This window comes from Pseudonocardia ailaonensis (genome assembly GCF_039531635.1).
GTDB classification, from domain to species: domain Bacteria; phylum Actinomycetota; class Actinomycetes; order Mycobacteriales; family Pseudonocardiaceae; genus Pseudonocardia; species Pseudonocardia ailaonensis.
Genome location: NZ_BAAAQK010000017.1, coordinates 1 through 57,440, shown reverse-complemented (window position 1 = coordinate 57,440; position 57,440 = coordinate 1). Strand labels below are relative to the sequence as shown.

Sequence of the window (57,440 nt, the reverse complement as noted above, 5' to 3'; positions counted from 1 at the left end):
ATGATCTGGTCGATGTCGTATGGGCCGCGACCGAACATGACTGCTTCAGGATTCTCGTGCCCATGGTTCCGGATCGTCGCGGCGACCTCGGCCAGGTGCTCAGGCCGAGTTCCGAAGTCGTACATGTGCCGCCGGGCGTTCAGCGCGCTTCGATGGGGGATTCCTCCCGCACCGAACGGATGACTGAACTCCAGCAACGCCGGAGGGAATTCCTCGTCGGAGGCGGAGACGATCCGAGACATCCGGTGAGCACCGTGCACAGCGGGACCGCCCGCGAGTGCCGCGCCGATGACGACGGTCTCGCACAGGCCCGCCTTGATGGCGGCGGCGGCGTTGAGGACCCCACGGATGCCCAGGGCGTCGAGGTCGTTCTCCGCCACCCAGTTCAAGGTGGACCCGAGCAGTCGGGCCCAATTGCTGCTGCCGCTCATGGGCGAGCCCGCCTGGCTCTCCCAGGTCAGACAAGCACCGTTGACCTCGTCCCGGCTCAGTCCGGCATCGTCGATGGCACCGAGAACCGCCTTCAAGCACAGTGAAAAGCTGTTCTCATCGGGAATGTGGTTTGCCAGACGTGGAATGTCGAGTCCCACGATGGCAACGGGATCATCGTTCAGCAAGCCGCCTCCATGACGTCAGCGGACACCGGTGACGCGCACGTCGCGAGGAATGTCCATCCGAGTCGATTAACTATGACAAATGGTGTTCAACGGACGACACCACGTCGCGATGACTGCGGCAAGATGTGGATTCCGCTGTGCGGAAGATGGATGGCCCGCCGCCCGCGCGGGCGGAGACGGATCACCCGATCCGACCCGCGAGCTCGGTCCACTCGCGGATCGGGACGCTGCCGTCGGCGTCGCCGATCACCTGGACACACACATGATCGGCACCGGCGTCGAAATGCTCGGAGACCCGACGGCCGACGTGAGCCGCGCTCCCCCACGGCACCAGAGCGTCGACGAGGCGGTCGCTCCCTCCGCCGCAGAGGTCGTCGTCGCCGAAACCCTGACGACGCCAGCTCCGTACGTAGTTGGGCAGGCCGAAGTACACCGCGAGATGCTGCCGTGCGAGCCCACGCGCCCGTGCCGGGTGCTTCTCGAGGACAACTGCCTGTTCCGGCGCGAGGAGCGGATCGCGTCCGAGGATCTCCCGGGCGAAGCGGGTGTGTTCCGGGGTGACGTGGTAGGGATGAGCCCCGGCAGCGCGGACTGCGGCCAGTGCCAGCATCTTCGGTCCGAGTGCCGCAAGGACGCGCTCCGACGCGGGCACGGCGCCACCGGCGTCGAGACCGTCGAGGAACGACGCCAGGACCCGGAGCGGGCTCGCGTACCGACCCGGCTCGGCACGGTCGACGACGGGAGCGTGGCTGACACCCATCCCGAGGAGGAAGCGGTCGCCGTGGCGCGCCCGGAGGGAACGGTGGGCTGTCGCCAGCCCTGTGGCCGTGTGGTTCCAGATGTTGAGGACACCGGTCGCGGCGACGAGCCTGGTGGTGGCAGCCAGGATCTCCGCCACCACGGCGAAAGGCGCTGATGTCGACCCACCGGGCAGCCACACGGCTCCGTAACCCGCCTGTTCGGCCAGCGCAGCCGCGCTGGCCGCCTCGTGCGGTTCGGCCCGGGCGATCTCACCGCTCCACACCCCGACCCTCCCGATCGCCGTCATCGTGCGGGGCCGGCGTACTGGGCCGGGTCAATCTCCTGCCAGAAGGCCTCGGTGAAGCCGGAGGGCGCCGTCGGTTCACCGAGCAGCCTGGCGAAACGATGACCCTCGTAGGTCGCCTCAGGTAGGCCTCTCGGGGCGAGCACGTCCCCGATCGGGAACACCCGCATGCCCTCCCTTTCCAGTTCGGGCGCGAGCCGACCTGCCGGGCGCCGGCAGGTCACCAGGACCACGGCGTCGACATCGGCAACCACTTCGTCACAGCCCGAGTGGATGTCGTAGACGGTCACGTCGCGAACCCCGATCGACCGGACATAGCTCATCGTCCGGAACCTGACGGCGAGAGCCTTCAGCCGGCGCAGCATCTGGTCGGACTCCAGGGTGAGCTGCAGATGCTCGGCGGGCTGGGGCCAGCGCGTCACCAGCTCCACCTCCGCCCCGGCCGCCGCCAGCAGCTCGGCGAGCCCCACTCCGGTGTGCAGGCCCTCGTCGTCGAGCAGCAGGACATGGCCAGCGGGGCGGGCGCCTCCGTCAAGGATGTTCTCGGGGGTGAGGACGTGGGCCCGGTCGGCACCGGGAATATCAGAGGGGCGGTAGCCGCTCGCGCCGGTGGCGTCGTACCGGGCTCCGGTCGCCACGATGACTGCATCGGGGCTCTCGGCGAGCACCGCGGCCGCGTCCGCGGGGCGTCCGAGCCTCACCTCGACGCCCAGGTCACGGAGTTGCCGTTCGTACCAGGGGACGATGTCGGCCACCGGTCCACACACGGGCAGCCTCGACCACAGCCTGAGCTGCCCGCCGATCCGGTCACGCTGTTCGAAGACGACCACCCGGTGCCCCCGCAGCGCGGCGACCCGCGCCGCCTCGGCTCCGGCCGGTCCGGCACCGACGACGACCACCGAGCCGCGGGCGGGAGCCGGGCGCAGCTCCGACAGCCCCCACAATCGTTCGCGGCCGGTCGCAGGGTTGACGCCGCATCCGAACCCGCCGTATTGCATGCGACGTTCGCAGCAGTGGTTCGCCGCGATGCATCGCCTGCTGTCCTCGGGCCGACCCGCTCGGGCGTTGGCGACCAGGCGTGGCTCGGCGAGCAGCCCGCGGACGATCCCCGCGAAGTCCAAGACGCCCTCGGCGAGCAGCGATTCAGCGTCCGCCATATCGGTGAGCCTGCCAGGGGCGCTGAGGACCGGCACTTCTCCGGCGGACCGCCGGACCTTCCGGACGTGAGGCAGGAACTCTAGAGGGGAGAACATCAGTCCCGGATGGCTCAGGTCGGACTGCTCGGGCTCTACCGAAACGTCGAGGTCGAAGAAGTCCACGCGTCCGCTCTCGGCAAGGTCGGCTACTACGGCTGCGCATTCCGCGGTGCCCAATCCGCCCGGCAACAGCTCGTCGCACTGCAGACGGACACCCAGGGCCATCTTGTCGCCCACTGCGTCTCTGACTGTCTCGAGGAGCTCCGTCAGGAAGCGCATCCGGGCCCGGTCGGAGCCGCCGTAGCCGTCCTCACGGTGGTTCCAGAAGGGCGAGAGGAACGTCTCGGGCAGCATGCCGTGGGTCGAGTGGATCTCGATCCCGTCGTAGCCGCTGTTGCGGAGGTTCCGTGCGGCCTTGGCGTACGCATTGATGACGGCCTCGATGTCCGTCACGCTCATCGCCCGCGTCACGCCGTAGCTGTTGAAACGTTGGGTCCCGGCGACGCTCATCGACGGCGCGAGCGGGGACCGCGGTTCCCATTGGAAGTTGAGGTGAGAGAAGAAGTGCAGTTGCCCGAACAGCTTGGTGCCGTGGCCGTGGACCCGGTCCGCGACCGCGCGGAAGGCGGGCAGAGCGGACTCATTCGACGGACAGGCCCGGCCGATCCCGCCGCGCGGGGCGACGGGGAGGCTCTGGATGATTAGACCGACCCCTCCGGCGGCCCGCTCCTCGAAGAAAGCCGCGAGATCCGCCGAAGGGGCACCGCCGGCATCAAGAGGATTGGCGGTGGGGCCGAAGTAGATCCTGTTCGCGATCTCGACCGGGCCGATCGTACCGGTGGCAAATACATGAGGATAGGTAGTGCTCACTATTCCTTTACTCCCTGACCAGGCCGCGAATGTAGGCGTCGATGGTCCCGGAACACAGGAGCCGGTCATCGTCGCCTTGGCCGAGCTCGCTATACCGGACGACGCTGTCCTCGATCGTGGGCCCCGGGCGACCGCACTCGCACCGGCCGAAGTCCGCGGTGGCGCGATCTCCCGTCACAAGGCCGCCCCAGCGGCTGTCGAGCGCCGGATCGAAGAAGCCCACCCGGCCGGTCACGGGACCGGCATGGCGAGGCAGGAGAGTCTCTCCGTCATCGGACAACATGAGTAGCACCAGAGTCGGTGGGACGTGATAGCGGCCGGCCTCGCAGATCGGCGAGCTGGAGGCGAGCTCCGAACAGCCGTAGACCTTCACGAAGCGCGCCGGCGCGAAGAAGGCCCGGGTCTGGGCCTCGTAGTCCTCGGGCAGAACGGCTCCCTTCAGCCCGCCGGCTCCTCCGACTACAGAGTCGGGATGGAAGGTCCCGTCCGGGATGCCGCGCTCTCGCGCGATCTCCACCAGGTCCCACAGCTGACGCCACAGCCCGGTCAGGAGCATCGGCTCGCCCCGATTCTCCAGGATGACGTCGACGAGATCGTGCAATGCCTTATCCATCCGGATCCTGCGAACCGCCGCCTCCGACTCGAAGTCCGCGAGTTCTCCTGGCGTGGCCTCCCCCGCTGCGACCCGCTTCCGCAGCTTGGCCACGGCCATGATCTCCGAGAGCCTCAGCGGCTCGTCCTCGAAGGCGTGCGAAGCACCGGGCCGGGACCAGGCGTCGGACTTCGCCCGGTGTGCGTAGACGAGGCGTGCAGGCCCGCGGGCCGGGCCGAGCTGAACCACCCGATGCTCGCGGGAGCGCGGTATCCGTGGCGGAGAACCCCAGAGGGCGGTCAGGATCTGGGCACCGCGTTCGACGTCCAGATCAGACTGTTGAAGGAACGACGGCTTGCCGCTCGTGCCGCTCGAGGTCAGCAGATGCGAACCGGCGGCGTCGAGCCGTTCGACGAACCCGTCGACGTCGGTCACCCCGCTCACGTCTATGTGGCCGACGGGGACCGCGGACAGCGTCTGTAGCCAGGCAAGCAGCCGGTCCCACCGTCCGGCGGTGACGAACGACTCGGGATAGCTCTTGTAGGCCGTGTGGGAGAACAGCAATGGGACGACGTCGGCGAGGCTCTCGACGGAGTCGATCCCCGTGTCCGTGGCACGCTTGTCGACCAGCACGATCCGCGCCCTGTGGTCGGCGAACCGCTCACGGACGGCATCGAGCTGCGCAGCCTCCAGGTCGAAGTCGACGTCGGCCAGGGGGTCCGGGCGCTCCAGCAGCTGGAGCAGCCGGTCGAGAGCCGGGGTCGGGGTGTCGGTCATCCGCACATCAGTCCTCGTCGGTCACCCACCGCACGAAGCGGTGGAGCGGGTAGAAGCCGTCATGGGTCAGGCCGGGTCGCATCCCCATCGCTCCGCCGAGCGTCACCACCCGTTGGGCTCCGGCGTTCGCCAGCGCGTCCCGGATCTCGACCTTGCGGCCGGGCGGAAACACCCCGACCGTCTGCGTGGCCACGGAGGCGTGCGCCGTCGCGTCGGTGAGCCTGTGCACAGGCACGACGTTCACCGTCTTACCGGTCGGGTGGAAGTCCACAGGATCGGCGGACCGGACAACAAGACCGTGCCCCTCGAAGTCGCCCCAGGTCCCGAAGTCCTCCCCCATCAGCGACAGAACCTCGATCTCCTCGCGCAGCTCCGCCGGAAGGGCAGCGGCCTTCGCGGATGCCGTGGGCCGGTCCTGGGCGAGCGCCCGGGCGAGCTCAGCACAGAACGCATCGATCTGACCGGGCTCACCCTCGACGTAGGCGAACCGGCTGGAGGTACAGGCCTCCTGGTTGAAGATCGTCGCGTCGTCGGCCAGCAGCGAGGCGACTCGGGTCATCGACTCCTCGGTGTCCCAGGCCTCCCGCCCGATCAGCGAGATCGAGCTCTTGGGGTCGAAAGCCACCAGCTCGAAGCCCGGCCCGATGTAGCCGGCGGCGGAGCGGATAGCCGCCTCGCCGCCCCAGGCCACCAGCTTGTCGAAGTACTGCGGACGCATCAGGACGCTCTCGACCGCGGTGTCGCCGCCGCGCCAGTACACGGCGGAGAAGGACCTGGTCACAGGATGGTCGGGGGCCACCTCGGCCATCGTCTCCAGGATGGCCGGCGCCGTGAAAAGGTCGTTGGACGGCAGCTTCAGGAGGTGTACGCCTTTGGTGAGGGCACCTCGTGCGATCGACATCGCCGCGACGCCCGGTGCGTTCCCCGCGAGGACGTGAATCAGCCGGGGAGGATGGGCGCGCACCGCCGCAGTCCGCCCGTCGTGCCCCACGAACGGCCGCCAGCCGTCGAGGACGTCCGATCCCCCCAGCTCGTGCTCTACCTGGCACCGGAGCGCCTCGGGGTCGAAGACTCTCCAGAGGCCGGCGTAGCTGTTGTCGGCGATCCGCCGATCCAGCCCTGTCGACGAGGCCATCGCCGCGGCCGCCGCCGCGAGGCGACCACTGGGGTCCTCCCGCATTCGGGCACCGGTCTCGGCAAGCACCTCGATGATCTCCGCGACCGGAGTGGCTCCTGCAGGGCAGGGCTCATTCCGCGGCCACACCAGTGCGTCGAGGTCCAGCCCTCGATCGGCCGACGCTGATACCCCGCCCTTCACGATTCGGACCGGGGCTTCGATGCGGCTCATGGATTCCTCGGCTCTCTCCACGAGCGTGGCTGCGGCGGTCTAGCGTGCGGACCCGGCATCGAACAGCTCCTTCTTCGTGATCGCGTCCCATTCGGCGTAGTTCATCTGCTGAGCCGCGGTGTAGCTCTCGAGGATCGCCTTCGCGTCCTTGGAAGGCTCCGGCGTGCCCAGTGCCTTCGTGGCGGTGCCACTCCACTCCTCGATCAACGACCGGTAGCCATCGACGAACGCTGCCGGATCGGTCTTGGGTGGCCCCGAGGCGGAGACCGTCGAGACGACACCGGCCTGATGCTTCCGGAGCACCTCGTCGAACGGAGCCGGATCGTGAAAGACCACGCCGTGCCGTGACGGCCCCTCCGTCGCGAACTTCGCGTAAGTCGCCAACGCACCCACCCGCTCGGTCTTCCACCAGGTGTGCGCGGCTTCCGTCACGATCGCCTGGGCGTCCCTCGGCAGCGATTCCCAGACCTCGGTGTTAATGACCTGGGTGGAGTTGTTGGACGGACTCATGCTGACCGGGATGTAGTGCTTGGCCACGTCCCAGTAGCCGAAGCTGATCATCGACGACGTCGTCGCGGTGACGCAGTCGACGACACCGCGCTGCAGCCCCTCGTACGTCTCCAGGGCCGGCAGCTGTACAGGGACCATGCCCATCGCCTCGAGCTCCCTCACCCATGCGCCACCGCCCACCCTGACGCGGAGCCCGCGGGCATCCTGGAGCGAGTCGACCGACTTCGTGCACAGGAGGTTGAATCCGACCTCGGACTGGTAGGCGATCAGGATCCGGACGTTGTTGCTGCCCAGCTCCTGCTTCAGTGCCTCGTTCCGGGTCTGGAACTGCATCACCGCCGCGGACGAGGCGATCATCCCGTGCGGGTACGTGCTGTGAGGCAGCGAGCCAAGGTTCAGCAGCGCGTTGCTCACCGGGAGCTGCTGCGGATAGTAGGACGGCACCAGCAGCGCCGCCCCCACGACCCCGGACTTCAGCCCGCTCAACGTCGCGTCCCCTGGCGCGAGAGAACCCGAGAAGAAGGGCTGGAAAGTAACCTTGCCGCCAGTCCGCGTCGATACTTCCTCCGCGAACGCCCGAAATGCGGCACCCTGAGGAGAGTCCGCGGTCTGGATCGTGCTGTACGGAATGGTGATCGGCTTCATGGAGGCCATGGACTCCGCACCCGCCGACGATCGGCTGGTCGATCCGCAGGCACCGACGAGCAGGGCACACGCCAAGGCCACCCCGATTGCCCGGCACAGACGACCTATCCTCTTCACCACGACTGCCTCATTTCATTCAGCCCATGCTCGCTTGTGGCAGCCACAGGGCGATCTGCGGGACAGCGATCAAGACGACGACGAAGACGATTGCGACGAACACGAACCACATGACGCCTCGGAAGACGTCGCCCAGCGAGATCCGGACACCCAGGTTGACCTCACGGTCCTGTGCGATTCCGTGGACGATGAAGGACAGGAGTCCGACCGGCGGCGCCACCATGCCGATCTCGCACATCAGGCCCATGAAGACCCCGAACCACAAGAGGTCGATGTCCAGCTGATTCAGTACGGGGATCAGGATGGGGACGGTCAACAGCATCATCGCAAGCTCGTCCATGAACATGCCGAGCACCACGAAGACAACGACAAGGCAGAGCAGCAGGCCAACACGGCTCAGCCCGAGGTCGGACACGAATCCGGTGAGCTCCTGCGCCAAACCGCTCAGCGCCGCGACCCGCGTCATGATGTGCACGCCGACCAGCAGAAGCATGATCGCAGCCACAGCGGCCACGGTGTGACCGAGAGCTGTACCAAGCCGCAGCAGCAGCTGCCGAGGGCCATCGCGTCGTATCGACCAGGCTCCCAGCACGATCGCTGTGAATGCGGCGAGAGCCCCCGCCTCCGTCGCCGTAGCGACACCTGAGTACATCCCGCCGATGATGATGACTGCGAGCAGCACCAGCGGCCAGGTACGAACGGCGGCCCGCAGCCGCGAGCGCGTGGTATATCCACTCATGTCGACCGCGGGTGCATCCACCGGCCTGACCTTCGCCCAGATCATGATCACAACAGTAAAGAGGACGGCCAGGATGACGCCCGGAACGACTCCCGCCAAGAGCTGCGGACCCACCGGGGTCTGAGCGATGCCGGCGTAAATGACCATCGTGATACTCGGCGGGATGAGTAGCTTCAGAGTGCCGGCCATGGCGACCGATCCGGTGGCGAGCCGCGGCGAGTAGCGCGCCTTGATCATCTCCGGGATGCCGATCCGGCCGAGGGCGAACGTCACCCCCAGCGTGCTGCCGCTCCCCGCGGACATTCCGGCGCCCGAGACCACCGTCGCGACGGCCAGCCCACCCGGCACCCTCCCTATCCACTGGCGGGCTGCGTCGAAGAGAACCGCGGTGATCCCAGTCTGCTGGAGCACCAACCCCATGAGGATGAACATGGGGATCACGGACAGGCTCCAGCTCGCGACACTGCTGTGCGGGATCTCTTCGAGAAGACTGGCCACCCCCTTCGGGCCGGCCAGGTTCCAGATGCCCAGCAGGCCGGGGAGAGCCAATGCAGGAGCAACGTGCACCCCGCACATCAGGAGCGACACCGTCAGAGCGATAACGAGCAGGCCCACCGTTTGGCGATCGAGATCCCCGAACGCAACCACCGCAGCCGCTGCGGTCGAGAGCGCCACCAGAACAACGAAGATCGCTCCGGACGGCGCGATCCGACTCCTACCGGGTAACCGCCTCCGGCGGCCGGGCGAGGCGAGGTCCGGCTCCCGCGAAGCCTGCAGCAGTGCGGGAGCCGTCCGCTCCGGCGAGCCCCTCCCGTCGGTGGCTCTCTGTTCGGCCATCATCGCGACGACCCCGGGACGGAGAAGACGCCGATGATCTGCGAGAAGCACTGCAGGACCAGACAGCCCGCGCCAAGAGGGATCGCGAACATGGCGGGCCACACCGGCACCGGAACCGCCGAGAGAACCGTCTGCCCGATCCAGGCCCCCTCCACCGCCGCGAACAGGCCGAACACCGCGACACCCGCCGCGAAAAGGCCGAGGAGCGCCAGAGCAAGGACGTCCGCCCATCGCCTCCACGACGCCGACAACGCGTCGGTGACAACGGTGGCTCGCACATGGTCCCCGCGGAGTAGGGCGTAGCCCAGACCCGCGAAGACCGCGACAACCATCCACCAGTACGACACGATCTCGAGCGTCGACGGGAGGGGCTGGCCGAGGATGCTGCGGCCGGCGACGTCCACGATGACATGCAGCATCATGAGGACGGTCACTGCGCCGGCAGGTACGGCAAGAGCGAGAGAAACGCGATCGATCCACTTCACCGAACGACGCGCGGACTCGCCAGCCGAGGTCAGGGTGCCGCCGACGCTCATGCGCCGGTCGACCGTCTCGACGAGACGCGGCGCTCCGGGCCATCCTGCACGCCGAGGACCACGTACCGCCGCTGAAAGCCGCCCACCGTACCCGGGCCGCATCGTGACACCGTTTGTCGTCCGGTGATGTCATGGCTCGTAGGGAGACGCACTGGTTCCACACCTCGCGATCGTCATTGATCCCGTGGGAGACGGTCGGCCTCCCTGCTCGTACCGTGCCGTGAGTGCCCACTGCGTGCCCCGACACCGCACCAATGAAGTAGATCGACCGTGCAGCGGCGGGCCAAATCGTAAGCGTCTCGCATCGCAGGGTGACGAGGAACAGCGTAAGAACGGTCACAGGACACCGTCAATTGGCCGTTTCCGCTGAACGGAATTCGATGCTTCGGCAATACTGCGGCGACCGATGTGGGACGAGCACAGATCCGCTGGACGGAAACGAAGCCTTGCCACGATGGCACGAAGGGGCTATTCACAGCAGTTGCCCGAGGCTTTTCCACCGACTCGAGTCATCATGCTCGACTGTCGGATCGTGGTTGCGAGGAGTGGACATGCACGCAACGAACGTCCCGTCCTGGAGACGGGCTCTGATCACCGGCGGCACAGGAGGAATCGGCTCCGCGATCGCCGCGAGGCTGTCCGCGTCGGGCACCGAGGTCGTCCTCGTTGGTCAGCGGCCAGACCGACTGGCGGAGTCGGCTGCGACTCTGGGGGGTGCCGAGACCATTATCTGCGACCTCTCCGGCGACGGGGTGTCGGTCCTCGAGCAGCGACTGGCAAGCGAAGAATCTCCAGTTGACCTCCTGGTCAACTGCGCCGGCTACACGGTCGTCGGACCGTTTCACGGCACTGATCTACCGCGAACCCTGGACATGCTCTCGGTCAACACGATGGCCCTGGTCCGGCTGACTCACGCGGCCGCGACGGCGATGGCAGGGCGCGGCGACGGAACCATACTGAACATCTCCTCCCGGGCCGGCTTCGGACCGCGCGCGGGGGCAGCCTGCTATGGGGCATCAAAAGCGTTCGTCAACATCTTCAGCCTGGCGCTGGCCGAGGAACTTGCCCAGACCGGGGTAAGAGTCGTCTGTGTCGCGCCCGGTGCCACATCTACGGACTTCTTCCAGCGGGCAGGCCTTGACATGGCCGCGTTCAACCACACAGTCTTCCAGACGCCTGAAGAAGTTGCCGAGGTCTGCTTGAAAGCTATTGGCGCGAGCGACCGACTCACGCTGACCAGCCAGGAGAATGCCGACGCGATCAGTAGATGGATCGCCGATATCAGCGAGTCTTTCACCATTCGACCACCCGGCTAGGACGCGGACTTCCGGCTACCGGAACGCAGCCATTGGCGACGAGAGCCTAGTTCGACAAGGCTTCGCCCGATGCTGAACGATCATCACCGCGAGCTCGGTGGTCCACGGCGCTTGCCGAGCGGCACTGCACCGATGCGATCCGGCTCATCGTTCGGCCGAGTATCCGTATGATCAGCCAGGAGGACACCCATGGGTCTTTTCCACATTCTCCGCCCGCGGCTGGAGGCCACCGCGCACTGCGACCTCCCCTGCGGCGTGTACGACCCGGCCCAGGCGCGTATCGAGGCCGAGTCCGTCAAGGCCATCCAGGAGAAGTACCAGGGCAACGAGGACGTGGACTTCCGCGCCCGCGCGATCGAGATCAAGGAGCAGCGCTCGGACCTCGTGAAGCACCACCTCTGGGTGCTGTGGACGGACTACTTCAAGCCGCCGCACTTCGAGAAGTACCCGGAGCTGCACGAGCTCTTCAACAAGGCCACCAAGGCCGCCGGTGCCGGTGGCACCAAGGGCTCCAACGACCCGAAGACGGGCCAGGAGCTGCTGGACTACATCGCCCAGATCGACAAGATCTTCTGGGAGACCAAGCAAGCCGCCTGACCCGGACGACGGCGCCGGCGGCGAGGGTTCTCTTTTCCGGCCGGCGCCGTTCCCGGTGCAAGAAGGGCGCTTGTCACGACGGGTAACGCGACCGGTGCCCCGGGAGTCCAGGAATGTCGGACCGAGCTCGGAAGACTGCACCCTCCTGGTCCGGCCGAACGGTGTTGTCGGACGTGACCACGAAGAGGTCCTGCCCGTCCGCGCCGCCGAACTCAAGGCTCATCACGCCCCGTGCCGGCACGTCGATCACCTCGTCGATGACGGCATCGGGCCCGAACCGGATGATGCTGCCACCTCCCACGGCGGCGACCCAGACACCGCCCTCCACGTCCACGGCGAGCCCGTTATTACCGCCCTCGGGCACCTTGCCGAAGAACTGTCGGTTCGCCAACCGACGGTCGGCCGTGATGTCGAAGGCGTAGACCCCGGTCAGAGTGTCGCACTGATACAGCCTCTGGCCGTCCGGGCTGAAGGCGAGCCCGTTGGCGATCGTCCCCTCCTCCCATAGCTTCTCCACCGTTCCGTCCGGGTCTGCACGGAACACGATGCTCGGGGCGGGCCCGACCGCGTGCGGAGCGGCGACCAGACCGGCCACGATCGCTCTGGCCGCCTCGGTCGTGGACGGGAGGGCCAGGTTGACGGTCCCGCCCCAGACGCTTCCCCGCGCATCGGCTTCGATGTCGTTCACATACCCGACGGGCGTACCGTCGAACTCCTCGAGGAGCACCCTCGTCTCGCTGCTCGATCCGTCCCAGAAGGCCAGGGGCTGTGTGCTCCCCGACACCACGAGGCCTCCCCCCTCGTTCAGTACGATGCCGCCGATGTGCTGGCGGCCACGCAGAACCACGTCCAGGTGCCCGTCCGGCGACCACCGGTGCACGCCTCCCTCGTAGAGATCGGAGAAGTGCAGCACGCCGCGGCGGTCAACGCGGGGTGCCTCGAGCATCCCGTAACCGCAGGTGATCATCTCGAAGTTCACGGCCGGTTCCTCAGGCCGGTCCGGCGTTGAAGGCCTCCGGAAACCGGGTGGGATCGTGGTACTCGCGCCAGAGCGCGATGCGGCCGTCCTCGAAACTGAAGACGGCGATGTACCGCCCGTTGAACTCCTTCTTGGTCGGTGTCGCGACCCCCTTGCTCGTGTACTCGACGATCGCGCTGAGCCCGCCCTCGACCATGTGGAACTCCCTCATGGTGAAGGCCAGCTCGTCGAAGATGTGGGCGCTCTGTCGGTAGAGCTCGACGATCGTGTGCCGCCCCCGCAGCGGGTCCTCGTACCGGATGGTGGTGTGCGCGTTGATCTCGTCCTCGTGAAACGGGACGAGCTCCATGACCGCGTCGTCGGTGAGCTGCTCGCCCAGGTCGTCGTACCGGCGCTCGGTCAGTGCGGCGAACCACTCCCGGATGGCCTTCTCCCTGCGATCCATCTGAGGAACCCCTTCGCTGTACATCGGCTTCTGCTACTGCATCCCACGTGGAGCCACGTACGGCTCCGGCACGGTGAACTCGCTGGTATCGACGATCTCGCCGATGCGATCCACGACTTCCTCCGGTGTGAGGACCGAGCCTGTCGTGATGCCCGCCGTCAGACCCGTGAACGCCCGCTGGACCTGGCCCCCGCAGGCGAACAGGACCTGGCCGTTCACCGGGCAGGACCGGTGCGCGAGTGCCGCGACGACCGGGGAGACTGCGTCCGCGGGCTGGGCGACCGCCAGCCTCTCGGCCTGGCCCGCGTCGGTCATGTGCTGTGCCTGCAACGGGGTGAACGCCCGTGGAGCGAGCGCGTTGACCTTCACGTCGTGTGCCTCCGCCTCGGCGGCGAGACTCAGGGTGAGCCCGACGAGCGCGCTCTTCGCCGCCGAGTACGCGGCCTGCGGCGGATGCTTCATACCGAACAGACCGGCCGCGGAGGTCGTGACCACGATGCGTCCGTAGCGCTGCTCCCGGAACACCCGCCACGCAGCCTGGGTCAGGGCCCAGGTGCCGAGGACGTGCACTCCCATCATCCGGTCGAGGTGGGCCCGCGTCTGCTGCTCGAACGGGGCGATGTGGATGACTCCGGCGTTGTTGACGAGCGCGTCCAGCCTGCCGAATGTGTCCACGGCATGATCGATCAGCCTGTGCGCCTGTCCTTCGTCCGCGATGTCGTGTGTGGAGGCTGCTGCCCGTCCTCCCGCGCGGATGATCTCCCGTACTACGGGCTCGGGGTCCTGGACGTCGTTCACCACAACCGCGGCCCCGCGCTCCGCCAGCAGCAGGGCGTGTGCGCGCCCGAGCCCTCGCCCGGCACCGGTGACCACTGCGACCTGATCATCGAACGTCAGTTCCTCGGGCACTCTGTTTCCTTTCGTTCTGGGGACGTGGGGCGTGCTCAGGATCCGCTCCGCCTGAGCGCGCGCCTCTCACCTCGTCGGCGTGGGTTCTCCGGGTCAGCCGGTGAACTGCCCGCCGTCGACGTAGAGCACCTCGCCCGTGATGAACTGCGACTGCTCGCCCGCGAGGAACAGCACCGCATCGGCGATGTCGTCGGCCGTACCGGGCCGGCCGGCCGGGATGTGGGCCAGGGCAGAGGGCCCGGTGGTCGGCGCCGCGTACCCCCGGGACATGTTCGTGTCGATCAGACCGGGGCCGACGGCGTTGACCCGGATCCCGCGGTCCGCCACTAGCTGGGAGACATGTTTGACCACGGCCTGCGCACCGGCCTTCGACGCCGTGTAGGCCACGCTGCCGGAGGTGATCGGGGATGCCGCCGACACCGAGGTGATGACCACTACGCTCCCTCGGCGCTCGTGCTCGAGCATGCTCGCGACTCCTCTCTGCACCACGAGCATCACGCCACGGAGATTGACCCCCAGCACCTCGTCCCAGTCCGGCGGCGTCGTCCGGAGGAAGCGCTCCAGCCCGGACGCGGGCCGCGTGACGGGCGGGCCGCCGCTGCGGTATCCGGGAGCGGGGATCCCCGCAGCCGCGATGATGATGTCCGGACCTCCGAACCCGGACTCGGCGACATCGATCGCCCGCGCGATGACGGCCTCATCCCCGACGTCGCCGACCACCTGCTCCGCCACCCCACCCGACCGGTGGATTTCCTCGACGGCCGCCTTAGCCGCCTCCTCGATCACGTCCACGACCACAACGGCAACGCCCTCGCCGGCCAGACGCTGGGCGCACGCCCGGCCCATCCCGTTCCCGCCACCGGTGACGACAGCAACGCGACCCGAGAACGTCATACCGTCCCCTCGGGCGCGACGTACGGCTCCGGCACGGTGTAGCCACGCTGGTCCTGCACGACGTCGAAGAGCCCCGCGACATCCTCGGGTGTGAGACACGAGCCCTGCGGCGTGCCGACGGTCTCCGCCATGAACACCCGCTGGACCTGGCCCGCCCGGGCCGCGAACACCTGCCCGTTCACCGGGCAGGACTCGTGGGCGAGGAACGCGACGACGGGCGAGACCGCCTCGGGTGGCCGTTCGGCGAGCAGCTGCCGCCGCTGTTCGGGATCCGGTACGTGCTCGGCCTCCAGCGGCGTGAACGCGACGGGCGCCAAGGCGTTGACCGTGATACCGGTCCCCTCGCTCTCGGCGGCGAGCGCCCGGGTGAGCCCGTACAGTCCGCCTTTGGCGGCAGCGTACGAGGCCATCGGCGGGTTCCCGATGCCGTACAGCCCCGCCGCCGACGACGTGATCACGACGCGTCCGTAGTCCTGCTGTCGGAACCGCCGCCAGGCCGCCTGTGTGAGGGCCCAGGTGCCGAAGAGGTGCACCCCGATCGTGTGGTCGAATTGCTCCTTCGCCAGCTCGGCGAACGGCGCGACGTGCAGGACACCCGCGTTGTTGACCACGATGTCGAGCCGGCCGAACTCCTCGGACGCGAGATCCACAAGGGCGTCGGCCGCTGAGATATCGGAGACGTCGTGCTCGCCGGCCACCGCCGTTCCTCCTGCGTCCACGATCTCCTCGACGACGTCGTCGGCCGATCTGAGGTCGTTGACGACGACCGCGGCTCCGCGGGACGCCAGGAGCAGTGCGTGGGCCCGTCCGAGTCCCCGACCCGCTCCGGTGACGATCGCTACCCGACCGTCGAACCGGAGCTGCGGATTGCTTCTTGTCACGATGCGGGTCTCCCGGAAGCTCGGCCCGATGGTCGTATGGCACCGGGCATCGACGAGTTCGCCGGACCGCCGGTCCCGCGGCGAGGCCCACCGGCGCGGTGGTCCGTGGAACCACCCTCTCCCAGCAGCGGGTGTGGTCCAACGACCTGCTTCCGGCAACCGGAAGCGGACAGGGGACACCGGACGCCGGGCGCCGGATCATCGGGCTCCTACGCGTACCGAGCCTGGACGAAGGAGACGCCAATGGACGCCGTCGACGCATCCGCCGAGGTGGCCGGGAAGCTGCCGGCTCAGCGTGACGGCGAACCGCTGCTGCGGCTGCGCGGACTCAGCAAGACGTTCGGTGCCACCCGAGCGCTCGTCGGTGTGGATCTCGAGGTCGAAGCCGGTGAGGTCCATGCCCTGATGGGACAGAACGGGTGCGGGAAGTCGACCTTGATCAAGATCCTCTCGGGATTCCATCGCCCGGACGAGGGATCGCAGATCTGGACCCGAGGCGCGCTGTCCACCGGCAGCGGCCCCGAGCACGCCCAGGCGGCCGGGATCCGCTTCGTCCACCAGGACCTGGGGCTGGTGCCGACCTTGACCGCCGTCGACAACATCGCCCTGGGGGTCGGGTACCAGACCTCGGCGTACGGGCGAATCAGCTGGCGCCGACAGCGGGACGTGGCCCGCAAGGCGCTCCGGGACCTCGGACACGACATCGACCTGACGACGCCGGTCGCTGCCCTCACCCCCATCGAGCGGACCACGATCGCCGTGGCCCGCGCCCTCCTCGGCAACGGGCAGGACGTCCACATGCTGGTGCTCGACGAGCCCACCACGACGATGACGCAGAGCGAGGCCGAGACGCTCATGGCCATCGTCCGCCGGCTGCGGGATCGGGGCGTCGGCATTCTGTACGTCTCGCACAACCTCGACGAGGTCCTCGCGCTCGCCGATCGTGTCACCGTGCTCCGGGACGGCCGTCATGTCGCGACCACACGCGCCGCCACACTCACGAAGGCGGAGCTCGTCGAGCTCATGACCGGGTCGACCACCGACCTCGCGCCCGAGCACGACCCCGAGAGTTTCGGACCCGAGGTCCTGCGCCTGGAGGGGCTGGCCGGACGGGATCTGCGGGGCCTGACGACGTCCGTCCGCGAGGGCGAGATAGTCGGGATCTGCGGCATCGCGGGTTCCGGTCGTGAAGAGACCTGCTCGTTGATCTTCGGGGCGGCGCCCCGTACCGGAACCGTCTCGGTGGCCGGGTTCGTCGTCCCGTCGATGAAACCGACGGAGTCCGTCGCCCACGGAGTCGGTCTGGTGCCCGCGAACCGGCTGCGGGACGGCCTGGTCGCGCCGATGTCGGTCCTGGAGAACATCACCCTGACCGCGCTCATGCAGTTCTGGGGACGGCTCCGGCTCGAGCACGGCGCCGAGCGCCGAGCCGCTCAGCGCACGTCGACCGACCTCGGTGTCAAGGCGCACTCGGTCGACGTTCCCGCGGCATCGCTGTCCGGCGGTAACCAGCAGAAGATCGTCCTGGGCAAGTGGCTCCGGACGCGCCCACGGGTCCTGCTGCTCGACGAACCCACCCAGGGCATCGACATCGCCGCGAAGGCGGACGTCCACCGCCTCATCGACGACGCCGCCGAGGCGGGCACCGCGGTCCTGATCGCCTCGACCGACGAGGAGGAGCTCGTCCGGCTCTGCGACCGGGTGTTGGTGCTCCGGGCCGGGGTCGTTCGCGCAGAGCTGTCCCGGAACGAGCTGACCGCGAGGCGCCTGCTGCACGAGAGCGTCATCGACGACGTCCGGGCGGATGCCTGAGCTGTCCAGCCTGTCGACGCCTCGGCGGTGCCCCCGCCGGACGCTCGGCGGGGCCCCTGCCGAGCGTTGGCTCCGGTCCGGGTCCGGAGCCGTCGTCAGGGCTTCGGCTCGACGAGCGGCTGCTCCGCCACGGCAGAAGCACCGTCGTCGCCCGACGCCGCCCGACGACGGCTCCGTCGGCCCGCTGCCGGGTTCGCCCGACGCAGCGCCGCGCGAGCGCCGATCGCCACTGCGACGATCAACGCCGCACCGACGAAGAGGTCCTTGATCCACGGCAGTGAGGGATACTGCAGTTCGAGCCCCTTCACACCGATGGCGAGAAGGTAGAGGGCCACGATGGTGCCACCGACGTTGAAACGGCCCGGCCGTACCTGCGTCGACCCCAGGAACGCAACCGCGAACGCGGTCAATAGATACGGTGCCCCGGCCCCGTAGGACGCGGCGCCGAGTTGCATGGTCAGCACGACACCGGCGAAGGCACCGAGCACACCTGACGAGATCAGGGCGATCCACTGCAAACGGCGCACCTTGAGACCGCTCAGCCGGGCGGCCTCCGCGTTCGATCCGATGGCGTACATGTAGCGACCTGCAGGCGTGTGCTCCAGCACGTACCAGAGAATCAGGGCGATGCCCAGGAAATAGAACACCGGCGCCGGGATGGTGAGGATGCGGTAGCGACCGAACTCGGCGAAGGTTGGGGAGATCCCGTCGACGATGGTGTTTCCCTGCGCGATCCAATAGGTCAGCGCAGCCAGGATCGACGACGTGCCCAGGGTGGCGATGACCGGATCGACCTTCAGAAACAGGATGATCGCCGCGTTGGTGGCGCCGACGGCCGCACCGACGCACAGCGTGATTAGGACAGCCAGGCCCGCGTTCAGCCCGCTCGCCTGCAGCCACCCCACGAAGCTGATGGCCAATGTCATGTTCGCGGCTATCGAGATGTCGAAGACGCCGGAGAGCAACGATATGATCAGCCCCAGGACCAGGATGCCCGTAATGGCCTGGCTCGCGGCGATGATCCGGAAGTTGTTCAGGGTGCCGAACCGCACGGGGTCAAGCAGGGAGAACACGACAATCAGGAGGATCGCGACGTACAGACCCGAGAAACGATCGACGCCGAAGCCGCGGGCGAGCCGCCATGACGAGCGGCGCCCCCTCGACGGACCCGTGGGGCTCCCCGGAGGTGCGGACGGGTCCGGATCGACCGACTGTCGGGCACCGATGGCGGCATTGCTCACAGACACTCCTCCTGAAGACCGGCGTGACCTGGCCGTGTGCTGAGGATGTGCGCTCCTCAGGAGCGTTCATGATGGCCGTCGGACCATCCGTTGTCGTGCACTCGTTTCCGCGCAGCGGGAGAGGACGACCCGTCGGTGAGCTCGTTCCGAGCGATTCCCGGCAGGCGGAAGTCCGTCGACGACATCCCGGCCGGCGAAAGACATCATCTCTGCGACTTGCCGAGTCCCGGTGCAGTCCACCAATCATGATCGATCGAGGAGAGACGATGACACAAAGATCATCGACGACCTTTCGCCGTCCATCCGTATGGCTCGCCGTGGTGGCCTCGGTGACGCTGGGGATTGCCGGGTGTGGGTCGGGGGGCGCAAGTAGCAACGCCTCCGATCCGGATCCTGCTGCGACAGCGGAGTGCACGAAGGCCGTCGACACCTACTTCACGTCGCACCCCGACGAGCCCACTGCCCTGCCCACTTCCTTCACCCCGCTGTCGAAGCCACCGACACCAGGAGGAAGGATCATCACAGTGGCGAGTGGATCCGTACCGTCCATGATGGTCAGCGCGAACGAGCAGGCGAAGGCGGCCGCGGCCATCGGTTGGACCCACCAGACCATCGCCTACGACGGCACGGTCACCGATGCCAATGCCAAATTGGAACAGGCTATCGCCGAGCGTCCGACCGTGGTCGCGATCGCGGGCGTCCCCCCGGCAGCGATGCAGCAGCCCATTGCGTCCGCACAGGCGGCAGGTGTCGTTCTCTCTCTCAGCGGCGTCACCGAGGCCCCGTCCACCTTCCCCGGCTATGCGGCAGCCAGCCAGGGTCCCGACACCCAGGAGGCGGCCGGCGAACGGAACGCCTACCTCGCTCTGAAGGCCTCTGGCTGTAACGCGAACGTCCTGGTCCTGAGCGCGCCGGTGCAGACCCTCAAGCCCACCACCGACAAGTTCCAGTCGGTCCTGAAGCAACTCTGCCCGCAGTGCAAGTCGAGCTACAGCGAGATTCAGTTCGCCGACATCGGATCTCCCGCGGCGACGAGCAAGGCGGTGTCGGCTCTCCAGGTCGACCCGTCGATCAAGTACGTGTATGCCGCATTCGCCAACCTGGTGAACGGCCTGCAGTCGGCACTCGACCAGGCCGGCATCGACGGCGTGACCGTCTTCGGGACCACCCCGGACGTCCAGGCGATGGCCGCGCTGAAGTCGAGCAAGAACCCGGGCTGGTGGGTCACGGTGTCCGCGGAGCTCGACGGCTGGTTCACCGTCGACGCCGCGCTGAGAGCACTGGACAAGAAGGGGCCCGTCTTCACCGGCGCCTACCCGGTCGGGGTCCTGACCAAGGCGAACGCCCCAGCCTCCTCGGACGACATCCCCTCGTTCCCCACGAACTTCCGGGAGCTCCTCACCACGCTCTGGACCCCTGCCGTCTGAGCACGCCGGGCCGGGCCGAATGACGCGGAGTTGCTCGGCCCGGCCCACATGTGCCTCAGACGCCCAGCGAACGCCCGATGACCTCTTTCATGATCTCGGTGGTACCGCCGTAGATCCGGGTGACGCGAGCGTCGCAGAAGGCGCGGGCGATCGGATACTCGCTCACGTATCCGTATCCGCCGAAGAGCTGCAGACACCGATCGACGGCCCGTCCCTGCAGCTCCGTTGCCCAGTACTTCGCCTTCGCTGCGTCGACCGCCGTCAGCTCGTCGACGTTCAGCGCGCGGACACAGTCGTCGACGTAGTGCTCGACGATGTCGATCTCGGTCTCCAGCTCCGCGAGGGCGAACCGACTGTTCTGGAACGAGCCGATCGGCGTACCGAACGCGGTGCGCTCTCGCACGTACTCCAGCGTCCAGGACAAGGCAGCCCGCGCCGCGGCCACCCCCGCCACAGCGATGGAGAGCCGCTCCCGGGGCAGGTTCGTGACCAGCTGTGCGAAGCCCTCTCCCTCGTTCGGCCCGAGCAGATTGTCCGCGGGCACCCGCACTCCCGAGAATGACAGCTCGGCGGTGTCCTGCGCGTGCTGGCCGATCTTGTCGAGCTTGCGGCCTCGCTCGAAGCCGTCCATCCCCCGCTCCAGCATCAGCAGCGAGATGCCCTTGTGCCGTTGCGTCGGGTCCGTCTTGACGACGGTGATCACCAGGTCTGCGTTGAGCCCGTTGGTGATGAACGTTTTCGCCCCGTCGACGACGTAGTGGTCGGCTTCGCGACGCGCAGTGGTCGTGATCGAGGCCAGATCCGAGCCCGTGCCCGGCTCGGTCATGGCGATGGCGGCGATCTTCTCCCCGGAGGTGATCCCGGGCAGCCAGCGCTTCTTCTGCTCGTCGGTGCAGTACGCGAGGAGGTAGGGCACGCAGATGTCGTTGTGGAGGGTCATGCCCAGCCCGGCGGCCGAGACGCCTTGAGCCATGACCTCCTCGGACACGACTGCCTGGAACCGGAAGTCCGGTACTCCGCCCCCGCCGAACTCCTCGGGGACGTCCATCCCCAGGAAACCCGACGCCCCGGCCTTCGTGAATACCTCCCGCGGCACCCGGCCGGCTCGCTCCCACTCCTCCCGGTACGGGACGACCTCCTTCACCAGGAAGGCCCGGAAAGCCACGCGGAAGTCGTCGTGGTCTGCCTCGTACAAGGATCTGCGCATACCGATCTCCTATCGCGGTGCCATACGAAGGCGCCGTCGAGCCGGACGACCTCACCGTCAAGCACGAGCTTGGCCACGAGGTGCGCCCCACTACCGGCTGCCCAGAGGCCACCCGAGGACAGGGTTTCATCAAACTCGGGCGGCCCACTTGCTCGGATTCCGCCCATCGGAAGATTCCGGCGAGTGAGATGCAGGCAACACGAAGCCGTGTCGTGCGGATCGGCCTCGGATTCGGAGTGGTTTGCACGGACGGCCCTGTGACCACAATCGGTCCGCACATCGGTCGACCGGGCACGAAAGGGTCACGCCGCAGGCGCGGCGAGCGCTTTCGAGATCAGTTCGGGGATGTCCCCGAGCGAGCGGAGTGTGTCCGAAAGATGAGTACACGTTCCGACGCCGGTGAACGCTGATCGGATATGTGCGCGAAGTCCCTCGAGCGGCACGCCAAGCAGTCGACCTGCGCTGGCGGCCGCGGCAGGGCACTCGATCCATGGCAGAACCCGTGGCGTAGCGGCGATCGAGGTGACCTCGCCGTCCTCGACGTCCATGGAGACCTCGTATTCGTGTACAACTGTCTCGATGCCTTCGTGTGTGACCGACGAGTCGCGAAAGTAGACGTCAACGGTGGTGCTACAGGAATCGACAGGAACCACGTCGATCCGACGCGCCCGCCTCATCGCGTGACGTGGCAGTTCCGGCAGTTCGTGCCATGCCCACATGTCGTCGGTCGCCAGGCGGCCGGCCACCGGCACGTCGACGAGCGGCGAGGCCCCGTACAGGTCGATTCCGGTCATCACCGTGCCACCATCGATGTAACCAGCGCACATGTCACGACCGAACGATGCGCGACCCGAGCGGAAACGCCTACTCCCGAACTTCGCATCGACACCATCGGTCACAACGAGACCGGCCATGTACGCCTGGCCGCTGACCAATGTGGCCACCGGCACGTCGTCGAGGAGTTGGTGGAGCAGGCTCACCTCATCCAGGAGGCCGGGATCGACATCGATCATCCTGCGCCGGAAACCAGAGCCCGCTGCCGTCCCGACAAGCTGCTTCAGCGCGTCGCGAGAGGGCTCGGACGTCAGGGATCGAATGCCCCAGCCGTCCATGTAGTCCACCTCGAGCCGGGTGGCCGCGGTAGCGACGACCTCAGGAGTTCCGCCGACGGTCCTGGTCAGCAGGTCCCGTGCGTTGCCGGACAGGACGAGCTTCCCACCAAGGCCGTCGGGCCTAACCATATCCGTGGTCACGGTGCGGCGAACTGAACCAGGCCGTCTGTGCGGCATGCCGTCGACCGGATTCTGCACTCCATGTCCGCTACGGCCCAGCTGAACCAGAGGATGGCTAGCAGTTCTTGAGACATCTATGACGACCATCTCCCTTGCAGCCTCGTGCTCTGACTGGGACATGCATCCAAGCGTTCCGTGCGGTCGCAACTCTGCACAGCCCGCCAGCGGGTCGGGCCGCGCATATGACCTCCTGCTAAATACCTGGCCCGCGCGCGGCGCCCGATCAGATAGTCGGTCGGGCAAGTCCAGCACAGCAATTCGGCCGCGGCCTCGGATCACGCGCGATACGGCTGACTCGCATAGAGTATGGGCGGCGGACGTTCGACGGCCTATCGAGGCGTTCCGCTCACCGGAAGCGTAGGTCCCACCGAATCGAGACGGGCACGTCGGGCTTCCGCAGTTGCCGACCGTGCTGCTCTGCTCGACCCTCAGCCCGGAGCAGATCCTCAGAGACCCGACGTGATCGAGGTCAAGTACGTCTCGACCTCCATGAGAGAGTCGGAGAGGCGATCCAGAGAGGCCGGCAGCCGCTCGGCGGCGTAGCGTACGGCGGAACCGCCTATGTCCAGGTCGTTGTTCACCCCGAGGTCAGGGTCAGGTGTACCGATCTTGAGCGGCACGCCTTGCCGGGGTTCCGCGACGACGCGGGCTGTCAGCGCGCGTCGTTGCCGAGGAGGGGTGCCGCACAAGCCGCGGAAGCCGCACAAGGTCCCCAGGGCCCCAGGGCCAGCCGGCTCAGCCTGCCGGCTCAGCCAGTCGGCTCAGGGCTACTCGGGGCCGGTTCTCAGGGCGGGACTTCTGCGGTTTGTGCGGCTTCTGCGGCACGGGGATGGACCTCCCAGGCGGGCGATGCCGGGCGGCCCCCGGTCGGTGCCGCCGGGATGCCAAGGCGGATGAAGGCATGGTCGTGGAGAAGTTGCAGTGCGGGGTCGAGGTCGGCCACCTTGCGGAAGCGGGCTCGCGATAGACCGGAGAACGCGTCGCGTCGGGTGAACAGCGTGCGCTCGCCGCGGCTGATCCAGTCGAGGACGGCGCGCGCGTCGTCGACGACGGGGTCGGCGCCCATCTGGTCGAAGACAGCCAGGGCCTGACCGAGGAAGTAGTGCCCCAACCGGGCTGCAGCCTCAACGTGACGAGCCGGGACCGGCTCGCCCCAGCCGGTCGGCAGGATATCGGCGAGGAACAGCAGGCCGGCCAGCCGAGCTATCGCGCCGTTGAGCTTCGACGCCCAGTCCGTCATGTGCGCCAGATCAGCGTGCGGCGCCAAGCGCGGCTCGAGATGGCGCTCCAGGTCGAGCACCTGACGATCGGCGTCGTGGGATAGCCGGAGCCGTTGAGGTTGTTCATGATCAGCCAGAAGAAGAACCAGCCGGGACAGCCGACTGGCGTAGGTGCGGTCGGTCGGCGCCGGCACCGCGGGTGCGCCGACCTGGCGGCGGCCGACGGTGTTCTCCGGCAGCGAGTACAAGATCCTGGCGAGCAGGCCGCGGCCGCGGAAGCCCGGCATGCGAGCGATATCAGTCAGTACCTCTGGCTGAAGCGCCAAACCGAGTGTGAGGGCAGGGGAAGAGACGTGCTCGGCGGGGCGACCCTTGCGGTCCACTCGCAATAGATCCCCGGCGTGACCTTTGAGGAAGACCTCGAGGGACGGGACACCGCCGGAGTAGCGGCCGGCGAGGGTGGAGAAGATCCCGCCCTCGGCCGAGAGGATCGCCAGCCTCCCATGCTGCTCGGCCAGCAACGACGCGGCGGCCTCGGTGGTCACGTCGTCGGCGACCAACCTCGGCAGCGCTCGGACCGGCTTCTCCGCCTCCATCGTGGCATCGGCCGCGGCAGCCAGCGCCTCTGCACGGGCGGCAGGATCGCGCATGTTCGCGGCATCGATTGTGCGGCGCTCGGCCTCCTTGCCGGCGATCTTCCGCGCCAGGTCCGCTTCCACCATCCGCGGACGGGCCTGCTCCACCAACTGGCGCTCGGCCTCCAGCAGCGGAGCGGTCATCGCGGCGAACACGGCACTCTTGCGCGAACCCGGCGGCATCGCGACCACCGTGTAAAGGTTGCACGGCTCCCGCCAGCCCGGCCGAATCTCGACCTCTGCCTTCCCGCCCGCCGCCGTAGACAGGGCCGCGAGGGCGAGGCAGCCGGCGAGGTCGAGCGGGGTCTGGGTGAACTCCGCGACCGCGAGCACCATGTCCCCCACCCACGATGGCAATGCATCCACCGGGAACGGCGGCACCAGCCGGCGCGGGGTCAGCGGGGTCGGGTCGGACTCCCAGCCCGCTGCCGGAGCCGGCAGGTGATCGCCGTGGAGGACCGCGAGATGGCGTTCGGCGTCGAGGCCGCTGAGGATATCGCGGCTGGTCCGGCGGGTCACGCCCGGTCCTCCAGGCTCGTGCAGCGCGGGATCCGGGCGCCCGCGGTAAGCCCGGAGCGGATCGTCGCGTGCGCCTCATGCGCCGGCAGACCGATCGCGGCGGAAGCCTCGGCCAGGGCAGCAGTAGCCAGACCCTCCGGCAGGAGACTGGCGCCGACGAGCTGGCCGAGGGCGAAGGCGGCACGGTTGAGGGTGTCGTTGCGGTGACCACTGCCCGGTCGGGCGGCCAGGACGTTGTCCAGCTCACCGCGCAGCGCGGCGGCGACGTAGGCGGAGCGGCGGCCGACCACGTCGAGCAGCGGAGTGAAGTCCGCTCGCGGGGCGGATGTGGTCTCGGTGAGCAGGTCACCGATCCACTGGGGGAGGTCCGCGACCGGGGCGTCCGCGGCTCGGTAGCGACGGCTACGGACGACCGAGCCCGCGGCGACGACGTAACCCCCAGCGGCGCGGACGTCGATCAGCCAGCCGAGCCTGCCGGCCGAGTTCCGGATCTGAGCTCCGTCGGGGGCGGTGAAGTAGAGGTGCTCTCCCCCGCTCGCGGTCTGCACCGAGTACGTCTCCAGCGGAACCTCGGCGCAGTGCTGTTCGGCCAGCGCCGCAAGGACATCGGCTCCGTCACGGATCCCGGGTTGGTCCCACGCGGCGGGACGCGCGGCGTCGGGCTTCGGGGTGTCCAGATCGATCACCACCAGCCCCGACGGGCCGCAGGCGACTCCGATCCCGAACGGACCACGCGCCCACGCACGACGGATCCGGGCAGGGTCGGTGCTCGCGCGGGTCTCCCAGTCCCGGATTGCCGGACGCTTGTCGTTCGTACGCAAAGGGAACACCCGCCAACCGCGGGCCGCGTGGGACAGCGCGATGCGCATCAGCTCAGTGGACGTCATGCCCGCTCCCCTGCACGGGAAAGGCCGCGGCGCCGGTCGGCCGTGCGATTCTGCTGGAATGCGCGTCACCGAGCGCGATATCGAGCGTGTCCCACCGAGGAACCTGCGGGTGCCACGGCGGGAGTTCGGTGTGCTCTGGGCAGCGGCCGAGCAGCGGTCCGAGGATCAGGGGGCTCGCGGTGTCAGCGACTTCGAGGCGGGCGGTGTGGCGATCACCTGCCGCTGGCTGGCCCGGGCAGTGATCGACGCGCCCGGTGGGCGCCGTCGGCTGGCTCACGCGCCGATCACGAGAACGTCCCGTCTGGCGCAGGAAGAGCTGATCGAGGCCGAGTACCTCGCGGCGGAGACTCTGGCCGCGCGGGGCGCGCCGCCGGAGTGGCTGGTGGCGCGACCGGGCTACCTGCCGGCGGTGTGCGCGACGCTTCGTTGGGCCTGGCGAGGAAGGGGATCCGCGCCGTCGCTCGGTTCGTCGTGAGGTGTTCATGAGCGCTCCAAGGCGTCGTCGTCGCTGAGGTCGAGCTCGTCCGCGGGCTGCTGCATCCAGGCGTCGTGCGCGACCCGGTAGTCGTCGTCGACCTGGCGCGCTTCCATCTCGACAAGGGCCTGATGCGCGCGGGCGACGGCATCCGCCGTCTCGTCCGCAGTCGGAACGCGAACTGCGTCCTCGGACCGGTCGGTTGACCGTTCCTGCTCGCGGAGGTCGAGCTCGGGCTCGGTCCGCTGCCTCGCCGGTGGCTCGAGCTCGTACTCCTCGGTGATCTCGCGATACCTGTCCTCCACTGCCTGGTCGGCCCGGTGTGCCGCCAGCCATTCCTCAGCGGTGACCGCGCGCTCGGGCTCGGTGTCGGCATGTCGCAGAGCGAGTTCGGCTTCGGCTCGCTCGCCAGCGCCCCGGGTGGCGGCGGTGTGGGCGAACCAGTGGGCTCGGGCGTCGTCGACCTCCTGGAGCTGAGCCGCCCGATGGTCGAGGGTTTCGGCGAGCGCGGACGAGTCGCTGCTCTCCTGGCGGAGCCGGTGGCGGTCGTCCTCGACATCGGTGGCGTCGGCTTCGGCGGCGCGGAGGGCGGCCGTCCTGCGGTAGGAGTCGGCGGCCTGATGTGTTCCGGCGAGCTCGTTGGCGACGTACCTTGGCGCCCAGACCTCCTCACGCTGTGCCGCACGGACCCGCATGCGCAGCTGTCCGTCGGACATCTCGATCTCTTCGCGGTCGATCTTCGGGCGTCCGAGGGCGCGCCAGGCCGAGCGGTAGGCGGCGAACGCCTCGACCTGCCCAGGAGTCGGTGCTGGCCCCAGGGCATCGGTGTCGCCGGTGTGGCCGCGGAGCTCGCGGTAGGCGGCGACGGACCCGACCTCGGCGACCCAGGCGTCCCGCCCGGTCATCTCGGCCGGAGGCGCACCGAACGCGTCGACCGCCCATCTCGGCGGCTCGGCGGCCGCGGCCTCACCCAGCTCCGCGGCCCGGTCGTCGGCCGCCTGGGCGAGGTGGTCGAGGTAGGCCTGCCACCCGGGATCGTCGACCTTCGGCGTCCAGTCGGACCAGGTGTCGCCGAGCGGGTCGAAGCGATGGCGATCGGTGATCCGGCTGTAGATGACGTTGGTGGCATTGCGGGCGGTGTCGAGCGAACGATCGGCGACCGCGCCGGCGAGGACCTGGCGGGCGTCCAGGCCGGCGAGCTCGGCGCTCCGCAGGGCCCGGGTCAGGGACGCTGCACCGTCCTCCGCGGCGATCCGGGTGCGGTGGCGCACGCTCAGCGTGCCGTCGAGGGTGAGCTCGTCGAGCCAGGTCGCGGTGCGCTGGGTCGCGGCGAGCTGCGCCGCGTCGGCGAGGAGCTCGGCTGGAGTGCGGACGTTCTCGGCCTCGTTGGTCGACCGGGTGGCGATCGCGAGCGCGGAGTGGGTACCGGTCCGGTCGTCCGGGTCCAGCACGAGAGCCACGGCGGCCACAGGGTCGCGGCGGACCGTGTGGTCCTGACGGCCGTCGGCGGGGTCGGCAACGACGGCCTCGGTGGCGACATGTGCGAGGTTCGAGTCGCGCCCGCGGGACATCCCGACGTACAGCGCAGCGGGCGCCGTACGAGGTGTGACGACCGTGTGGCTGGTGTCCACCGTCCGCCCCTGGGCCGAGTGAACGGTCGACGCGTAGGCCAGGGCCAGGTGTTCAGCGACGTACACCGGGGGTAGCACGATGCGCTCGTCACCTGCGGCGATCTCGAGCCCACCGTCGGCGCTGACGGCCGTGACGGTGTACGTCTCACGGTTGATCGGACCTCGCCGATTGCCCTCGATGCCGGCCAGATCCCAGCCGTTCTTCCGGGCTTCGACGACGTCGCCGACACCCGCGTACGTCCCCTGCAGAGCGAGTGGCACGCCCTGTTCAGCGACACGGCCGAGCCGGACGAGCTCGGTGCGAAGCGAGGCCGACAGCCGGGCGGCCTGGTCGTTGGTGTCGACGAGCAGCAGCGAGCGTTTCCCCGCGAGGGTGTCGGCCAGCCAGGCCTGCGACGCGGCAAGCTCGGCCTCGTCGACGGTTCCGGCGTCGAGCAGCCGGCCGTTGCGGTGGTAGTCGCGCAGGACGGCCTCATCCCCGCTGCGCAGCCGGAGGGACGCGGCACGTTCCCAGGGCTGGGTGAATCGCCGGGCGTCGGCGAGCTCGTAGCGGGCACCGCTGCCGGAGATCAGGTCCATGCCGCCGCCGGCCCCGACCGCGGCGAGCTGCTTGTGATCGCCGACGAGCAGCAGCTTCGCGCCGGCGGCCTCGACGTGACCGTGGATCGCCGCCAGGGCGGGGGTGTCGGTCATCGCGGACTCGTCCACGACCACCAGATCGCCGGTGCGCAGCCGCCAGCTCCGATCCGCGTCGGCGGCGGCGGTGTCGAGGCGCTCCTGCGTGGCGAGCCAGCGAGCGACGTTGCGTGTGGTCAGCCCTTCGCCCGCGAGAACGTCGGTGGCCACCTGGGACGTGGCCAGCCCGAACACCCGCCGCTCCCCCGGGTCACCGTGCAGCTCGGGATCGCTCCAGGCTCGCGCCACCGCGCCGACCACGAACGACTTGCCTGTGCCGGCCGGTCCGACGAGCGTCTCCACGCGGGCACCGGACGTCAGGACTCCCTTGACCGCGGCGGTCTGGTCGACGCCCAGCTCGATCCCGGACGCACGGAGACCGTCCAGGAAGCGCTGCGCAGCGGCCCCCGTCATCGCGACTCCGTCGCGGTCGGCTGTCGCCGCGACGAGAATCCGCTCGGTCTTCAGCTGGTCCGGTGTCGCGTACAGGCGGCCACCGGGTGCCTGGTAGGCCGACTCACCGTTCTCGAGGCGGAGCTCGGCGGGGAGTGCCTCCGCACCCGGGCGATCGGCGTCGAGCGGAACCGCGTAGCGCAAGGCCTCCCCGGCCAGGTCGTCGAGCAGGCGCGCGACATCGGATCCGACGGGTGTGCCGAGGTAGTCGGGCAGGGCGGCGTTGATCGCGCGGATCAGATCGGAGCGTGTCCAGCCGGCCTTGCGTGCCTGGACGTCCGCCAGCGCAGTCTCGATCACCGCCTGTGGAGACCAGACCTGGGCCGCTGCCGTCGACCGGTGTGCGTCGAGGGCCGACCGCGCGACGCCGGCCAGTCCGTCGGCGACCTCGGAGCGCACCTGCGCGTCGACGCGATCGAGCACCTGGGCCCGGGTCAGGCCCTCGTGGGACTTCAACCGTCGCGTCGCGAGGGTGGCCTGCCGGGACAGCCGGTCGCGCTCGAGTCCGTTGGGCGTCCGGCCGAACCGGGTCTCGAAGTCCGCGATCAGATCGGCCGCCTTCGCCGTCACCGCGCGGCGGCGGGAGGAGATCAGGTCCATCGCTTCGGGTGCGACTCCTCGGACCTCCCGCGACTTCCCGTCGGGCCGGGTCGCGATCTCGACCCCCAGGGCGTGACTGAGTCGTTCCTCCGTGGTCCGCTCCGCGACGGCCGCCGCGGCGGCACGCCACTTGTGCATGCCCCGCGAGTCGATCGTCCGCCACGCACCGTCCGGCGACTCGACGCGGTTGAGCACGGCGTTGTGGATGTGCAGCTGCGGGTCGTGATCCCGCGAGTCGTGTTGGAAGAAGGAGGCCACGACCCAGCCGTGCGCGTCGACGTAGCGACCTGCGGCACCGCCGTGGTGACCGATGCGGGAGTAGCCGGCCTTATCAGAGAGGTAGGCGAGCCCGGCGTTGTTGCCCGCCCAGATCGCATCCTCGACGGCCTGCCGGTAGCGGTCCCACGCCGCGGCGGACTCCGTGTCACCCGCCGTGCAGGCCTTGACCTGTTCAGCCTCGAACGCTGTATGGAGCAGGGAGACCGACTTCTGAACGCTGAACGTGACGTCGAGGAAGGCCACATTCCGCCGCGCGGACTTACCCGCCTCCACACGGAGTTCAGCGCGGCGTTCAGGCCCGGCGTTCGGCTCGCGCTGAAGCGCTGCGGCGTACAGCTCGTCCTCGGAGTGATAGCGCCGGCCAGTGTGGCCGAGGGTGAACACCTCGTCCCAGCGATCTTTGTCGCGGAAGTTCTCGTCGCGCGGATCGAGGAAGCGCTCGTAGAGACCGGTCATGTCCTGGGCGTCGACGAGGCCCCGCAGCCCGAGCTGCTCGGCGCCACGGCCCCACCAGCGGCCGGGAGGCTCGCCCTCCGCCACCGCGCCGGTGTAGTAGTTCTCGCGGCCCGTCGCGACCTCGCGGAGGAGGTACTCGGGGCTGTAGCCGACGGCGATGCTCAGCACTGCGCGCTCCCCCAGTTGATCACGATGCCTAGGTGTGAGTCATTTGATCTTGGTGGTTTTGTCTGGTTCTCGGTGCTCATGAGGTCGTTCCTGTCGTGCTCTTGTCGTTGCGTGGGGAGCGGACGAGGTGGAGTGGTGTCGACGGGTCGTCTGGCTGGTCGACGGGCTTGTCGCGGAGCTGCCTGAGGGCCTTCGCGGCGGTTCCGCGGGAGACCCCGGCGTGGTCCTGGAGCTCGGACACCGTCGGGAGCCGGCCGTGTGCGGACGCGTGGTCGCGAGCGACGTTGAGTGCCCGGTCGCGCTGCGGTGAGTCGGGCCCGCGGGCGGGCCGCTGTTCATCGGTCGACGTGTCGCTGCCTGTTGGCAGCTCGGGCTGTACGGCTTCGCTATGAACGGGCGCAGGCTGTACAGCTGGGTGTTCAGCCTGCTGCTGAACAGCCGAGGAGTCGGTCAGCAGGTACAGCAGGTGTGCCACCACCGCGGCGGCGAGGGCGGGCCACGCACCGATGCCGAAACGTACGGCGGGGCTGGCCTCGAGCGTCTCGTCCGACGCGAGATAGATCGCCTGGGCCAGGCCGGACAGCCCCGCGGCGGTCACGACCACCGCCCACGCGTAGCGCGCCGCCGAGCCCTCCAGCCTCGCCGTCGTCGCGTACGCGACGAGCGCGAGTCCGTCGGTGATCAGCGGGTAGAGCCAGGCGATGCCGGCGGGCACCCGCGATGCGACCGCGACCTCGTAGAGACCGTGTGCGGTGGCGGCCGCGGCCCCGATCGCGACGGCGAGGCCGGGCAGCCAGATCGCCCGTGCCTTCATCGGTACCGGGCCTCCCCGGACAGGAAGTCCTCCCCCTGCGCCGGCTCCGGGGCGGGCTCGGAACGGCGCGACGCCCACCAGTCCGTGATCGCCTCGAAGGCGTCCAGACTCGCGACGACCGGCGCGCTCCCGTCGAGGGATGTCCATCCCGGGCGGGTGCGGTGGTTGTCCCGCGAGCAGGTGCCGACCGACTGGCGGATCCGCCGGACCACACCCGGTCGCAGCCGGTCGTGCCAGTCCGCCGCGAGCGCGACCGAGGCTCCGTCGCCCTGGTAGGCCGCTGCCCAGGCGTGCATGAGCCAGAGCAGCTCCTCGACCGCGTCAGGATGCCAGGGCCAGCACTCCGGCATGCCCTGCACCGCGTCCGGGTAGCGCAGGTAGATCGCCCCGAGCCAGGACACGACCTCGTCCAGGAGCAGGCGGACGTCCCCCTGGTCCGTCGGCGCCATGAGCCAGGACGGCGCGGGAGCCCGCCGGCTCGGGGCGGCGACGGAGTCGGCGAGGCGGGCGACGAGCTGGGCGAGCTCATCCACCCGGCCGGGCAGCTCGCGGAGCGGGTCGACCGCGCGGCGGAGCCCGTCGACCTCCCGCGCGAGCCCCGTGAGCGGGGACGGATCGGGGGTCATGACGAGCCTCCCTCGGACGTCGTGAGCTCCGGGTTCTTCCGGATCTGCCGGAGCTCGCGGAACACGCGGTTGGAGTCGCCGGCCCGCTGAGCGAGCTCGCCGAACCGGTCGGGCCACCGCCGCGCGAGGCGTCTCAGCACCCGCTCGATCAGGTCATCGCGTCGCTCGGTCCACACGTCGAGCCGGTCCTGCCAGCGCGACGCGGCGTCGATGCGGCCCAGCGCGCGACGGTGGGCACGAACGTCTCGACGTCGCCAGGCCATCTGAACCCGGCCGATGACCGGCGGGATGCCGCGGCGGATCACCAGGACCCGGCCGGCGGGCAGGTTCGCGATCTGCGCCGGGGACAGCACCGGGACCTTGCGGACCGTCCGGCCGTGACCGTGTGGGCCGGCGGACTCGACCTCCTCGTCGCGCTCGCCGGTGAGCGTCGACCAGAACTGCAGGTCGTCCTTGTCGCGGGTCCCGCCGAACACCATGACGGCGCCGGTGTTGTTCAGGATGGTCGCCGCGTCGTACTCGCCCCATCGGGCCAGCAGCTGGGCCCGGGACTGGAAGGCCGCGAGGATCGTGACGCCACGACCCCCCATGTCGGCGGTCCACGACTGCAGCGGGACCGGGCTGATCAGTGCGGCCTCGTCGAGCGCCAGGGTCAGCGGCGGGTCGAGCCGGCCACCGGGTTCGCGAGCGGCCAGCCGTCGGGCCTCGCGGGCGATGTGCCCGGTGAGGGCGCAGACGAGGGGGGCGGCATGCGACTCCTCCGCCCCGAGCAGATAGAGCGTCGACCGGCTCTCCAGGAGCTCGCGGACGTCGAAGCGTCCGGGTTCCGCGGCCGCCGACGCCGCGGGCGAGGTGAGCCAGCCGAGCGCGGGCATGATCGTGGAGGTGATGGAGGTCCGGGTGCGGTCGTTCGTCGACAGGAACTGCGCGATGTCCTGCCCGAAGGCCGGATCGGCGCTGCGCCGCAGCAGCCCGGTGACCTCCCGCTGAGCACGCTCGGGGTCCGCCACCCACTCCAGGACGTCTCGCATCCGGCGCTCGCCCAACGCGGCGGCGTGCATCAGCGCCGCGAGGATGCGCCGACCCTGCGCGTCCCAGAACTCGCGGTCGCCGCCGGTGTTCCGGTGCGTCGCGCCGAGCATGTCCGTCGCACGCTCCGACGCGGCGACCGGATCGCTGCAGCCGGTCAGCGGGTCGAAGGTGATGGTGGAGGGGTGTTCACCGAGGCCGACCGCGTTGAACACGTACACCGGGCCGCGAGTGGCACGCATCGACACGGTGAGGTCGTGCAGGTCGGTCCGTGTACTCGTGACGACGAGCGCACCCGGGGCGTCGAGGATCCGGCCTGCGAGCCAACCGGACTTCCCCGTCCGCGGCCCGCCGAAGATGATGACGACGTCCTCGATGGACGACCACACCCGAACCAGGCCGGACCGGCACAGCTGAATGCCGACCTCCGCGGTCCGGATCAGCCAGGCCTTCTGCCCGGCGAGGGTCGGACGCACCGTTCCCGCCCGCCGGCGGATCACCGGGCCAGACGCGACGCGGGCGATGTCGAGCGTCGACGCGACCCCGACCTTCCGACGGGACCGCGCGCTCCACCGCGTCACGGTCGCCGCAGATCGGGTGCGCCGGTGAACGACGAAGCCGAGGACGAGCACACCGACCACGGCCAGCACCGGCCACGCGATCAGCTGGATCAGTCCCATGCCGGGCAGCGCCGCGAGCAGGACGAGGACACTCGCCGCTGCTCGTCGGCCGCGACGCCACATCAGCACGGCCGCGCCCAGGAGGCCGGCGAGCAGAATTCCGATCGTCGGGTTCATGCCTCAGCCCGCATCCGGTAGGCCGCGATCTCGGCGGCATGGCGGCGGCACGACGAGGCGTGGCCGGACTCCGTGTTCGCGGGATTGGCCTCGAACGGGCCTCGGTCGCGCACCCGTTCCCCGCACGATCCGCACCGCCACCACGCCGAGATCAGCTCGAACGGCGGGTGGAACGGCAGCGGCCTGTTCTCCACCACCAGACCGAACGCGAGCTCGCCTCGCTCTGCGCCGGCCTCCTCCAGCCCGATGGCCTCGCCGATCTCGTCCCACGATCGACCTCCGGCGCGGGCCTGCTCGGCGTAGCAGCGGATCTCGGCCGCGGCGATGCTGCGCGCCAGCACGGCCGCGCGGATGCCGGCCACCGGGTCGTCGAGCTCGGTCCTGGTGAGGACCTGGTAGCCGTCGACCGGGGTCTCGATGCGGTGTGCGCCATGGACGTCGCACGCGAAGCGCCGGATCTGGTCCTTGCCTGCCAGGACCGCCCGGGCCCGCGGAGTGAGTTCGTAGGTGCTCATGCCGACCTCGCCGCCTTCCACCGCTCAACCGTCCGATCCGCGACGCCGCAGCGCTTCGCGACCGCCCTCGTCGTCGCGCCCGCCTCGATCAGCTGGAGGCCGACGCTGCGGACGATGCGGCGCGGCGACGGCACCTTGCTCGGCCCCTGGCGTCCCGGCGCCCGGAGCTCGCGGCGTTCCTCCGAGGTGAGGCCGCCAGCGATGCCGTAGCTGAGCCGCTCCATCGAGTCGGCGAGGCAGATCTCCCTGACCGGGCACCGGTGGCAGACGGCCTTGGCAGCCGCCACCTGCTCCGCGCAGAGCGGACCCTCCTCGACGACGGGGAAGAACAGCTCGGGGTCCTCCGCAAGGCACGCGGCCGACGACCGCCACTCCTGGTCGCTCATCCCTTCGCCCCCGCGTCGGTGAGGACCGGAGTAGTCGTGTGGTTCAGCGTCGACAGGAACGAGCCGACGGCACCCGGCAAACCCTGACCGGCCGGCGTCGCGACGAAGAGGACGAGCGCCACCAGCGAGAAGGCGACCGCGCCGCCGGAGAAGCGCGCCTTGGCGCAGAGGAACGCGCCGACAATCGAGAAGAAGATGAGTACACCCACGGCCTCCATCGCGCTCAGGCCCCCTCGGCAGTCCAGGCGCCGGCGTCGACTACACCGTGCGCGGACACCGCTGCCTCGACCATCGCGTCGACGGCCTTCGCCGGGACGATCAGGCGCCCGCGGATCTTCACGGCCGGGAAGTCCCCGTCGGCGATCGCGCGGTAGACCGTGACCTTCGACATTCCGAACATCCGCGCCACTTCCGCGACGCTGTAGAAGCGGGGCTTGTCCCCGTTCGTCCTCAGACCTGACATGTCCAGCTCCCCTGTACCAGTTGGTGTTCAGCATCTAGACAGGTTGCGAGCGGGGCGCTGCGGTAATCAATGGCCACGCTCTGTGCCTGTGGATAAAGCGTCGCCCTGTGGATGGCGATGCGACAGATGACGCGGGGTGATGCAGGATGACGTGAGGTCGAGATCGGGGGTTGCTTTCCGCAGCTCAGAGCGTCAGGCTGAGATCATGGGACGCGGGAGGGCACGGTGAGCGACAGGCTCAGACAGGCTCGCCGCGACCTTGGCTGGACCCATTCCCGGCTGATTCTCGCCCTCCGGGAAGCCGCCCAACAGCGCGGCGAGACGCTTCCTCAGAACGCGAGCGTTTCGCGCCGAATCTCGGTGTGGGAGAACCAGGGCGGCGCGATGAGCGAGTTCTACGCAGAACTGCTCTGCGAGGTCTACGACAAGACGGTTCTCGAGCTCGGCCTCACGATCGCCGGTGAGGCTGCGGAGGGCAGCGCCGCCGCGGTGGCGCAGGAGCTCGGTGGGCTCCCGGCCTTCACCCGGCTCGACGCCGGCCTCATCGGTCTCCTCCGGGATCAGACCCAGAGCATCCGGCTCATGGACCGGCGCCTCGGTGGCGAGGCACTCTTCCGACAGACCGCGGCCCACGTCGAGACGATCGAGTCGCTCGTACGCCACGCATTGCCCGGCGCGCAGCGCGAGGCTGCCGCGGACGAGCTCGGGCAAGCCGCCGCACTCGCCGGCTGGCAGGCCCTGGACAACGGGCAGATCGGCGAGGCCTGGCGCCTCCACGAGGTCGCGACCGCCGCCGCACGCGAGAGCGGCGAGCTCGCCGGGTTGAGCTACGCGCGGGCGCAGCAGGCGTTCGTGCTGCTCGACGCCGGGGAGGTCGATGCTGCACAGTCACTCGTGGCAGCGACCCGGACAGACGCTGGCTCGGGTGTGCCCGCCACGCTGCAGGCCTGGCTCCTCGCCGCCGAGGGTGAGGCCCTGGCCAACGGCGGAGACCGCGACTCCGCACTCCGGGTCCTCGACCAGGCCGCGGATGTCATGCCCGACCAGCCGGAGTCCGAACTCCCCTACGTCATGCTCGACGCCGGCCACCTGGCGCGTTGGCGGGGCCACTGTCTGGCCCGGCTCGGCGAGACCAGCGCGATCGAGGAGCTCACCGGCGCGCTGGTCGCGATGGGCGAAGGGCAGTACGGGCGCGCCGAGGTCGGCCTCCGCGTCGACCTCGCACTCGCGTTCCATGCCCGGGGCGACGTCACCGAGGCCAGGCTGCACGCCCGCCGGGCCAACGAGCTCGCCGGCCGGACCGGCTCGCAGCGTCAACGCCGACGGATCACGGACTTACTTGCCTCGTGACTTCGGGCCGCTCAGGGCCAGGACGTGCAGCAGCCCGACGAGCGAGCCCGAGTTCACGATCTTGCCTTCGGCGATCAGGCCGGGGACGTCGGCGAGCGGGAGCCACTGGAACTTGCCCTCGTTGAGCTCGGTCGCCTCCCCTACCCGCTCCGCCCCACGGGCGAGGTAGACGTAGTGCGCGTTGCGCACCATACCGATCATGGGCTCGAAGGTCACGAGGTGCTCGATCTTCCGAACCCGGTAGCCAGTCTCCTCGAGCACCTCCCGCGCCGCGGTGTCAATGGGTTCCTCGCCCTCGTCGAGCAGACCGCCGGGGAGCTCGTAGTTCCAGACGTCGGGCACGAAGCGGTGGCGCCAGGACATGAGGACGTTCTCACCCGCATCGTCGAGGACGACGGTCATCGCCGCAGGTGGGAGAGTCAGGGTGTGGTGCTCGAAGCGCTCGCCGGAGGGCAACTCGATGTCGGCCAGGCTGAGGACCACCCACTTGCTGGAGTACAGGTCTCGTGATCCGTGGACCACCCATCGGGGCTCGCGGTGTGAGGTCACTCCACGACAATAGAAGCATGTCGACTCAAGTTCCAGTGGACGCGCTAACACTCAGTCCTTGCCAGGGACATTCCGAAGCACATTGACCGCGGCCAAGAGACTCCCACAATGGCGTCCTCGCAAGCGACTCTGGTCTCTAAATGAGCGCACCAGTCTCAAGATTGTCCAAACTGGCGAACAAGGCTTCGACCTATAAGTCGAGAAAAACGGTACGACTCATCGCCGGAATCACCGGACTCGGGTTCGACCGAGCAGGATGTCGCACTCGAAAATAAGACTGCACGATTGGCGATTTAACCGCTGCTTCGACGTCGTTTTCGGAGCCGTTGGCGGCAACGATCCAACGTCGCCAGCGAAGCGCGTGGAATTACAATGGCGAGGACGCTTGCTACGCAAGCCCGACGACGGAAAGAGTCAGATCTCCGAATCTTAGCGTGCTGCGCCAGCGCCAACCGCATCTGGGCCTGGATGTGCAATTGTGTACACAGTTGGATCATCGTAGGAGAAGTCCATCTGTTCGTACGTCCCGCGATACCCATCAGGGATCTCGTTGTCGCCAACAATCATCTGAAGCCGATCTCCGTCTGCGTCAACCTGTGTCACCAAACGCCGATAAAGTGGCGCCTCCAGCTTCGGGTTGTCGTTAAGCGACAGGCGAGGGCTATCAATCAATAGAAAAGCAGGATATGCGGTGTCCCTCCTTCGAAGGGCAACAGTAACTAGGGTTATCCAGTACGCCACCTGCGTGGCTGTCCTGATGCCGCCACCAGCTGGACTCAATTTGACGTACGAGGCACCGTTGAGTATCGGCAAGTAATTCTGCATGCTGATCGAAGCCGACGTGACCCCCGGAATGCCGATGGTCGCGACCGTCGCCGTAAACTCGTCACTCAATTCGGAAAGAATTTCTTCCTTGCGCGACGCCAACTGCGCTTCAGCCCCGTCAAGCCGTGCCCGGAGGGCCTCGACCTCTCCGGCAATCTCCCTGGCAGATCGACCAACATCATCAGCGCGGTCCCACTGACGGAGGACGGCCTCCATCGTTGCCTGAGCCGATCGCGCTTCCCCTAAGGAGTTCGCTGCGTCGTTAAACGCCTGGAGCTGAGGCGAAATGCGGTCACGTGTTCGCGCCTCGATCTTCTTGCTTAAGTCTTCGACTAGTCGTTCACGATGGCCGACCGCCTCTTCGAGGCGAACCTGCAATACAGCCGAGTCGGCAATTTGCTCGTCAATCTCGGAGAGCTGATCTTCCAGTTGCCGCTCTTCGTATGTATCGAGCGACGCGGAAGGGAAGTGTCCGTCGTCGACAGGATCGAGCTGAGCACAAAGGCGACAACAACCCTCCGCGACTACCCGATTGGAAAGACTCTGCATGCATCGCGGGCAGGAAACGAACTCGAAGTCAGCAAGGCGTTGCCCAGCATCACGAAGACGTCCAAGCCTATCGATCTCGCGACGGGCTCGCCGCCGTTCATTGATCAAGTCGACCTGACTTTGGGCATTTGCTGTAGTCAATTGCCTGGCCTCAGCCAGGTTCCGTTCCGCCTCGCCGAGTAGATCACGCAGCGTTTGAGTCTCACGATCAACGACTGGATCCACCGCATCGCGCAGCGTCCCTAGTTCACGAACCGCATAATGTTCCGCGTTCCGCGCGGCCGCCAGAGCCGCTTCGGCAGCCTCACGTCCTTGCGTCTCACTATCTCTGAGAAAGTCCAAGACGGTCGCATAGTCGCGCTTCGCCTGCGCCAGCTCTCCGTTCTTTTCCCCAAGCACAGAGCGCATGTCCAGAATACTTGGATCAGTCAGTCCGAATAAGAGTTCAAATACTGCCTTACGCTTAGGTTCCCTATAGGACTCATCGCTCGAAGCAATTGCCTGGTTGATGTCACCCTGCTGCACGTACATGTACGCAAATATGTCATTGAAGGTGATACGTCCACCGGGGCGCGCCGTCGTCTTGGTTCTCGCTGCCGCTCGCATATCGGGCGACATTCCCAACGCTCGCATCAGTAGTGAGCTGAGCGACGGTTCCTTCGCCGGATCAACGAAGTGATCGGCCAGCCGATCGCGAGATACGAGGTCTTCTACCCTAGCCAGCAGTCGCTTCTCGCTGTCAAGGCTGCGCCGAATTCTGTACTTTTCGTCTCCAGCCTCGACATCGAGCTCAACGTCAAGCACCGATTGAACCGCAATTTCTGCCAGCTGAGCATTGCCGCCGAGGCAGTATTTAATTAGATCAAATAGAGTGCTTTTGCCGACGCCAACTGGCCCAACCAGCACGGTGAGCGGCGAGTCGAACGCGTATTCGACCTGCCCCTCAAGAGTATTCAATGACAATCGCTTAATCTTGAAGGTGGTTGTCATTGGATTACCTCGCGGTACGGCCGGTCAAGAACATCCGGGAGTCGGGCATAGATTCGATCTTTCAGCGCGGAGCCGGTGAGCCCGGACGACGCCCGCGCCACAGTTTGACACTGACGAGCCGTGTCGGCCCACTCTTCCGAAGACGCCAGGGCCGTCGCCAGTCTTTTACCGGCAGGTGTCGGTTTCAGCGCGACACTTCCTCGACGCCCCTTTACGTACCTCAGAAGGCCCCGTCCGACAAGTGCCCCAATAATTGCGTAGTAGCGATCATCCCATGGCCCATACTTGTAACGAGTCATCGGCGCTTCAACATCTAGATAGGATGATCCTATAGCCGAGCGCGAATCACTCTCGTCGATATCATCTAAAACCTGCCTCGCGAGATCGGGATAGCGGACAAGGAAGTCCAGTTTCGCCAGCTTTGTAAGACCATCCAATTTTCCTGCATGACCGTCGCTAGACGCGACCGCTTCAACAAGCATGAGCACGCGCATCTGGTGATAGGCAAGGTCTTCACGTCCAGAAAGCAGCTGCTCTCGATCCGACTCACTCACATCGCACCTCGAAGCTGCGCACGACGCCGCGCCAGTTCGGCTTTCACATCGAATGCTGGACTGAACCACACCTTGCACTTGTGAACTAGATCACAAACTCCGCCCAACGCGAGATCGCCGTCCAACTGAATAGCGTCCGGGTCAGAATCATCGGCCGCATAGCCGTCAACCAGGCGATCCGATAGTGCCCGCCACAATTCAGGACCCCAAGCGTTCGAGCGATTCGGAATCGTGGCGGTCTCCTCGTCGGCGACCTTCAGAAGCCATCTGTTGACAGCTCGGCGCTTGGCCATCTCGCCCGGTGCCGTTTCATCACGATCGCGATAGTATCGGAGATACTCTGATCGCAGATCCTCGGCTCGCGCGATGCTTGTGTCATTGCACCGCCCGATATCCATCTTCACACTCAAAGGCGACTGGTAAACTACCTTGCTGACAGGTAGGTAGGCTTCCAGATTGTCAATGGCCAGCCGAATCGCTATCTCGATGTCGGCAATCGTGATTCTTCGGCGCGCAAGTTCGCGGTTCTGACTTTCAGCAGTAGTTCCGACGGCGCTCCCGCCCGCAGCCGCGTTGATCAAAGGCAGCATTCCGCCTGGGATTGGCCCGGCCGACCTCATGCGAGCGCGAAAGAGATCAAGAACCGCCTCCCAGGCCGCTCCTGCCGGAACCTCGCCTTTTCTCATCTGCTTCAGGACGGGCGCCATGTACATGCTCGGCGCAGCATGAGCAACGTGCTTCCGACTAGGCCGCTCTTTGTCGATATGAAGACGCGAGAGAAAGGCGCGTAGCGTTTCGATTCGGGCGTCGTCCTCGGCGAGATCAACCCACTTTGACTTCACAGGGCCGGTTAAATGCCCAGGAAGCTCGGCGCCATCCGCGCAAAGAAGTTCTTTTGCAACTTTCTGTAAGGTCTTCGCGATGAGCGCTAGTGACTCTTGGGATAGTTCAACACCTTGCGCTTGATCACGCAGAAGTCTGGCCACCTCGTCGACTTCCGCGCATTCTCCCGACTTAAGGCCCGCACACGTAACAAGCCGAAGGCCCGGCAGCTTATTTAGCGAAAGCCAGCGGTCGAAGAGATGGCGAAGACCACCCTTTGTAACCAGCTGATTAACAGTCGTCCATGCACCTGAATCTAGCTCGCGGTGCTTTGCAGAGACAAGTTCCGCGCTCGTGCCAACGATGACTGTCCAGTCTTCGTGATGCTCACAGATCACCTCTGCTGCAATGTCCGGCTGTAGACATCCGTCGTCGGCAACTGCGTCGTGTACGAGACGAAGGGCGTCAGCCGCCGCCATCGCGGCCTGCCAGTCGTAGAGATCAGCCGTGCGTGCACCAGCGTCATCGTCCCAGGGCACTCTAAGGACAGCCTGTGCGGCCGTCTCCATGGTCCCCCTAGTGCTCGAGCCGTACTGTTCATCGTCGCCAGACCCTACTGAGATCACACTCAGCGATCCGGTAACTCGCTGTGCGTGGCCGGGTCGTTACGTCGTGCTTAGCCTCTGCGCAGGTTTTGAGACCGGAGCGACCCAACGGCGCCCGTCTGAGGATCCCGACGCACCCACCGAGCTGGGCCAGACTACGGGGGTTCGCGTGGAGCTACTTCTGGAGCGAACCTGCGTGCAACAGAGTGATCTAGGTTGTCGCTCCGGAAGCTGAAGAAGGCGTAAGTGCTGGTAGAAGCACGAGAGGGGCACTGCCCAACGACTTCTAATCTCTAGGTCGCAGGTTCGAGTCCTGCCGGGGGCACCTACATGCTGGTCAGCGGGTTGACCTGCGAGAAAGTCCAAGATCCAGCTACCCGAAACCTACCCGCTACTGCCGAGGTCGAAGGCTTCCAGCGCAGCCCCCGCAGCGGCGCCGGCGATCCGACGGGACATGTAGACGTCCTGCGTCATCGATACCTTCTCGTGCCCCAGGTAGTCCGCGATGTCCCGTGCGGAGAGACCCGCCGCGTCGAGGCGGGTGGCGACGAGGTGCCGGAAGACGTGCGGATGCAGCCCTTCCCACTCGGTGCCGGCGAGAACCTGCCGGAGCTGCTTCCGCGTGTTGTCCGGATCGCGCAGGGTCCCGGCCGTCGACGGGAAGACCCACGGTCCGTGTGAGCCCGCGTGCCGCTTGCGGAGCACGTCCATCACCCAGGACGGCGGCGTGATCGTCCGCATGCTCGCCTTGGACTTGGTGTGCGACTGCACGATCAGCCCCTCCTTGGGCACTCGGATGACCGTGCCCTCGATCGCGAGCGTTCCCGCGTCGGCATCAACCCGCGGCCAGTCCAGGGCCAGCAGCTCACCGATGCGGCATCCGAGGCCCGTGAGCACGTCGACCATGTCGACGAGGTCGTGCTTCCGCGCGTCGTCCGAGCCGGCCAGGAACGTCCGCAGCCGGGCGAGCGCCTGCTCGTCGAGGATGACCTTCTCCCGAGTCGACTTCCGACGAGCCGGAGTCAGCTCACGCACGGGGTTGGTGTCGATCGCGTCGTGCCGAACGGCGAGGCTGAGGATGCCGGTCAGCACGACCTTGGCGTGATGGGCCGACGAGCTGCCCCGCCGCTGCCGGACCTCCCGGATCGTGCGGTCCACGGTGGAGACGCGGATGTCGCCGAGCCGCAGCTCCCCCACAGCCGGCTCCAGCATCCGGCGCCACGCATCGCGATACGTGATCTTCGTGCGGAGTGCGCGGTCCGAGTCATCGAGGTCCTGGAGCCAGATCTCGGCCGCTACGCGGAGACGGGTGTCGCCTGTGATCTCGCCATCGAGCACAACCCGGCTGCGATCGCGAAGGGCCTCCCGGAGCCGACGCTCCGCCGCGCTGCCGGACGGGCCGAACCGCTGCACCCGCCGCGTGACGCCGTCGTAGTCGCGGTACTTCGCCCACGAGCGATAGCGGCCGGCCGCGACCTTGCGAGTGAGGATCTTGCCGAAGGTGCCGATCGGGAGTGGTGGCCGCCCCATCAGGCCGCATCCTCGTCGAGCTGGGCGAACCACTGCCGGACGACGTCCTCCTCGAACCTGAGGTATCGACCGACCTTCTTGCCCCGTGGGCCGTAGCCCTTGCACCGCCAGTCGTAGACCGTCGCCACCGGCACCCCGAGGAAGTCCGCCACGTCCTGCACCGTCCAGAGCCGCTTACGGATCTCCATTCATGCCACCTCCCCTCGGGTCTCGGTTGCCGGAAGTTCTGCCCGTGCTCGTTCGTACTGCTCGCGCCATCGCCGTCGTTCGGAGATCGAGCGCAGGAGCAGCTCGACGCGGTCGGGTTGATCGGGGTCGGTGGGCCGGATCGGTGTCCACACGTACCGGTCGCCGGAGTCGTCCTCGGTGGCCTGCCGCGGGGTGATGCCGACGGCGCCGAGGGCGCGGAGGACGTGGTTGCGGCGGTCGGTGCGGTGCTCGGTGAGGTTCTTGCCGGACCACTTGCGGGAGACCAGGCAGCGGCGGCCGGCGTAGCCGAGGTGTTCGGGCTTGTGGGCCTTGCCCTTGCAGCGGCCGGGGATCAGCCCGGCCTTGGCGCCCTCGGGCTGCACGCCGTAGAGCAGCCAGTTCGCGCACTTCTCCGAACAGGGCTCGTAGCGCAGGGCCTGGACGAACCGCTCGACGTGAACGGCCTCGCGGTCGGTCTCGGCGGTGTGGCACTCGTCGATGGACTTGGTCAGGTACTTCACGAGGTAGCCCAGGCACTCGCCGGCCTTGTCGCTGCCGCCGAGAACGCCTTGGACATCGACCTGTGTTCCGAGCCGCACGACGTGCGCGGGTGGGAGGTCGGGGTCGTCGTCGATGTCGTCGAGGGCCTGGTCGAACGAGCGCAGCGGCCCACCCGTGGTGGGGTCGACGTAGCAGGGCTCGGGGCGGGTTTCGTCCCAGATCGGTAGCGCGTCGGCGGAGTAGACGGGCTGGTCGTGTTGGGGCCACCACACCTGGTGGTAGGTGGCGGCGGCGACCTGTCGCAGCAGAGCCCGCGGGATGGTGCCGCGGATGGCGGCGTGCAGGTGTGGTGCCCCGCGGCGCTGAGGTTCGACGGTGGCGAAGTACTGCACGTTCCACCCGCACGCCCGCCGCAGGTTCTGCCAGAACCGGTCGATGAGCAGCCCGAAGTGGATGGCGTCGCGGGCGGCGCGGCGGTAGTCGTAGCGGTTCGGGTCGACCGGGGTCCCGTCGCCGTGGACGCGGCCGTAGGAGGGCATCGTGAGCGTCAGGAACGTCGAGGGCTGGAAGGTTCGCCCGTCCTTGCCCTCGAACGTCCGGCCGGTGGTGCGGGCCGAGACCCGCCGCCGAGGGAGGTTCGGGACGTCCTGACGGCGACGGGTGGAGCGCACACGTCGGCGGGGCTTGTCGTCGTCGGGATGGCGGCGCGGGAGGCTGCCGCGGATGCCTTCGCCGCTGAGCAGGGTCTCGCAGTCGTCGATGGCGCGGTCCAGCTCGGTGACCTGGTGGCGGTCGTCGGCCTCGAGGGCGGCGGAGCGGGCGGCCTCGAGGTCGGCCCGATAGCCGATCAGCGCCATCTGTTCCTGCGTGGGCTCGGCGGTCTCGATCCGGGGTTCCTCGGTGAGGTGCCAGCCTTCGCGTGCCTGCCAGACCCGCAGCTTCCGCGCCCGGTCCGCGCACGAGGGGCACTTGGAGGCGCGGGTCGTGCCGCATGGGATGGGCACGACAGTGGTGGCGCCGGTGGTGGTGTCAGTGCGGCGCACGGCGAGGGGGCGCACGCAGGCGCCGACCTCGGTGGCCATGGTCTCGGCGAGCTGGCGGGCGAGAGGGGCGACGAGCTTGCCCACCGGCGCCGGGGTCTCGATCTCGTTCACGCTGCCTCCCGATTCCAGGACTTCGGCGCGGTGGCCGGTGGAGCTTCGGCGCGGATGGCGGCGAGGCGGCGACGGATGCGCAGCTCCCGCCGGACGAGCGCGACGACGATCCACAGCGCCCCGACGCCGAGCAGGACCAGTCCGACGGTGTTGGACCAGAACTCGACGGTCGGGACGACGGCGGCGACCCCGGCGGCGAGCGTGACCACGGTGACCACGACGTGGATCAGCGTCGCCTCGGTGGAGCGGTGCAGTCCCATCACTGCTCACCCCCGCGCAGCTCCGCCGCGTACGAGGCGATGGCGGTGATGGTGGGGTCGTCGAGGTAGGCGCAGCGGATCCGGCGCGGGAGACCGCCCTCGGCGAGCAGCCATCCGACGCCGCGGTCGGCCGGGTCGATGAGCGAGGCGTCCGCGCCGCGGGCGGCCCAGCCGTGGCCGAGGACGATGTCGGAGCTGGTCTCGGTGGTGCACCGGAACGCCAGCCTGTAGCCGAACAGGTCCCGCAGCGACGTGGGGATGATGTCGTGCGAGGGCCGCTGCGTGGCGGCGACGGTGATGATCCCGGCGGCGCGGCCGCGGGCGACGACGTCGCGCAGCAGCATCGCGAAGGCGTCGCGTTGTTTGCGGTCGCCGGTGGTGGCCGAGTAGTAGGCGACCTCGTCGACGACCAGGACGATCAGCGGCTCCCCGCCGGGTGCGATCTTCCGGGCGCCGGCGGCGTCGAGATCGTCGTAGCGGCGGTCCATCTCGACCTGCAGGGCGGCGAGGGTGTCGAGGGCCTCGGCGATGTCCGCGCCGACGAACCGGTCTGCACATGAGCGCCACAGGCCGAGCTCGACGCGCTTGCCGTCCATCAGCCACAGCCGACAGTCCAGCGACAGGGCGGCGTGGGCGACGATGTTGTTCAGCCCGCCGGACTTGCCCGAGCCGGGCTCCCCGGCCAGCAGGATGTTCCGGTAGGCGAGCCCGATCCGCACGGGCGTGGTGTTCTCGTCGATGCCCAGCGCGACCGGGTCGAACATCGACAGCCCGCCCGGAGTCGGCGCAGGGCGAGGGTTGAAGCGAGACAGGACGCTCATGGGTCAGGCCCCTTCCAAGACAGACACCGGCGCCGGGACCACGTACGGGATCGGCGACACCACGGTCGGGCCGGTGGACAGCGGGTCGCGGCGCACGACGTCGACGACCACCAGCGCCGTCATCGAGCGGCGAGCCTCCGCACGAGCAGCCCTGCCCCAGCAGCCGGAGGCGATGTAGTCGAGGTTGCGTTCGACGTCGCCCAGCTCGATCCCGGCGCGCAGGACGAGCCAGACCCGCTCGCCCACGGCGGTGGGACGTGCCCAGACGATGACCGGCAGGTTGCCGGTGTAGTTCATGACGCGGCGCTCGACGAAGACCGCGCGGAGCCGGTGCCGCGACATCACCGCCCACCCGCGACGGACCACGAACCGCCGGGACCGCGGTACCGCGAACACGATCCCGACGAGCAGGGCGAGCACGAGGGCGGACAGCAGTAGCCCGCCGGCGGTGGCCGGCCCGGTGTCGTCCGGGGTGTCGGGTGGGCCGGTGATCAGCTCCCCGAAGGCCGCGGTGCCCGGCCAGTCGTCGACGACGCCGGCGGGCCAGAGCCAGACGATCAGCAGGACGGCGGCGGTGGTGATCTCGGCGCGCAGCCGCAGCACGAGCCCGGCGATCCTGGCGGGCAGGGAGCGCTGGGGGCGGGTGAAGACCTCGAAGGGCTCGGCCCGGTTGTTCCGGGTGTCGCTCGGGCGGACGATCATGCGACGGGACATCAGAGGTACCTCCTCGCCGGGACGAGACCGGCGGTCAGTCGGGCACAGCAGTGGTGGCGGTGGGTGGCGGTGCGCCGGGCGATCTGCCGGTCACACAGGCCGCAGCGCTCCGGGGCTCGGCGGGGGCGGGTACGGCGCATCAGGCCTCCCGCATCCGCAGGTGCAGCCGCTGCCGCTCGACCGGGGACAGCCCGCCGACGACGCCGTAGCGGCGCGTGGGGCGCTCCCAGGCCATGACGTCGGCCAGGCAGGCGGTGCGGACCGGGCAGCCCCGGCAGACCCGCTTGGCCGCCTGGACCCGCAGGTTCGCGTCCGGGCCGGAGTCGACGAAGAACGCCTCCGAGCCGAGGTCGCGGCAGGCGGCGGCCTGGTGCCAGGCGGGGACACCTGCGCCGTCGAACAGCAGCGCGCGCAGCGTCGAGCGGGTACCGCCAGGACCGAGCCGTTCCAGCCCGGCGGTGCCGACGACCTTTCGGACGCGGGCGAGGACACGATCGGTGCTCATGCCGACCACCTCGCGTCCTGCGCCTCGTCGACCGTCGCGCCGTTGGCGCGGGCGGTCCAGAAGGCGGCGGTCTCGTTCCAGAAGATCGCATCTCCGCGGGCCTTGGCCGATGCCTCGATGACCGCCTGCCGGTAGGGCCAGGCGACCTCCGAGGAGCTGTGCCGCGTCAGCACCTCCCACCAGCGACGCTCGCGTCCGAAGAGGTCCGCGATCGTGCGGGCACGGGCCGCAGAGTGCGCCGGCGTGTCGTACGGCATCCGGAACGCCGCGGTCTTTGCCCGCCAGAGCCGGGTGAGGGCACGGTCGACGAGGACGGAAGCGGGGATCACGGTCGGGGCGCTCACGCCGCGTTCTCCTGGCTCGGCGCCGGGCGCTCGTTGGTCTTCGGCGCCCGGATGCCCGAGGCCCGCACCGAGTAGGCGACCTTGGCCCGGCAGCGGTGACGCCGCCCCGGCTCGGCCGGCGTGCACGCCTTGTCGTCCATGTACGGGACGACGACCAGCCCCTCCAGGTAGACCGGGCGGAACGGGGTGCCCGGCATGACCGGCGGCAGCTCCGGCTGGCGCTCGGCGACGACCTTCACCTTCAACCGGTGCAGCCACGCCGGGGCGTTCTCCAGGTCCCCGGACTGCACCGTGACCATCCACAGCGGCAGCCCGGACTCCTTGTCCCTGGCCTGCACGAACTCGTCCGGACCACGCCCGGACGCATCGAAATCCTTGATCGGCTCGACCCCGGAGACGAGCCACGCCCCGAAGGGCATCAGCTGCTCCATCGAGCTGGGGAACTTGTTGTAGCTGGCGTACGTGTTGCCCTGCATCACTGGTGACTCCGTGAGGTCCGCGGACCCGGCCGACCCGGTGTCCGTCGGCTACTCACTCTCCGCAGATTCCGCGGACGGCTTCACCGCACGGCTGGACAACTCAGGACGTCTGAGGGACGATTAAGTCGTCCCTAAAGTCGTCCCCTCGGGAGTGGCAGTGGCGAACGAACGGCTCCGCGACGCACTGCTCAGCGCCGGCCTCAGCACCGCCGACGCGGCCGAGAAGATCGGTGTCGACCCCAAGACGGTCGAGCGGTGGATGACCCAGGATCGCACGCCATACCCCAAGCACCGCAACGCCTTAGCCGCAGTGCTCGCGCAGCCGGAGTCGTACCTGTGGCCCGCCGCGCTCCCACCCGAGCGTCAGGCCAGCATCGCCGCGTCCGAGATCGTCGGGGCCTACCCGCACCGCAACGCCGTCCCGCTCGACCTGTGGGACCACCTGTTCGCCGAGGCGAGCGACCGCATAGACGTCCTCGTGCACGCCGGTCAGTTCCTCGTCGAGCGCCCCAACTTCATCCGCACCCTGTCCGAGAAGGCCGCCGCCGGAGTCACGATCCGGATCAACTTCGGCGACCCCGCCAGCCGCGCGGTGACCCTGCGCAGCGAGGAGGAGCAGCTCGGCAAGGGCGTCCTCGCCGCCCGAATCCGCTACGGCCTCGCCGCCTACAAGCCCCTGCTCGACACCCCCGGCATCGAGTTCCGCTTCCACAAGACCACGCTCTACAACTCGATCTTCCGGTTCGACGAGCAGATGATCGTCAACGCCCACGTCTACGGCGTCCCCGGAGCCCACGCCCCCGCCCTGCACCTGCGCAAACTCGGCGCCGGGGACCTGTTCGACACCTACGCCACCAGCTTCGTCGACGTCTGGAAGCTGTCGAAGCCCGCCACATGGTGAACCATTGAGTCCGTGACCCGGACCGACTACCTCGACGACCCCGACGCACCCAAACCCAACAGCATCGTCATCGCCCTGTCCGCGTTCGTCCTCGACGACGCCGGGCGCCTGCTCATGATCCGCCGCACCGACAACGACAAGCACGCCATCCCCGGCGGCCGCCACGAGCTCGGCGAGACCATGACCGAAGCCGTCATCCGCGAGACCATCGAGGAAACCGGCATCACCGTCGAAGTCACCGGCCTGATCGGCATCTACTCCAACCCCCACCACGTCATGGCCTACGACGACGGCGAGGTCCGCCAGGAGTTCTCCATCTGCTTCCGCGCCCGCCCCCTCAGCGGCGAACCGCGCACGAGCGACGAGTCCTCCGAAGTCCGATGGGTCGACACCACCCAGCTCGACGAGCTAGACATCCACCCCTCCATCAGGCTCCGCATCGACCACGGACTCCAAGACAGGACCGAGCCCTTCTACACCTGACCGGCCAACCCCACCGACGCGATCCACGCCTCAGCCCGCTCGACCGCACCCACCCGCTCAGCCATGCCCCGATCCAGAGCCTGGGTGACGTAGTGGTCCGGGCCGTAGCGAGCCCGCACGTCGCCCATCCGCTCCGCGAAGGTCATGCACTGGCCGTCGGGGCCGATGGTCATGTCGCACCACCACAGCAGATCCCGCGTCAACGTCCGCTCGTCGGAGAACTCCGCCAGCTGATCCGCCACCCCGAACAGCTCCGCCTCCGCAGCGGCCGACGAGTGCATGGCGACCAGGCCGACGAGCCGTTCGGTGACGTCCGCGCCGACGAGGTAGCGAGCGCCATCGAGCGGATGGAACCCGGTCGTTGCCAGCTCCGGGGCATAGCCAACATCGTGCAGCCACGCAGCAGCGCGCAGCAGCTCGCCATCCTCGCCCAGCGCCTCCGAGAGCTGCCCGGCGCGACGAGCCACCGCCTGCACATGCGACCACCGACGCGGCAATGCCTCCGCCAAGCGATCACGAGCCGTCTCCTCGGCCCACTCCACGAGCTGCACCAGTCGACCCTACGAGGCCGGCGCCGAGCAGTGCGGGTCGCGCTGCCGGAATGACCTCTCTTGGATCAAGGCGCCGCCTCCGGCGGCGCGGGCCGGCCACGCCGGCCCCGCTCGACTCGCTCGCTCCTGCCTCCGGCCCGCTCGCGGCCGGCGGCACCGGCTACCCGGCCCTGCCGCTCAGGTGTCGCCACATCTCAGATGCATTCGGTAGACCACTAGCCCGTCCTCGTCGTGGCCGTCCTCGGTGAACCCAGCCGCTCGGGCGACTGCATGGCTGGCGCGGTTGTCGGGCTCTACAGTCGCGACCAACGCGCGGGCGCTCCGCACTGGCTCCTTGGCCGCCACCAACTCGATGATCGTCCGCGAGTGCCCGCGGCCCCGCCAGGGCTTGAACACCGCCATTGCCACCGAGACCGTGCCGGCTTCCCGTTCCGCGTCCACATAGCCGATCACCTCCTCACCGGAGATCACGAGCCAGCCGAACCGGTCCGCGTCTGTTGAGACGAGACGCCACCACGTGGAGTGCGGCATCCCCAGACGACGTTTCCACTCCTGATCACGTGCGGAGAGGCGCTCCAGCGTGGGCACGTCATCAGCTCTGAGGGGCCGAGCGTCAGCACCACCCCATCATCGGCTCAGAGCAGCAACCAGACCAGAACGGGCTCCGCCCGAACCCGGCACCGCTCAGAGATCGGAAACGGTGCCGAGGGCGGTGATCTCCACACGGCGCGCCGAGATGGCAACCAGGTTGAGGGACGGGGCACAAGGCGGGACAGCGTGCCTTGCACCCCGTCCCTCAACCTGGCAGGGATGAACCCGCGCCGCGAGGAGATCACCTTTGGTACGCCGCGGACAGAAGGCCAGTCGCCATAGACAACCGGCCCACGCACCGAAGTTCAGACGAAGATCGCCAGGGGAATGAGCTGGGTGACCGGCCCCGAGAGCTTTCCGCTCGGTAGAGCAAGATCAATCCCACTTCCAGGCTTGTTCATCGCCTCGATCATCGGCAAGACCGCCGCTTCCGCGATAAGGCCCATAGCGCCTCGCCGCACGACAAGCGTTTCCGCGGACTCACTTGTGTCGACGGCCGAGACCTTGCCGATTATACGGAAAGTGCCGCCCATCAGTGCAGCCGTAACCTCTTCCGTCAGCAGTTCGCGACTCGCCGTCACGATTCCCGAGAACTTGGGCGCCGTAAGAAGCAAGTCGACTACCGGCGAGTTTGAGAGGTCCGCCTCGACCAGTTGAGCCATTCGAAGCGTCTGCTTGTTGCCCTCGATCTGCTGATCGACCAGCAGCCGTGCCGCCTCAGCCAGCTCGCGCTGCTCCGGAGGAACACCGCCCTTACCGTTCCGCTTAGGTACCGGGATCGACTTGCGCGCCTTCTCGGTCTCTTCTTCCACGAAGGGCCAGATGCTGTTGATCACATCGACGATCTTGCGCAATGGACTCTCGTCGAATTCCCCCGCCACCTCGATCAGCATGCCGGTCTCGACGCCGCTCAGGTCCCCCGAGGGGTCGATGGAGTGCAGGTAGCCATCCTCCTGCATCCGTGTGCGCAAGCGGTTGAAGAGCGACGCGGCCGTGTGCTGGCGGACGAACTTGCTCTCGACTGACTCGTCACGCGTCTTATCCCTGCTGTACTTGCCGGTGGCCGACAACGAAATGCCGAGCATGCTCAGGACGGAAGGGAGCTTGGCCTCCCCACCAGCTTCGCCAGCAGACTTCGCGGTCTCACCGGAGCGCTCTGAGACCTCACTGCTCATGGAGGCTCCGCCCTCCAACGTCGCCAGGAAGCTGATCAACATCTCTGGATCCAGATAGACCGGGTGCACCAGCTCGGGCCTGGCGCTCGACTGCTTCTTAGCAGGCATGCGGATCTCCTACGTCGCACTGAAGTCGCCGCAGGTGGAGGGTCGTTTTCCCTCCCCGGTCTAGCCGACCCGATTGCCGGCCACTAGCGTGTGAATGCCACTTCGCACGAAGCCCCGGTTGCAGCGCGCCCCTGGCGGTGCGCTGCGCCGGGGTTGCCAACCACGGTAGGACCGTCAGGAGGAGCCCGGTGACCAACCGGGCAGGTGGGGCGAGGAGTGGCCTGGCACACGCGCCGATTTGCAGGCTATGACGCCGTATGGTCCACAAGGTTGAGCCGAACAGGTCACGCATTTCGCCCGCGTAAGTACAGCGGTGTAGCTAAAGCCTCGCTTCGAACCGCTCACCGCGACCGGCAGGCCGCTGATCCGATCCCGGGCTCTCGCAGTTCGTTGCCATGCCGGCCCCACATGCAACTTGGCCATCACGGGCTCGAATGATCCGTGGTCGCTCGTCTACGCATGTAGGCATCCGAGCCCAAGATCACCGTCCACCTTTACCTACCCGGAACGACGCGAGGACGTCCGCACCAGCCACAACCGATGACAGACGCCCTCGCAGCTCAGCACCAGCATCCGGGGTCAACCCGGGCCGTCCCGCACGACGATCTTGCAATCTCTAGGTCGCAGGTTCGAGTCCTGCCGGGGGCACCCAGGTCAGCGCGTTGCAGCCTCGGACCGGCACCGACGCGATAGCCCTCCGAGGCTCAGGAGGTGCGGCCCCTGGGGGACGTCGGTGGCCGCTGGAGCTGGTATCCGAGGAGCGCGACGTGGATTCCCGTCCGGACCTCCGGATCGGCCAGGTCGATGTCGAGCAGGGTCTCCAGCCGCTTCAGCCGCGCATAGGCGGCGGCCCGGCTGAGGTGCACCCGGCGGGCGAAGTCGGCCATGACCGTCCCCGACCGGAGGTAGCTCTCGAGGGTCGCCAGCTCGGCCGTGCGCCGCTCCTCCGGAAGGGCGAGCAGCGGTCCGAGGCAGGTCTCGATGAAGGTGTGCAGAGCCGGATCCTCGGAGATCCGGCCCAGGAGCCCGCGGACTCCGAGGTCACGCACGCGCACGACGTGGGCCGGCGCTCCGGGGTCGGTGCCCGGCGCGAGCCTGGCGACGTACTCCGCCTCCGTCAGGGCAGCCGGTAGCTCTGCCCAGCTCGGGACGGCCGGCTTCAGGGCGAGGACCGTCACGATCCCGGGCCCGAGCGCTCCGCTCAGCGCGGTGGCGGCGTCCTCGGTGGACGACAGGGCGCCCTCGTCGAGGAGTACGCCGACCAGCTGAGGCCCGATCCTCCCGACGAGGCAGGTCCCGCCGACCGCCTTGGCCGCTCGGGTGACGGCCCCCAGCAGGTCGCCCTCGCCGTCACCGGTCCGGCCGAACCCGCGCGCGACGACGACGGCGATCGGCCCCTCCGTGCTGAAGCTCAGTGCGAGTGCTCGCGCGCGGATGGTGACGTCGTCGGTGATCCGCGCCTCGAGCACGTCCTGCAGCAGCCGGGAGGCGGCCATCCCGTCGAGGCCTGCGCCCGTGCCCGTGATCAGATGGGCGACGGTCACCGCCTCCGCGGCCTGCGCCAGAACGATCTGGACGTCGTCCAGCGCCGCGCTGTCGATCCTCGTGGGGACGACGAGCCTGCCCCACCGACGACGGCGCGGGCCGACGGCCGCGCTCACCCAGCGCTCCGGGCCGCCCCACGATCCGTCCGACCCGGACGGCACCTGTCGCGACCGGGACCCCCAGTCCCGCAACACGTCCTCCACCGGCGCATCCCCGGCGAAGGCGATCACCCGGTGGGCCAGGTCCTCGAGGACGACCGGGCGTCCGAGCAGGTCCCCGGCGCGCCGGAGGATCTCCTCGACCGGTGCCCCCTCGATCCCCAACGGGCCGAGGACGCGGTGGGCCTTGTGCGACAGGGCCACCTGCTCGTAGCGGTCGTGCAGGACGCGGCTGTGGACCGACTCCGTGATCTCGACGAAGCGCACCGGCTCCCGCAGCTCGACCACGGGGAAGCGGGTGCGGCGCGCCGCCTGGACGAGCGCCTCGGGCAGCCGCTCGACGTTGCGCCCCAGCTCGATCATCAACGCGGCGGCGCCGCAGCGGCGGAGCGACTCGATGTAGTCACCGAGGTCGACGGCCGGGTCGGAGAGGACGACGCCGACGGAGAGCACCAGCTCGCCACCGCTGAGCGTGCCCGCCAGGTCGGCCAGCTCGCTGACGTGGGCCCACCGGATGTCGGTGTCGAGGCGCGTCGCACCCGACCTGACCATCGGTCGCCCGCGGGCCACGGACGGCAGCTCCAGCACTTCACGCAGAGTCAGGCGCACTGGACGAGACTACGGCCGAGCCGTCACTGTGTTCATGAAATCCATGTTTCCGGTACACATCGCAGCTCCCCCGACAAGGGTGAGGGGCTCGACGATCGCTCGGAACAGCCCCATCTCGAGGACGACCCGAGGAGCGGACATGACCACCACCGACCACACCCGGACCGAGACCACGACGGGTGCGGCCGAGGTCGCGGCCCGTCACCTCTGGATGCACTTCGCCCGGATGGGCGACCACCCCGCCCGCCCGGTGCCGGTGATCACCCGGGGCGAGGGCGCCTACCTCTACGACGACCGCGGCCGCCGGATCCTCGACGGCCTCTCCGGCCTGTTCGTGGTGCAGGCGGGCCACGGCCGTCGCGAGCTCGCCGAGGTCGCGGCCGCGCAGGCCGAGACGCTGGCGTTCTTCCCCGTCTGGGGATACACGACGCCGCCCGCGGCCGAGCTCGCCGAGCGGCTCGCCGCGCTCGCCCCGGCCGACCTGAACCGCGTCTTCTTCACGACCGGCGGGGGCGAGGCCGTCGAGTCGGCGTGGAAGGCCGCCAAGCAGTACTTCAAGCTGCGCGGCAAGCCCACCAAGCACAAGGTGATCAGCCGCGCCGTCGCCTACCACGGCACCCCCCAGGGCGCCCTCGCGATCACCGGCGTCCCGAAGATGAAAAAGGACTTCGAGCCGCTGACCCCGGGCGCCTTCCGCGCGCCGAACACCAACGCCTACCGCAACCCGCAGTTCGACGGCGATCCCGAGGCCTTCGGCCGCTGGGCCGCGGACCGCATCGAGGAGGCCATCCTCTTCGAGGGGGCGGACACCGTCGCCGCCGTCTTCCTCGAGCCGGTGCAGAACTCCGGGGGCTGCTTCACGCCACCGCCGGGCTACTTCGCGCGGGTCCGCGAGATCTGCGACCGCCACGACGTCCTGCTCGTCTCCGACGAGGTCATCTGCGCCTTCGGCCGGCACGGCACGACCTTCGCGTGCGACAAGTTCGGCTACGTCCCGGACATCATCACCTGCGCCAAGGGCATGACGTCGGGTTACGGCCCGATCGGCGCCATGATCGCCAGCGAGCGCGTGATGGAGCCCTTCCTGGCCCCCGGGGTGAGCTTCCCGCACGGCTACACCTTCGGCGGGCACCCCGTCTCCGCCGCGGTCGCGCTGGCCAACCTCGACCTCATGGAGCGCGAGGGCCTCAACCAGCGGGTCCTGCAGCACGAGGCGGCCTTCGGCGACACGCTCCGCCGGCTGCTCGACCTGCCCATCGTCGGCGACGTCCGCGGCGACGGCTACTTCTGGGCGATCGAGCTCGTCAAGGACAAGGCCACCCGGGAGACCTTCGACGCCGACGAGCGCGAACGCCTCGTCCGGGGCTTCCTGCCCGGGGCCCTGTTCGACAACGGCCTGTACTGCCGGCCCGACGACCGCGGCGACGTCGTGGTGCAGGTCGCCCCTCCCCTGATCTGCGGCCAGGCCGAGTTCGACGAGATGGAGCAGATCCTGCGCCACACGCTCACCGACGCCGCAACCCTCATCTGACCGAGCGAACGAGGACGAATGACGAGCACCCAGAGTTCCGTGACCACCCTGCACCACTGGGCGAACGGGCAGAAGGTCGACGGCAAGTCGGGCCGGTTCTCCGACGTCACCAACCCGGCGACGGGCGAGGTGACGGCGTCGCTGCCGCTGGCGTCGGCGGAGGAGGCGGCCGAGGTGATCGCGGCGGCCACGGCGGCGTTCCCGGCCTGGCGGGACACCTCGCTGGCCAAGCGGACCCGGATCCTCTTCACGTTCCGGGAGCTGCTCGACGCCCGGGCCCCGGAGCTGGCCGCGATCATCACGGCCGAGCACGGCAAGGTCCTCTCGGACGCCGCGGGTGAGGTGGCGCGCGGGCAGGAGGTCGTGGAGTTCGCCTGCGGCGCCCCCCACCTGCTCAAGGGCTCCGCCACGGAGAACGCCTCCACCGGCGTCGACGTCTCGAGCATCCGGCAGCCGCTCGGCGTCGTCGGGATCATCTCGCCGTTCAACTTCCCGGCCATGGTGCCGATGTGGTTCTTCCCGGTCGCCATCGCCGCGGGCAACACCGTGGTGCTCAAGCCCTCGGAAAAGGTCCCCACAGCGGCGTTGTGGATCGCGGAACTGTGGCGCGAGGCGGGGCTGCCCGACGGCGTGTTCAACGTCCTCAACGGCGACAAGACGGCCGTCGATGCCCTCCTGACCAGCCCGGACGTGAAGAGCATCAGCTTCGTGGGCTCGACGCCGATCGCCCGCTACGTCTACGAGACGGGCACGGCGCACGGCAAGCGGGTGCAGGCGTTGGGTGGGGCGAAGAACCACATGGTGGTGCTGCCGGACGCGGACCTGGACCTGGCTGCGGACCAGGCGATCAACGCCGGCTTCGGGTCGGCGGGTGAGCGGTGCATGGCGATCTCGGCGCTGGTGGCCGTGGGTGACATCGCCGACGAGCTGGTGTCCAGGATCAAGGACCGTGCCGTGGCCCTGCGCACCGGCGACGGGACCCGGGGCTGCGACATGGGCCCGCTGGTGACGGCGGCGGCGCGGGACCGGGTGTCGGGCTACATCGACGCCGGTGAGGCCGCGGGCGCGACGCTGGTGGTGGACGGCCGGCAGGGTACCTACGACGCCGACGGGTCCGGGTTCTTCGTGGGCCCCACGCTGTTCGACAACGTGGGCACGGACATGAGCATCTACACCGACGAGATCTTCGGCCCGGTGCTGGCGGTGGTCCGGGTGGACACCTTCGAGCAGGCCGTGGGGCTGGTCAACGCGAACCCGTACGGGAACGGCACGGCGATCTTCACCAACGACGGTGGGGCGGCGCGGCGTTTCCAGAACGAGGTGGAGGTCGGGATGATCGGCATCAACGTGCCGGTCCCGGTGCCGATGGCCTACTACTCGTTCGGGGGCTGGAAGAACTCGCTGTTCGGCGACACCCACGCCCACGGCACGGAGGGCGTGCACTTCTTCACCCGCGGCAAGGTCGTCACCACCCGCTGGCTCGACCCGAGCCACGGCGGCATCAACCTGGGCTTCCCGCAGAACAACTGACTGTGAGGCTGGCGTAGCCGGTCCGTTGTTGGTGGGCTGGTGATCGACGGTGGTGGGTGT

General features: G+C 68.5%; 52 protein-coding genes and 1 pseudogene (1 of these 53 running past the window's edge). 10 read left to right on the top strand and 43 right to left on the bottom strand.

The genetic code is table 11. The annotated features are described in order from the left end of the window. From ABD324_RS21885 to ABD324_RS21850, 8 genes are all read right to left on the bottom strand, one after another. Positions 1-617 carry the 5' portion of a thiolase family protein gene (locus ABD324_RS21885; protein WP_344420132.1) on the bottom strand. It extends 586 nt beyond the left edge of the window, so the window shows 617 of its 1,203 coding nt (coding positions 1-617); it begins with the start codon at positions 615-617; its stop codon lies beyond the left edge, outside the window. 181 nt (positions 618-798) lie between these two features. After that, positions 799-1,665, bottom strand: a complete 867-nt coding sequence (locus ABD324_RS21880) for a TIGR03620 family F420-dependent LLM class oxidoreductase (protein WP_344420129.1) — start codon at positions 1,663-1,665, stop codon at positions 799-801. Beyond that, positions 1,662-3,728 carry an oxidoreductase gene (locus tag ABD324_RS21875; protein WP_344420126.1) on the bottom strand — a complete coding sequence of 689 codons (2,067 nt, stop codon included), beginning with the start codon at positions 3,726-3,728 and terminating at the stop codon, positions 1,662-1,664. The genes ABD324_RS21880 and ABD324_RS21875 overlap by 4 nt, the downstream gene beginning before the upstream one ends. 7 nt (positions 3,729-3,735) lie before the next feature. Beyond that, positions 3,736-5,097, bottom strand: a complete 1,362-nt coding sequence (locus ABD324_RS21870; RefSeq protein WP_344420123.1) for a hypothetical protein — start codon at positions 5,095-5,097, stop codon at positions 3,736-3,738. Positions 5,098-5,104: 7 nt separating this feature from the next. After that, the gene (locus ABD324_RS21865; protein ID WP_344420120.1) at positions 5,105-6,445 is read right to left on the bottom strand and encodes an acyl-CoA reductase; all 1,341 of its coding nucleotides are present in this window, start codon (positions 6,443-6,445) and stop codon (positions 5,105-5,107) included. 39 nt (positions 6,446-6,484) lie between these two features. Next, positions 6,485-7,609 carry a TRAP transporter substrate-binding protein DctP gene (gene dctP / locus ABD324_RS21860; protein WP_344420117.1) on the bottom strand — a complete coding sequence of 375 codons (1,125 nt, stop codon included), beginning with the start codon at positions 7,607-7,609 and terminating at the stop codon, positions 6,485-6,487. A 127-nt stretch (positions 7,610-7,736) separates the two neighbouring features. After that, complete coding sequence (locus tag ABD324_RS21855; RefSeq protein WP_344420115.1) at positions 7,737-9,131, bottom strand: TRAP transporter large permease; 1,395 nt, start codon at positions 9,129-9,131, stop codon at positions 7,737-7,739. 161 nt (positions 9,132-9,292) lie between these two features. Then, on the bottom strand, positions 9,293-9,829 hold the full coding sequence (locus ABD324_RS21850; RefSeq protein WP_344420112.1) for a TRAP transporter small permease subunit: 537 nt from the start codon (positions 9,827-9,829) through the stop codon (positions 9,293-9,295). A 551-nt stretch (positions 9,830-10,380) separates the two neighbouring features. Between ABD324_RS21850 and ABD324_RS21845 the strand changes: the two genes are divergently transcribed. Then, positions 10,381-11,145: an SDR family NAD(P)-dependent oxidoreductase gene (locus ABD324_RS21845; RefSeq protein WP_344420109.1), complete on the top strand. Its 765-nt coding sequence runs from the start codon at positions 10,381-10,383 to the stop codon at positions 11,143-11,145. 189 nt (positions 11,146-11,334) lie between these two features. Continuing rightward, a complete protein-coding gene (gene sodN / locus ABD324_RS21840) occupies positions 11,335-11,742 on the top strand; it encodes a superoxide dismutase, Ni (protein ID WP_344420106.1) in 408 nt (135 codons plus the stop codon). 73 nt (positions 11,743-11,815) lie between these two features. Here sodN and ABD324_RS21835 read toward each other — a convergent pair whose 3' ends face one another. The 5 genes from ABD324_RS21835 to ABD324_RS21815 all read right to left on the bottom strand — a co-directional run bounded on the left by ABD324_RS21835 (position 11,816) and on the right by ABD324_RS21815 (position 15,850). Continuing rightward, positions 11,816-12,721 (bottom strand): SMP-30/gluconolactonase/LRE family protein, encoded by a 906-nt coding sequence (locus tag ABD324_RS21835; protein WP_344420103.1) that lies wholly within the window; start codon positions 12,719-12,721, stop codon positions 11,816-11,818. Between the two features lie 10 nt (positions 12,722-12,731). Continuing rightward, positions 12,732-13,166, bottom strand: coding sequence for a nuclear transport factor 2 family protein (locus ABD324_RS21830; protein WP_344420100.1), 435 nt, complete (start codon positions 13,164-13,166; stop codon positions 12,732-12,734). Positions 13,167-13,199: 33 nt separating this feature from the next. Then, entirely contained in the window at positions 13,200-14,075 is an 876-nt protein-coding gene (locus ABD324_RS21825) for an SDR family NAD(P)-dependent oxidoreductase (protein ID WP_344420097.1), read from the bottom strand. A 93-nt stretch (positions 14,076-14,168) separates the two neighbouring features. Beyond that, entirely contained in the window at positions 14,169-14,969 is an 801-nt protein-coding gene (locus tag ABD324_RS21820; RefSeq protein WP_344420095.1) for an SDR family oxidoreductase, read from the bottom strand. Further along, positions 14,966-15,850 carry an SDR family NAD(P)-dependent oxidoreductase gene (locus tag ABD324_RS21815; protein ID WP_344420093.1) on the bottom strand — a complete coding sequence of 295 codons (885 nt, stop codon included), beginning with the start codon at positions 15,848-15,850 and terminating at the stop codon, positions 14,966-14,968. The genes ABD324_RS21820 and ABD324_RS21815 overlap by 4 nt, the downstream gene beginning before the upstream one ends. 243 nt (positions 15,851-16,093) lie before the next feature. Between ABD324_RS21815 and ABD324_RS21810 the strand changes: the two genes are divergently transcribed. Continuing rightward, positions 16,094-17,662, top strand: coding sequence for a sugar ABC transporter ATP-binding protein (locus ABD324_RS21810; RefSeq protein WP_344420091.1), 1,569 nt, complete (start codon positions 16,094-16,096; stop codon positions 17,660-17,662). 95 nt (positions 17,663-17,757) lie between these two features. Here ABD324_RS21810 and ABD324_RS21805 read toward each other — a convergent pair whose 3' ends face one another. After that, the gene (locus ABD324_RS21805) at positions 17,758-18,903 is read right to left on the bottom strand and encodes an ABC transporter permease (protein WP_344420089.1); all 1,146 of its coding nucleotides are present in this window, start codon (positions 18,901-18,903) and stop codon (positions 17,758-17,760) included. Between the two features lie 329 nt (positions 18,904-19,232). On the opposite strand from ABD324_RS21805, the gene ABD324_RS21800 reads away from it, so the two are divergent. After that, positions 19,233-20,330 (top strand): sugar ABC transporter substrate-binding protein, encoded by a 1,098-nt coding sequence (locus ABD324_RS21800; RefSeq protein WP_344420087.1) that lies wholly within the window; start codon positions 19,233-19,235, stop codon positions 20,328-20,330. Between the two features lie 55 nt (positions 20,331-20,385). On the opposite strand, the gene ABD324_RS21795 is transcribed toward ABD324_RS21800, so the two are convergent. The 4 genes from ABD324_RS21795 to ABD324_RS21780 all read right to left on the bottom strand — a co-directional run bounded on the left by ABD324_RS21795 (position 20,386) and on the right by ABD324_RS21780 (position 26,090). Further along, a complete protein-coding gene (locus tag ABD324_RS21795) occupies positions 20,386-21,537 on the bottom strand; it encodes an acyl-CoA dehydrogenase family protein (protein ID WP_344420085.1) in 1,152 nt (383 codons plus the stop codon). 302 nt (positions 21,538-21,839) lie between these two features. Beyond that, complete coding sequence (locus ABD324_RS21790) at positions 21,840-22,847, bottom strand: DUF2889 domain-containing protein (RefSeq protein ID WP_344420083.1); 1,008 nt, start codon at positions 22,845-22,847, stop codon at positions 21,840-21,842. Between the two features lie 766 nt (positions 22,848-23,613). Beyond that, positions 23,614-25,203 carry a YfjI family protein gene (locus tag ABD324_RS21785; RefSeq protein ID WP_344420081.1) on the bottom strand — a complete coding sequence of 530 codons (1,590 nt, stop codon included), beginning with the start codon at positions 25,201-25,203 and terminating at the stop codon, positions 23,614-23,616. Then, positions 25,200-26,090 (bottom strand): bifunctional DNA primase/polymerase, encoded by an 891-nt coding sequence (locus ABD324_RS21780; protein WP_344420079.1) that lies wholly within the window; start codon positions 26,088-26,090, stop codon positions 25,200-25,202. Before ABD324_RS21780 ends, ABD324_RS21785 begins: the two co-directional genes overlap by 4 nt. Before the next feature lie 58 nt (positions 26,091-26,148). Here ABD324_RS21780 and ABD324_RS21775 point away from each other — a divergent pair, with 58 nt between their 5' ends. Then, complete coding sequence (locus ABD324_RS21775; protein ID WP_344420077.1) at positions 26,149-26,565, top strand: hypothetical protein; 417 nt, start codon at positions 26,149-26,151, stop codon at positions 26,563-26,565. Positions 26,566-26,570: 5 nt separating this feature from the next. On the opposite strand, the gene mobF is transcribed toward ABD324_RS21775, so the two are convergent. The 8 genes from mobF to ABD324_RS21735 all read right to left on the bottom strand — a co-directional run bounded on the left by mobF (position 26,571) and on the right by ABD324_RS21735 (position 35,457). Continuing rightward, on the bottom strand, positions 26,571-30,827 hold the full coding sequence (gene mobF / locus ABD324_RS21770) for a MobF family relaxase (RefSeq protein ID WP_344420075.1): 4,257 nt from the start codon (positions 30,825-30,827) through the stop codon (positions 26,571-26,573). Positions 30,828-30,903: 76 nt separating this feature from the next. After that, positions 30,904-31,641: a hypothetical protein gene (locus ABD324_RS21765; RefSeq protein WP_344420073.1), complete on the bottom strand. Its 738-nt coding sequence runs from the start codon at positions 31,639-31,641 to the stop codon at positions 30,904-30,906. Beyond that, positions 31,638-32,267: a hypothetical protein gene (locus ABD324_RS21760; RefSeq protein WP_344420071.1), complete on the bottom strand. Its 630-nt coding sequence runs from the start codon at positions 32,265-32,267 to the stop codon at positions 31,638-31,640. The genes ABD324_RS21765 and ABD324_RS21760 overlap by 4 nt, the downstream gene beginning before the upstream one ends. Beyond that, positions 32,264-34,093 (bottom strand): type IV secretory system conjugative DNA transfer family protein, encoded by a 1,830-nt coding sequence (locus ABD324_RS21755; RefSeq protein ID WP_344420069.1) that lies wholly within the window; start codon positions 34,091-34,093, stop codon positions 32,264-32,266. Before ABD324_RS21755 ends, ABD324_RS21760 begins: the two co-directional genes overlap by 4 nt. Further along, complete coding sequence (locus tag ABD324_RS21750) at positions 34,090-34,608, bottom strand: hypothetical protein (RefSeq protein WP_344420066.1); 519 nt, start codon at positions 34,606-34,608, stop codon at positions 34,090-34,092. The genes ABD324_RS21755 and ABD324_RS21750 overlap by 4 nt, the downstream gene beginning before the upstream one ends. After that, positions 34,605-34,994, bottom strand: a complete 390-nt coding sequence (locus tag ABD324_RS21745) for a WhiB family transcriptional regulator (protein ID WP_344420063.1) — start codon at positions 34,992-34,994, stop codon at positions 34,605-34,607. The genes ABD324_RS21750 and ABD324_RS21745 overlap by 4 nt, the downstream gene beginning before the upstream one ends. Beyond that, positions 34,991-35,212 carry a hypothetical protein gene (locus ABD324_RS21740; protein ID WP_344420060.1) on the bottom strand — a complete coding sequence of 74 codons (222 nt, stop codon included), beginning with the start codon at positions 35,210-35,212 and terminating at the stop codon, positions 34,991-34,993. Before ABD324_RS21740 ends, ABD324_RS21745 begins: the two co-directional genes overlap by 4 nt. A 5-nt stretch (positions 35,213-35,217) precedes the next feature. After that, positions 35,218-35,457, bottom strand: a complete 240-nt coding sequence (locus ABD324_RS21735) for a helix-turn-helix domain-containing protein (RefSeq protein ID WP_344420057.1) — start codon at positions 35,455-35,457, stop codon at positions 35,218-35,220. 384 nt (positions 35,458-35,841) lie between these two features. Between ABD324_RS21735 and ABD324_RS21730 the strand changes: the two genes are divergently transcribed. Continuing rightward, positions 35,842-36,807, top strand: coding sequence for an NsdA family TPR-like regulatory protein (locus tag ABD324_RS21730; RefSeq protein ID WP_344420054.1), 966 nt, complete (start codon positions 35,842-35,844; stop codon positions 36,805-36,807). Here the strand turns inward: ABD324_RS21730 and ABD324_RS21725 are convergent. The 13 genes from ABD324_RS21725 to ABD324_RS21665 form a co-directional block, all read right to left on the bottom strand. After that, positions 36,793-37,356, bottom strand: a complete 564-nt coding sequence (locus ABD324_RS21725) for an NUDIX hydrolase (protein WP_344420051.1) — start codon at positions 37,354-37,356, stop codon at positions 36,793-36,795. The genes ABD324_RS21730 and ABD324_RS21725 overlap by 15 nt on opposite strands. 429 nt (positions 37,357-37,785) lie before the next feature. Beyond that, positions 37,786-39,720 (bottom strand): AAA family ATPase, encoded by a 1,935-nt coding sequence (locus ABD324_RS21720; protein WP_344420049.1) that lies wholly within the window; start codon positions 39,718-39,720, stop codon positions 37,786-37,788. Beyond that, entirely contained in the window at positions 39,717-40,274 is a 558-nt protein-coding gene (locus ABD324_RS21715; protein WP_344420047.1) for a hypothetical protein, read from the bottom strand. Before ABD324_RS21715 ends, ABD324_RS21720 begins: the two co-directional genes overlap by 4 nt. Next, complete coding sequence (locus ABD324_RS21710) at positions 40,271-41,635, bottom strand: hypothetical protein (protein WP_344420044.1); 1,365 nt, start codon at positions 41,633-41,635, stop codon at positions 40,271-40,273. Before ABD324_RS21710 ends, ABD324_RS21715 begins: the two co-directional genes overlap by 4 nt. Before the next feature lie 450 nt (positions 41,636-42,085). Beyond that, positions 42,086-43,231, bottom strand: coding sequence for a site-specific integrase (locus tag ABD324_RS21705; RefSeq protein ID WP_344420042.1), 1,146 nt, complete (start codon positions 43,229-43,231; stop codon positions 42,086-42,088). Continuing rightward, entirely contained in the window at positions 43,231-43,419 is a 189-nt protein-coding gene (locus ABD324_RS21700) for a helix-turn-helix transcriptional regulator (RefSeq protein ID WP_344420039.1), read from the bottom strand. The genes ABD324_RS21705 and ABD324_RS21700 overlap by 1 nt, the downstream gene beginning before the upstream one ends. Then, on the bottom strand, positions 43,420-45,075 hold the full coding sequence (locus ABD324_RS21695; protein ID WP_344420036.1) for a replication initiator: 1,656 nt from the start codon (positions 45,073-45,075) through the stop codon (positions 43,420-43,422). Continuing rightward, positions 45,072-45,335, bottom strand: a complete 264-nt coding sequence (locus ABD324_RS21690) for a hypothetical protein (RefSeq protein WP_344420034.1) — start codon at positions 45,333-45,335, stop codon at positions 45,072-45,074. Before ABD324_RS21690 ends, ABD324_RS21695 begins: the two co-directional genes overlap by 4 nt. Continuing rightward, on the bottom strand, positions 45,335-46,156 hold the full coding sequence (locus tag ABD324_RS21685) for an FtsK/SpoIIIE domain-containing protein (RefSeq protein WP_344420031.1): 822 nt from the start codon (positions 46,154-46,156) through the stop codon (positions 45,335-45,337). The genes ABD324_RS21690 and ABD324_RS21685 overlap by 1 nt, the downstream gene beginning before the upstream one ends. A gap of 3 nt (positions 46,157-46,159) precedes the next feature. Further along, on the bottom strand, positions 46,160-46,870 hold the full coding sequence (locus tag ABD324_RS21680) for a hypothetical protein (RefSeq protein ID WP_344420028.1): 711 nt from the start codon (positions 46,868-46,870) through the stop codon (positions 46,160-46,162). A gap of 139 nt (positions 46,871-47,009) precedes the next feature. Continuing rightward, positions 47,010-47,375, bottom strand: a complete 366-nt coding sequence (locus ABD324_RS21675; protein WP_344420025.1) for a WhiB family transcriptional regulator — start codon at positions 47,373-47,375, stop codon at positions 47,010-47,012. Further along, on the bottom strand, positions 47,372-47,719 hold the full coding sequence (locus ABD324_RS21670; RefSeq protein ID WP_344420022.1) for a hypothetical protein: 348 nt from the start codon (positions 47,717-47,719) through the stop codon (positions 47,372-47,374). The genes ABD324_RS21675 and ABD324_RS21670 overlap by 4 nt, the downstream gene beginning before the upstream one ends. Further along, positions 47,716-48,195, bottom strand: a complete 480-nt coding sequence (locus tag ABD324_RS21665) for a plasmid replication, integration and excision activator (protein ID WP_344420019.1) — start codon at positions 48,193-48,195, stop codon at positions 47,716-47,718. The genes ABD324_RS21670 and ABD324_RS21665 overlap by 4 nt, the downstream gene beginning before the upstream one ends. A 160-nt stretch (positions 48,196-48,355) precedes the next feature. Between ABD324_RS21665 and ABD324_RS21660 the strand changes: the two genes are divergently transcribed. After that, on the top strand, positions 48,356-49,099 hold the full coding sequence (locus ABD324_RS21660) for a helix-turn-helix domain-containing protein (RefSeq protein ID WP_344420017.1): 744 nt from the start codon (positions 48,356-48,358) through the stop codon (positions 49,097-49,099). A gap of 12 nt (positions 49,100-49,111) precedes the next feature. After that, positions 49,112-49,582: an NUDIX hydrolase gene (locus ABD324_RS21655; RefSeq protein ID WP_344420014.1), complete on the top strand. Its 471-nt coding sequence runs from the start codon at positions 49,112-49,114 to the stop codon at positions 49,580-49,582. Here ABD324_RS21655 and ABD324_RS21650 read toward each other — a convergent pair. The 4 genes and pseudogenes from ABD324_RS21650 to ABD324_RS21635 all read right to left on the bottom strand — a co-directional run bounded on the left by ABD324_RS21650 (position 49,573) and on the right by ABD324_RS21635 (position 54,319). Then, a complete protein-coding gene (locus tag ABD324_RS21650; protein ID WP_344420011.1) occupies positions 49,573-50,133 on the bottom strand; it encodes an HD domain-containing protein in 561 nt (186 codons plus the stop codon). The two genes, ABD324_RS21655 and ABD324_RS21650, sit on opposite strands and share 10 nt — an antisense overlap. 177 nt (positions 50,134-50,310) lie before the next feature. Beyond that, positions 50,311-50,730: pseudogene (locus tag ABD324_RS21645) on the bottom strand (GNAT family N-acetyltransferase); the annotation flags it as partial. 299 nt (positions 50,731-51,029) lie between these two features. Further along, on the bottom strand, positions 51,030-52,007 hold the full coding sequence (locus ABD324_RS21640) for a DUF6414 family protein (protein ID WP_344420008.1): 978 nt from the start codon (positions 52,005-52,007) through the stop codon (positions 51,030-51,032). A 704-nt stretch (positions 52,008-52,711) separates the two neighbouring features. Next, positions 52,712-54,319, bottom strand: coding sequence for a PucR family transcriptional regulator (locus ABD324_RS21635; RefSeq protein ID WP_344420005.1), 1,608 nt, complete (start codon positions 54,317-54,319; stop codon positions 52,712-52,714). A gap of 139 nt (positions 54,320-54,458) precedes the next feature. Here ABD324_RS21635 and ABD324_RS21630 point away from each other — a divergent pair, with 139 nt between their 5' ends. Together ABD324_RS21630 and ABD324_RS21625 are read left to right on the top strand one after the other, a co-directional pair. Then, a complete protein-coding gene (locus ABD324_RS21630) occupies positions 54,459-55,850 on the top strand; it encodes an aspartate aminotransferase family protein (protein WP_344420002.1) in 1,392 nt (463 codons plus the stop codon). 18 nt (positions 55,851-55,868) lie between these two features. Next, entirely contained in the window at positions 55,869-57,380 is a 1,512-nt protein-coding gene (locus tag ABD324_RS21625) for a CoA-acylating methylmalonate-semialdehyde dehydrogenase (protein ID WP_344419999.1), read from the top strand. Positions 57,381-57,440: the final 60 nt, after the last annotated feature.

Coding starts and splice junctions, on each gene's coding strand:
- ABD324_RS21830 (WP_344420100.1), bottom strand. CDS start 13,166: ATGGATCGCAGGGAGAAGGCCATCCGGGAGTGGTTCGCCGCACTGACC.
- ABD324_RS21740 (WP_344420060.1), bottom strand. CDS start 35,212: ATGGAGGCCGTGGGTGTACTCATCTTCTTCTCGATTGTCGGCGCGTTC.
- ABD324_RS21820 (WP_344420095.1), bottom strand. CDS start 14,969: ATGACGTTCTCGGGTCGCGTTGCTGTCGTCACCGGTGGCGGGAACGGG.
- ABD324_RS21735 (WP_344420057.1), bottom strand. CDS start 35,457: ATGTCAGGTCTGAGGACGAACGGGGACAAGCCCCGCTTCTACAGCGTC.
- ABD324_RS21680 (WP_344420028.1), bottom strand. CDS start 46,870: ATGTCCCGTCGCATGATCGTCCGCCCGAGCGACACCCGGAACAACCGG.
- ABD324_RS21640 (WP_344420008.1), bottom strand. CDS start 52,007: ATGCCTGCTAAGAAGCAGTCGAGCGCCAGGCCCGAGCTGGTGCACCCG.
- ABD324_RS21700 (WP_344420039.1), bottom strand. CDS start 43,419: ATGGAGATCCGTAAGCGGCTCTGGACGGTGCAGGACGTGGCGGACTTC.
- ABD324_RS21765 (WP_344420073.1), bottom strand. CDS start 31,641: ATGAAGGCACGGGCGATCTGGCTGCCCGGCCTCGCCGTCGCGATCGGG.
- ABD324_RS21750 (WP_344420066.1), bottom strand. CDS start 34,608: ATGAGCACCTACGAACTCACTCCGCGGGCCCGGGCGGTCCTGGCAGGC.
- ABD324_RS21880 (WP_344420129.1), bottom strand. CDS start 1,665: ATGACGGCGATCGGGAGGGTCGGGGTGTGGAGCGGTGAGATCGCCCGG.
- ABD324_RS21865 (WP_344420120.1), bottom strand. CDS start 6,445: ATGAGCCGCATCGAAGCCCCGGTCCGAATCGTGAAGGGCGGGGTATCA.
- ABD324_RS21760 (WP_344420071.1), bottom strand. CDS start 32,267: ATGACCCCCGATCCGTCCCCGCTCACGGGGCTCGCGCGGGAGGTCGAC.
- ABD324_RS21755 (WP_344420069.1), bottom strand. CDS start 34,093: ATGAACCCGACGATCGGAATTCTGCTCGCCGGCCTCCTGGGCGCGGCC.
- ABD324_RS21845 (WP_344420109.1), top strand. CDS start 10,381: ATGCACGCAACGAACGTCCCGTCCTGGAGACGGGCTCTGATCACCGGC.
- ABD324_RS21630 (WP_344420002.1), top strand. CDS start 54,459: ATGACCACCACCGACCACACCCGGACCGAGACCACGACGGGTGCGGCC.
- ABD324_RS21720 (WP_344420049.1), bottom strand. CDS start 39,720: ATGACAACCACCTTCAAGATTAAGCGATTGTCATTGAATACTCTTGAG.
- ABD324_RS21690 (WP_344420034.1), bottom strand. CDS start 45,335: ATGGGACTGCACCGCTCCACCGAGGCGACGCTGATCCACGTCGTGGTC.
- ABD324_RS21780 (WP_344420079.1), bottom strand. CDS start 26,090: ATGACGTCCACTGAGCTGATGCGCATCGCGCTGTCCCACGCGGCCCGC.
- ABD324_RS21685 (WP_344420031.1), bottom strand. CDS start 46,156: ATGAGCGTCCTGTCTCGCTTCAACCCTCGCCCTGCGCCGACTCCGGGC.
- ABD324_RS21675 (WP_344420025.1), bottom strand. CDS start 47,375: ATGAGCACCGATCGTGTCCTCGCCCGCGTCCGAAAGGTCGTCGGCACC.
- ABD324_RS21795 (WP_344420085.1), bottom strand. CDS start 21,537: ATGCGCAGATCCTTGTACGAGGCAGACCACGACGACTTCCGCGTGGCT.
- ABD324_RS21850 (WP_344420112.1), bottom strand. CDS start 9,829: ATGAGCGTCGGCGGCACCCTGACCTCGGCTGGCGAGTCCGCGCGTCGT.
- ABD324_RS21775 (WP_344420077.1), top strand. CDS start 26,149: ATGCGCGTCACCGAGCGCGATATCGAGCGTGTCCCACCGAGGAACCTG.
- ABD324_RS21665 (WP_344420019.1), bottom strand. CDS start 48,195: ATGCAGGGCAACACGTACGCCAGCTACAACAAGTTCCCCAGCTCGATG.
- ABD324_RS21870 (WP_344420123.1), bottom strand. CDS start 5,097: ATGACCGACACCCCGACCCCGGCTCTCGACCGGCTGCTCCAGCTGCTG.
- ABD324_RS21730 (WP_344420054.1), top strand. CDS start 35,842: ATGAGCGAGTTCTACGCAGAACTGCTCTGCGAGGTCTACGACAAGACG.
- ABD324_RS21745 (WP_344420063.1), bottom strand. CDS start 34,994: ATGAGCGACCAGGAGTGGCGGTCGTCGGCCGCGTGCCTTGCGGAGGAC.
- ABD324_RS21810 (WP_344420091.1), top strand. CDS start 16,094: ATGGACGCCGTCGACGCATCCGCCGAGGTGGCCGGGAAGCTGCCGGCT.
- sodN (WP_344420106.1), top strand. CDS start 11,335: ATGGGTCTTTTCCACATTCTCCGCCCGCGGCTGGAGGCCACCGCGCAC.
- dctP (WP_344420117.1), bottom strand. CDS start 7,609: ATGGCCTCCATGAAGCCGATCACCATTCCGTACAGCACGATCCAGACC.
- ABD324_RS21625 (WP_344419999.1), top strand. CDS start 55,869: ATGACGAGCACCCAGAGTTCCGTGACCACCCTGCACCACTGGGCGAAC.
- ABD324_RS21705 (WP_344420042.1), bottom strand. CDS start 43,231: ATGGGGCGGCCACCACTCCCGATCGGCACCTTCGGCAAGATCCTCACT.